Origin of the sequence: Anabaena sp. UHCC 0451 (assembly GCF_034931405.1) — a bacterium.
In the GTDB taxonomy this organism is placed as follows: Bacteria; Cyanobacteriota; Cyanobacteriia; order Cyanobacteriales; family Nostocaceae; genus RDYJ01.
The window spans coordinates 105,178-150,094 of record NZ_JAYGHA010000010.1 but is presented as its reverse complement, the minus strand read 5'-3'; the positions used below and the strand labels follow the sequence as shown (position 1 = coordinate 150,094).

Annotated in this window: 41 protein-coding genes and 2 pseudogenes; 19 read left to right on the top strand and 24 right to left on the bottom strand. The window is 37.2% G+C overall.

The window, feature by feature from the left end; all coding sequences use genetic code 11:
• Positions 1-74: 74 nt before the first annotated feature.
• The gene (locus VB694_RS09320) at positions 75-512 is read left to right on the top strand and encodes a peroxiredoxin (RefSeq protein WP_323360031.1); all 438 of its coding nucleotides are present in this window, start codon (positions 75-77) and stop codon (positions 510-512) included.
• A gap of 108 nt (positions 513-620) precedes the next feature.
• On the opposite strand, the gene VB694_RS09315 is transcribed toward VB694_RS09320, so the two are convergent.
• The 3 genes from VB694_RS09315 to VB694_RS09305 form a co-directional block, all read right to left on the bottom strand.
• Complete coding sequence (locus VB694_RS09315; protein ID WP_323360030.1) at positions 621-1,001, bottom strand: hypothetical protein; 381 nt, start codon at positions 999-1,001, stop codon at positions 621-623.
• A 43-nt stretch (positions 1,002-1,044) separates the two neighbouring features.
• Positions 1,045-1,920: an ABC transporter permease gene (locus tag VB694_RS09310; protein ID WP_323360029.1), complete on the bottom strand. Its 876-nt coding sequence runs from the start codon at positions 1,918-1,920 to the stop codon at positions 1,045-1,047.
• A 154-nt stretch (positions 1,921-2,074) separates the two neighbouring features.
• On the bottom strand, positions 2,075-2,731 hold the full coding sequence (locus tag VB694_RS09305) for a transposase (RefSeq protein ID WP_323360028.1): 657 nt from the start codon (positions 2,729-2,731) through the stop codon (positions 2,075-2,077).
• A gap of 17 nt (positions 2,732-2,748) precedes the next feature.
• Here VB694_RS09305 and VB694_RS09300 point away from each other — a divergent pair, with 17 nt between their 5' ends.
• On the top strand, positions 2,749-2,883 hold the full coding sequence (locus VB694_RS09300; protein ID WP_323360027.1) for a hypothetical protein: 135 nt from the start codon (positions 2,749-2,751) through the stop codon (positions 2,881-2,883).
• Positions 2,884-2,909: 26 nt separating this feature from the next.
• On the opposite strand, the gene VB694_RS09295 is transcribed toward VB694_RS09300, so the two are convergent.
• The 6 genes from VB694_RS09295 to VB694_RS09270 all read right to left on the bottom strand — a co-directional run bounded on the left by VB694_RS09295 (position 2,910) and on the right by VB694_RS09270 (position 8,784).
• Positions 2,910-3,158 carry a hypothetical protein gene (locus VB694_RS09295; RefSeq protein WP_323360026.1) on the bottom strand — a complete coding sequence of 83 codons (249 nt, stop codon included), beginning with the start codon at positions 3,156-3,158 and terminating at the stop codon, positions 2,910-2,912.
• Positions 3,159-3,451: 293 nt separating this feature from the next.
• Positions 3,452-4,882 carry a hypothetical protein gene (locus VB694_RS09290; protein WP_323360025.1) on the bottom strand — a complete coding sequence of 477 codons (1,431 nt, stop codon included), beginning with the start codon at positions 4,880-4,882 and terminating at the stop codon, positions 3,452-3,454.
• Between the two features lie 92 nt (positions 4,883-4,974).
• Positions 4,975-5,880 (bottom strand): serine protease, encoded by a 906-nt coding sequence (locus VB694_RS09285; protein WP_323360024.1) that lies wholly within the window; start codon positions 5,878-5,880, stop codon positions 4,975-4,977.
• 287 nt (positions 5,881-6,167) lie between these two features.
• Positions 6,168-7,103 (bottom strand): serine protease, encoded by a 936-nt coding sequence (locus tag VB694_RS09280; protein ID WP_323360023.1) that lies wholly within the window; start codon positions 7,101-7,103, stop codon positions 6,168-6,170.
• 24 nt (positions 7,104-7,127) lie between these two features.
• On the bottom strand, positions 7,128-7,718 hold the full coding sequence (locus VB694_RS09275; RefSeq protein ID WP_323360022.1) for a COP23 domain-containing protein: 591 nt from the start codon (positions 7,716-7,718) through the stop codon (positions 7,128-7,130).
• A 373-nt stretch (positions 7,719-8,091) separates the two neighbouring features.
• Positions 8,092-8,784, bottom strand: a complete 693-nt coding sequence (locus VB694_RS09270; RefSeq protein WP_323360021.1) for a rhomboid family intramembrane serine protease — start codon at positions 8,782-8,784, stop codon at positions 8,092-8,094.
• Between the two features lie 139 nt (positions 8,785-8,923).
• Here VB694_RS09270 and VB694_RS09265 point away from each other — a divergent pair, with 139 nt between their 5' ends.
• Positions 8,924-11,029: a tetratricopeptide repeat protein gene (locus VB694_RS09265; RefSeq protein WP_323360020.1), complete on the top strand. Its 2,106-nt coding sequence runs from the start codon at positions 8,924-8,926 to the stop codon at positions 11,027-11,029.
• A 26-nt stretch (positions 11,030-11,055) separates the two neighbouring features.
• Here VB694_RS09265 and VB694_RS09260 read toward each other — a convergent pair whose 3' ends face one another.
• Positions 11,056-12,843 (bottom strand): protein kinase domain-containing protein, encoded by a 1,788-nt coding sequence (locus tag VB694_RS09260; protein ID WP_323360019.1) that lies wholly within the window; start codon positions 12,841-12,843, stop codon positions 11,056-11,058.
• Positions 12,844-13,515: 672 nt separating this feature from the next.
• Positions 13,516-15,036 (bottom strand): GTP-binding protein, encoded by a 1,521-nt coding sequence (locus VB694_RS09255; protein ID WP_323360018.1) that lies wholly within the window; start codon positions 15,034-15,036, stop codon positions 13,516-13,518.
• A 652-nt stretch (positions 15,037-15,688) separates the two neighbouring features.
• Between VB694_RS09255 and VB694_RS09250 the strand changes: the two genes are divergently transcribed.
• Positions 15,689-16,186 carry a DUF937 domain-containing protein gene (locus VB694_RS09250; RefSeq protein ID WP_323360017.1) on the top strand — a complete coding sequence of 166 codons (498 nt, stop codon included), beginning with the start codon at positions 15,689-15,691 and terminating at the stop codon, positions 16,184-16,186.
• 132 nt (positions 16,187-16,318) lie between these two features.
• Here the strand turns inward: VB694_RS09250 and VB694_RS09245 are convergent, their stop codons facing one another.
• Complete coding sequence (locus VB694_RS09245) at positions 16,319-17,374, bottom strand: hypothetical protein (RefSeq protein ID WP_323360016.1); 1,056 nt, start codon at positions 17,372-17,374, stop codon at positions 16,319-16,321.
• A 399-nt stretch (positions 17,375-17,773) separates the two neighbouring features.
• Here VB694_RS09245 and VB694_RS09240 point away from each other — a divergent pair, with 399 nt between their 5' ends.
• Together VB694_RS09240 and VB694_RS09235 are read left to right on the top strand one after the other, a co-directional pair.
• On the top strand, positions 17,774-18,874 hold the full coding sequence (locus tag VB694_RS09240) for a saccharopine dehydrogenase family protein (RefSeq protein ID WP_323360015.1): 1,101 nt from the start codon (positions 17,774-17,776) through the stop codon (positions 18,872-18,874).
• A gap of 183 nt (positions 18,875-19,057) precedes the next feature.
• The gene (locus tag VB694_RS09235) at positions 19,058-20,422 is read left to right on the top strand and encodes a cytochrome P450 (RefSeq protein ID WP_323360014.1); all 1,365 of its coding nucleotides are present in this window, start codon (positions 19,058-19,060) and stop codon (positions 20,420-20,422) included.
• A 55-nt stretch (positions 20,423-20,477) separates the two neighbouring features.
• Here the strand turns inward: VB694_RS09235 and VB694_RS25300 are convergent.
• Positions 20,478-20,678 (bottom strand): annotated as a pseudogene (locus tag VB694_RS25300) (VapC toxin family PIN domain ribonuclease); the annotation flags it as partial.
• A 1-nt stretch (position 20,679) separates the two neighbouring features.
• Here VB694_RS25300 and VB694_RS09230 point away from each other — a divergent pair.
• Together VB694_RS09230 and VB694_RS09225 are read left to right on the top strand one after the other, a co-directional pair.
• Positions 20,680-20,961: pseudogene (locus VB694_RS09230) on the top strand (IS4 family transposase); the annotation flags it as partial.
• 97 nt (positions 20,962-21,058) lie between these two features.
• The gene (locus VB694_RS09225; protein ID WP_323360013.1) at positions 21,059-21,595 is read left to right on the top strand and encodes a retropepsin-like aspartic protease; all 537 of its coding nucleotides are present in this window, start codon (positions 21,059-21,061) and stop codon (positions 21,593-21,595) included.
• Between the two features lie 74 nt (positions 21,596-21,669).
• On the opposite strand, the gene VB694_RS09220 is transcribed toward VB694_RS09225, so the two are convergent.
• From VB694_RS09220 to VB694_RS09205, 4 genes are all read right to left on the bottom strand, one after another.
• The gene (locus VB694_RS09220; RefSeq protein ID WP_323360012.1) at positions 21,670-22,356 is read right to left on the bottom strand and encodes a PHP domain-containing protein; all 687 of its coding nucleotides are present in this window, start codon (positions 22,354-22,356) and stop codon (positions 21,670-21,672) included.
• A gap of 329 nt (positions 22,357-22,685) precedes the next feature.
• Positions 22,686-23,732 carry a phosphoribosylformylglycinamidine cyclo-ligase gene (purM, locus tag VB694_RS09215; protein ID WP_323360011.1) on the bottom strand — a complete coding sequence of 349 codons (1,047 nt, stop codon included), beginning with the start codon at positions 23,730-23,732 and terminating at the stop codon, positions 22,686-22,688.
• 185 nt (positions 23,733-23,917) lie between these two features.
• A complete protein-coding gene (locus VB694_RS09210) occupies positions 23,918-25,384 on the bottom strand; it encodes an adenylate/guanylate cyclase domain-containing protein (protein ID WP_323360010.1) in 1,467 nt (488 codons plus the stop codon).
• The gene (locus VB694_RS09205; protein ID WP_323360009.1) at positions 25,381-26,409 is read right to left on the bottom strand and encodes a molybdopterin-dependent oxidoreductase; all 1,029 of its coding nucleotides are present in this window, start codon (positions 26,407-26,409) and stop codon (positions 25,381-25,383) included. Before VB694_RS09205 ends, VB694_RS09210 begins: the two co-directional genes overlap by 4 nt.
• A 138-nt stretch (positions 26,410-26,547) precedes the next feature.
• Here VB694_RS09205 and pruA point away from each other — a divergent pair, with 138 nt between their 5' ends.
• Positions 26,548-29,529, top strand: a complete 2,982-nt coding sequence (pruA, locus tag VB694_RS09200) for an L-glutamate gamma-semialdehyde dehydrogenase (protein ID WP_323360008.1) — start codon at positions 26,548-26,550, stop codon at positions 29,527-29,529.
• Between the two features lie 58 nt (positions 29,530-29,587).
• Here pruA and VB694_RS09195 read toward each other — a convergent pair whose 3' ends face one another.
• Genes VB694_RS09195 through VB694_RS09185 form a run of 3 tightly spaced genes read right to left on the bottom strand, consistent with a single transcriptional unit; the run spans position 29,588 to position 31,360 of the window.
• Entirely contained in the window at positions 29,588-30,517 is a 930-nt protein-coding gene (locus tag VB694_RS09195; RefSeq protein ID WP_323360007.1) for a PIN domain-containing protein, read from the bottom strand.
• A complete protein-coding gene (locus VB694_RS09190; protein WP_323360006.1) occupies positions 30,517-30,789 on the bottom strand; it encodes a hypothetical protein in 273 nt (90 codons plus the stop codon). Before VB694_RS09190 ends, VB694_RS09195 begins: the two co-directional genes overlap by 1 nt.
• Positions 30,782-31,360, bottom strand: a complete 579-nt coding sequence (locus VB694_RS09185; protein WP_323360005.1) for a hypothetical protein — start codon at positions 31,358-31,360, stop codon at positions 30,782-30,784. The genes VB694_RS09190 and VB694_RS09185 overlap by 8 nt, the downstream gene beginning before the upstream one ends.
• 117 nt (positions 31,361-31,477) lie before the next feature.
• On the opposite strand from VB694_RS09185, the gene VB694_RS09180 reads away from it, so the two are divergent.
• The 3 genes from VB694_RS09180 to VB694_RS09170 all read left to right on the top strand — a co-directional run bounded on the left by VB694_RS09180 (position 31,478) and on the right by VB694_RS09170 (position 32,783).
• Entirely contained in the window at positions 31,478-31,978 is a 501-nt protein-coding gene (locus tag VB694_RS09180; RefSeq protein ID WP_323360004.1) for a hypothetical protein, read from the top strand.
• A gap of 138 nt (positions 31,979-32,116) precedes the next feature.
• The gene (locus VB694_RS09175) at positions 32,117-32,350 is read left to right on the top strand and encodes a hypothetical protein (RefSeq protein ID WP_323360003.1); all 234 of its coding nucleotides are present in this window, start codon (positions 32,117-32,119) and stop codon (positions 32,348-32,350) included.
• Positions 32,340-32,783 carry a type II toxin-antitoxin system VapC family toxin gene (locus tag VB694_RS09170; protein ID WP_323360002.1) on the top strand — a complete coding sequence of 148 codons (444 nt, stop codon included), beginning with the start codon at positions 32,340-32,342 and terminating at the stop codon, positions 32,781-32,783. The genes VB694_RS09175 and VB694_RS09170 overlap by 11 nt, the downstream gene beginning before the upstream one ends.
• A gap of 397 nt (positions 32,784-33,180) precedes the next feature.
• Here the strand turns inward: VB694_RS09170 and VB694_RS09165 are convergent, their stop codons facing one another.
• Positions 33,181-33,819 carry a histidine phosphatase family protein gene (locus VB694_RS09165; protein ID WP_323360001.1) on the bottom strand — a complete coding sequence of 213 codons (639 nt, stop codon included), beginning with the start codon at positions 33,817-33,819 and terminating at the stop codon, positions 33,181-33,183.
• A gap of 318 nt (positions 33,820-34,137) precedes the next feature.
• Here VB694_RS09165 and VB694_RS09160 point away from each other — a divergent pair, with 318 nt between their 5' ends.
• Both VB694_RS09160 and VB694_RS09155 read left to right on the top strand, forming a co-directional pair.
• Positions 34,138-34,347 carry a hypothetical protein gene (locus VB694_RS09160; RefSeq protein ID WP_323360000.1) on the top strand — a complete coding sequence of 70 codons (210 nt, stop codon included), beginning with the start codon at positions 34,138-34,140 and terminating at the stop codon, positions 34,345-34,347.
• On the top strand, positions 34,337-34,852 hold the full coding sequence (locus VB694_RS09155; RefSeq protein WP_323359999.1) for a hypothetical protein: 516 nt from the start codon (positions 34,337-34,339) through the stop codon (positions 34,850-34,852). The genes VB694_RS09160 and VB694_RS09155 overlap by 11 nt, the downstream gene beginning before the upstream one ends.
• Before the next feature lie 33 nt (positions 34,853-34,885).
• Here VB694_RS09155 and VB694_RS09150 read toward each other — a convergent pair whose 3' ends face one another.
• On the bottom strand, positions 34,886-35,323 hold the full coding sequence (locus tag VB694_RS09150; RefSeq protein WP_323359998.1) for a DUF29 domain-containing protein: 438 nt from the start codon (positions 35,321-35,323) through the stop codon (positions 34,886-34,888).
• A 604-nt stretch (positions 35,324-35,927) separates the two neighbouring features.
• On the opposite strand from VB694_RS09150, the gene VB694_RS09145 reads away from it, so the two are divergent.
• Positions 35,928-36,860: a cobalamin-binding protein gene (locus VB694_RS09145; protein WP_323359997.1), complete on the top strand. Its 933-nt coding sequence runs from the start codon at positions 35,928-35,930 to the stop codon at positions 36,858-36,860.
• Positions 36,861-37,049: 189 nt separating this feature from the next.
• On the opposite strand, the gene VB694_RS09140 is transcribed toward VB694_RS09145, so the two are convergent.
• Positions 37,050-39,326 (bottom strand): bifunctional (p)ppGpp synthetase/guanosine-3',5'-bis(diphosphate) 3'-pyrophosphohydrolase, encoded by a 2,277-nt coding sequence (locus VB694_RS09140; RefSeq protein WP_323359996.1) that lies wholly within the window; start codon positions 39,324-39,326, stop codon positions 37,050-37,052.
• Between the two features lie 477 nt (positions 39,327-39,803).
• The gene (locus VB694_RS09135) at positions 39,804-39,965 is read right to left on the bottom strand and encodes a hypothetical protein (protein WP_323360048.1); all 162 of its coding nucleotides are present in this window, start codon (positions 39,963-39,965) and stop codon (positions 39,804-39,806) included.
• Positions 39,966-40,346: 381 nt separating this feature from the next.
• On the opposite strand from VB694_RS09135, the gene patD reads away from it, so the two are divergent.
• The 4 genes from patD (at position 40,347) to VB694_RS09115 (ending at position 44,684) form a co-directional block, all read left to right on the top strand.
• Positions 40,347-40,700: a heterocyst frequency control protein PatD gene (gene patD / locus VB694_RS09130; RefSeq protein WP_323359995.1), complete on the top strand. Its 354-nt coding sequence runs from the start codon at positions 40,347-40,349 to the stop codon at positions 40,698-40,700.
• A gap of 94 nt (positions 40,701-40,794) precedes the next feature.
• A complete protein-coding gene (locus tag VB694_RS09125; protein WP_323359994.1) occupies positions 40,795-42,042 on the top strand; it encodes a hypothetical protein in 1,248 nt (415 codons plus the stop codon).
• 196 nt (positions 42,043-42,238) lie between these two features.
• Positions 42,239-43,885: an ABC transporter ATP-binding protein gene (locus VB694_RS09120; protein WP_323359993.1), complete on the top strand. Its 1,647-nt coding sequence runs from the start codon at positions 42,239-42,241 to the stop codon at positions 43,883-43,885.
• 76 nt (positions 43,886-43,961) lie between these two features.
• Complete coding sequence (locus VB694_RS09115) at positions 43,962-44,684, top strand: class I SAM-dependent methyltransferase (protein ID WP_323359992.1); 723 nt, start codon at positions 43,962-43,964, stop codon at positions 44,682-44,684.
• The last annotated feature ends 233 nt before the right edge of the window (positions 44,685-44,917 follow it).

Sequence of the window (44,917 nt, the reverse complement as noted above, 5' to 3'; positions counted from 1 at the left end):
TTTTCTTCCCTGTTTATTGTAAAGTATTGTAAAATCTTAAGAGCATCAACAGTTTTAAACAGGAAAAGTTAATTATGCCACTAGCAGTTGGTACGGATGCACCTGCATTTACCAGTAAGGATACAAACGGCAACACAGTTTCATTATCTGATTTTGCTGGTAAAACCGTAGTTCTTTATTTTTACCCCAAAGATGATACTCCTGGTTGTACCAAACAAGCTTGCAGTTTCCGGGATGCCCAACCTGAATATAAAGGTAAAAATGTTGTGGTTTTGGGAGTAAGTGCTGATAATGAAGCTGCCCATCAAGCATTTACAGCGAAATATAATCTAAATTTTCCCCTACTGGCTGATACCAATCAAACTCTGATTAAAGCTTACGATGTTGATGGCGGTGGTTATGCCAAGCGCGTTACCTATGTAATCGACCCCAACGGTAAAATCGTTCATGTTGATAGTGCTGTGAGTACAGCTACCCATGCTAGTGATGTTTTAAATGCACTTGGCCTGTAACTTGTTAAATCATAGAAGTCAGGAAACAGTAAACTGATAACTGATAATAACCTCAACCCCGAACCCGATCAGGATTAGGAGTTGAGGTTTTTAATGTTCATTATTTATTCATTTGTCTGAAGAAGGTAGTAGCATCAACGGTAGTGTATTTTCACCCGATGTAGTTGGTGAATTTGAGGTTGGCTGTTGCTGAGTTTGTAATAGTTTTTGTTGTCTGGCTTTAAACGCTGTTGCTGCGTCATCCAATTGTTGATTTTGTTGTTCAGGATTCCAGTTGAGAGTTCCGAAATTTGCCCGATGAATTACGTCCAGCATATTAAAATCGGGGCTATTACCAGAGAATGAATTGGTGTTTTTATCACTTTCTAAACTACTAAAGGGTTGATTAGGATCAGCTAAACTAGGTTGTGCTAATAGCAAGGAAGCAAAGCTAATTCCCGCCAAAGTAGCAGCTAAGATTTTGTGAACTGGTAAAAATGGACTGTTCATGAGATTTCCCCTCACATATTAATAACTTGATTATGCTGAAATCTTAAGCAAGAGTTTTGCGTAATTGGGGTTGAATGCTGAGTAAAGCTACCACAGCAAATCCCAATAACACCAATAATGCTCCTCCAAAGGTAACATCACCCCAAAAAGCGTGCATGACTATATCATTTAATCCCCAATTACTGTGTAGATACAAATAGCGAATCGGTTCAATTGCATAGCTGAGGGGATTGAGGGTAGCAATAACCTGCAACCAACCAGGCATAAAGGATAAAGGTGCTAAAGCTGTGCTGGCAAAAAGTAAAGGTAGGTTAGTAACAAAAATTACCGCAATTAATTCAATGTGTCCTGGTAAAGCAAAAGCCAAACCCAGGGAAATAGCGGTGACACCTAAAGCCAGAAGAAAGACGATGAGAGTAATGGCACTTAAACCAGCCGCATCAGGTAAACCCGCACCCAAAAATGCTGCTGCACCAACAATTACCGCTGCTTGTAGTAAACTTTGGCTGATGATAAAGATAGCAGAAGCAAAAACAATTGAGAAGCGAGAAGCTAAAGGTGCAACCAGCAACCGATTCAAAAAGCCAAATTCTCTGTCAAACATTACAGGTAAACCGGCATTTAATGCCCCTGCAAAGGCAGTAAATACTATTACACCTGCGGCTAGAAATTGACCGTAATTTGTCGTACTGCCAAATAAACCTTTGGGGGCATTTTGGAATAATGCACCAAACAATACCAACCACATCACAGGTTGAATAATTCCTGCTGCTAGGCTAGAAGGACGGCGTTGTAGCTGGATAAATAGACGACGGGTTAAAGCTAGGGTTTCTTGGACTATTTCACCAAAGAAGTTAGGTGTAGTTTCAGAAACTACGTTAGATGAGGTTAGTTGCTGCCAATTGATATCTGTCTTCATAGAGATTTTGTCATTTAGTTATACAGAGTGATAAAATTAACTAGTAAATAACTAGTAAAAATTATAAATATTTCTACAATTTTAATTAGCAAATAATATTTATAATTCTTCATATTACATTATAGCAATTCATTTGATTGGTGATAGGCGATCGCTAATTAAGATTGGTAGGATTTTCCTCATCTTCTGCCCAATTTATCGGATTGTTGACAATGTACTGACGAATATTATTTAATGCTTCCTCGCTACGAATAATATGTTCATGATAATTACGTTGCCAAATAACATTTCCCTTAGCTTTATTGATTCGATTAATTTGACGTGTAGAAACAGATTTATAATTTTGAATTATTGATGCCAAAGATTGTGGTGTCGTCCCATTAATTTTAACCCTTTTAATTGTAGGGGTTGTAGGGGCGAAGCATTGGCTCGATAAATTTTGTTTTTGTTGAAAATCTTGATTTGCCAATGCTTCGCCCTCCACTTCAGAAAACGATTGTGAAAAATCTTGATTTGCCAATGCTTCGCCCTCCATCTCAAAATTCTTAATGATAAGAATCCCATGTAAATGATTGGGCATGATTACAAATTCATCTAATTCTACATTTTGAAAATGTCGAGGAATAGATAACCAAGAACCCCTTGCTATTTCACCATTTGTATTTAATTTCATTTCACCATCTACAATTTCACCAAATAAACAATTACGTTGATGGGTGCAAATGGTGACAAAATATGCTCCTTGTTGAGAATAGTCGTATCCTTTTAATCGCATAGAACGGCGGTGGTGAATGTCGGGATTATAGGGCATGAATTAAATTCCTTTTTATGGCGTTAGAGCAATTAACCGATGTTATGGGGAAGGGTGAAGCATTCGCCAATATAGGTTATCTGTTTGTTCCCTATTTTTCTGGTGCGAATGCTTCACCCCTACAGGATAATGTGGTGCGATCGCTTGATTGAAATTAGGCCAAATGGCGATCGCTCAATCAATACCATTTTAATTGTGCCATTTGTAGGGGCAAAGCATTGGCTGGAAAATCCTTGTTGATTTCGATAATAGCAAATTGCCAATGCTTTGCCCTCTTGTGTTGAACTTGTGGGACAGGGTGAAGCATTCGCCAATACAGGTTATCTGTTTGTTGCCTATTTTTCTTGTACGAATGCTTCACCCCTACGGGATCATATAATGTGGTGCGATCGCTTGATGGAAAATCGGGTAAATAGCGATCGCTCAATCAATACCATTTTATTGTGCCATTTGTAGGGGCAAAGCATTGGCTGGAAAATCCTTGTTGATTTCGATAATAGCAAATTGCCAATGCTTTGCCCTCTTGTGTTGAACTCGTGGGACAGGGTGAAGCATTCGCCAATACAGGTTATCTTTTTGTTCCATATTTTGCTTGTACGAATGCTTCACCCCTACGGGATCATGTGATGCGATCGCTTGATTGAAAATCGGACAAATGGCGATCGCTATAAGTTTTAATTGACTGAAGAAAACTCCTGACCAAATATTTATTTGAAATAATTAGTAAGGGTAGCCACATATAGGAACCCACTGACCATATAAACAACCACCACACTCCCCTGGGGGTGGTAAATATTCCGCAGGGCATTTATCTCCAGTTCTGATTCCTGGAGGCGGACCAGAACTTGTTGAAGGTTTAGGTTGAGGTTTGCTCTGGTTTCTGTTATTTATTGTTCTAGTTTCAGTGCTAACATTACTAGCATTAGCAGGTGTTTGAAAAAGAAAACTCAGGGCAGTACCTAGAGCAAATACAGCAGCAGCTAAAAAATTTATACTTCGCATCCCTATTTCTCGTCCTTGTTGTGGAGACTGCTCGGCATTACTAATGTCTGACCCTATTCTTTCCAAGGCGGAATTTTCGTTCTTCTTTGGGTTCTGATTATTACCTTGGCGATTTCTTCCTTGTCCTCCAAAATTATTATTTGCTCCACTACTAGCAGAAACTCCTGATTGATTTGATGATCGAAAATTATCTGTGTCGAATAATTTTTGTGCATCATTTTGTACATCATATATATCAGTAGAATCAAGTCGAAAATTATTTTTCATAATATCCGTAAAAGAAGAACCTATACTTTTTTGAACCCATCTTACTAGAGAAGCCATTTTATATTCATTGTGCGGCAATATTTTCATGGGTGTTATTTTAGATAATCTTGGATTAAAAAACAAATCTTTTTTATAAGATTTTTGTTGAGATTTAATCCCTTTCTGCAACAATTTTCTTAAAATAAAATACATTTTTTTTGCTGTGGCTTTTTCTACAATTTCTCCTACTATTATCTTGTGGTTTGTAGTTTCTGCAATTTCAATACTGAAGTTTTGATAATCTGCGGCTAATCCATATTCTTTTAAAATGTGGTTCTGATTATCAATCATCAAGTTTTGAATATTGCATTTACCCTTACATAGAAAGGTTGTATATTCCTCACCTGAGTGTTTAATTTGTACAAAATCTACATAAAAGGGTTCAACTCTAGATGTAGAGGCATACGCAGTATACAGCCATGTACCAACAAAGGGGTAATTGCTTGAATTATTCTGAGTTGAGTAGTTAGAGTTAAAATCATCAAAATCAGGACGACGTAGAGGTTGATTAGGACCAGGATCTTGCGGAAAAGATGGTACTTGTAGATTTCTTACAGGTGGCGAATTTATTGGCTGATCATCATCAAATTCCCTTGAACGCTGCACCAACACATCCCCCAAACCATCAAACATCATCCTTTCCACAGCCGGGGGAGTTGCTGCAACTACTCGATCAGATGATCGCCCTAAATCTACTGTACACATAGCCGAATTAAAACTGAAAACCGTACACATAGCAGATGCGATCGCTCTATTCAACCATGTACCTGGAGACAAAAAAGCAGCAATTAAAACAACCACAAAACTAGCGATTCCCAAAGCCAAAATACGAATCCGACGCATAATTTACCTCAGAATAGTTAATATTTATTCACACGAATAAAGAATTAAGAAAGGCAATTACACCCAAACAAAAAATGTAATTGCCCTACAAATTAAAATGGAAAACGAGGAAGAATTCGAGGAATATTTTGTTCAATCAAATTCTTAATTATCCCAGCCGCAAATTCCTGTTCCCAGCTTTTCACTTCAGCCTTTGTTGGTTGAGTTGCTTCCACATTTGCAACTTCAGAATTATCTTCCTTGAAAGCAACCTTGACCCCAGTTTGAGAAATTAGTTCTTTGAAAGTATTAATAGGAATTGCTGCATTAAAACCAGTTTTTATTTCTGTTTGTCCACCAGCAGCAGACTCATTTTTCACCACACCGTCGCGATCGCCTTGACCGTGAATTCCTATCACACGACCACTCACATCAAACACTGGACCACCACTCATACCTCTTCGAGTCAAAGCACCATAACGCATGGTATAACCTTGAGGTTTGCTATCAGGACGACTTGTAATTTGTCCATTTGTAAACTCATATTCCCGTTCATTACTGTCTTCAATTGACATCGGATAACCAGAAATATAAACACCTGTACCAATTCCTGCTTCATCAGAATTGCTAATTGGTGCAACAGGATATTCCTCTGCACTTTCAAATTTAACAATTGCTAAATCTGGACTATTTTCAGTTTTCTGCAAACTCTGCACTGAGGTAACAGCATGAGTTTTCTTTTTGCTGGTATAAATATTGTATTCTTGGGCTTGACTGGCAACTACATGATTAGCAGTTAACACCGTATAAGTATTACCATTTTTGGCAATTATGACTCCAGAACCACCAGCATTTGTACCTGCGGAACTGTCAATTCTCACAGTTGTTGGTACAGCAATTTGAGCCACTTCTTTTGCAGTTTTGGCAGATGCCGGTTGACTAATTACGATTGCTGCGATTACTGCTGTACCTGTTAACAAACCAGGAAGAGAATTTAAACGAGAAAAACTAAAACTCATAAACAACTCCTTTTAAGTGAAAACTACATTTTATACAAACCGCCGTAGGGGAGAAGCATTCGGGCGATAACCTGTGGCTGAAACCATTAATTTTCTGTCCGAATGCTTCGCCCGATTCCGATAAAGCGATAACCTGTAGCTGAAACCATTAATTTTCTGTCCGAATGCTTCGCCCGATTCCGATAAAGCGATAACCTGTGGCTGAAACCATTGATTTTCTGTCCGAATGCTTCGCCCTTACTAAATCTATTGGGAAAACCATTGATTTTTTATCCGAATGCTTCGCCTTACTCCGATAAAGTAGACCTAACTTCCCCTACTGCTTTTTCCGGTAATATCACGGGAGAAACTGTACTTTCCTGTTTCCGCAGGAGAGGAATGGGAGGATTTAACTGCACATTATTTCCCCTCGTCTCTTGTAATAAAACTGGTTGCTGATATCGGGGAAAGTTCTGAAATTGCAAATAGCTACTAATGGGAATTCCCCAACTAGAATTAACTATTTTGGCTAGTAATTCCGGTGATGGTTCTGTACCATCTTCAAAGGCATAAACCCCAAAATCTGGATCACGGTTTTTCACTCTGCCATTAATGCCAATTAGCAAACCACTGGCATTAAAAATCGGACCACCACTCATACCTACCGCAATATTATTGGTGTAACCTAAGCGATAACCCTGAGCGAGAGATTTCGGTGGTAGCACTGACACCTCACCACTGGTAAATCTAAATCCCCTGATGCCTTGGTCAAAAGTTGTGGCTAAACTCTGTTCCTGATACATGGGAAAACCAGCCGCAAATACAGGTTCTCCTATTAATACAGGTTGATTACTGATACTTGCCACTTGATAGTCAGAATTGCTACGAAACTGAGTAATAGCTAAATCAGTATTACCCAGTTGTTTGAGTTGGCGCGATACGGGAGTATAACGCCGACCATCTGGTGTGATAATTGTATGCTGGTCACTGAAAGCGACAACGTGCCAGCTAGTCAGAACTGTATAAATTTGTCCTTGACGCTGGACAATTACACCAGAACCAGAAGCATTAGGGGTGAGGATTCGCACAGTGGTTTGTTGTGCCAATTTTTGCATATTCCCCGTCTCAGTTTGGGCTGTTACGTAGGTGGGGACTGTTTGGGCGATCGCATTGCACCTATCAAAAAAAGATAATGGAGCGATCGCTAAACTACTTATCAGTCCGAGTCCTAGCCAATTAGCCACTTTATGCCACCCACAGGGGGTCATTTAATTGAATTCTCCACTACGTCCTTCACTGGGTTGGGATGGTGTCGGCTGAACGTTGGTAGGTGTGGTAGGTTGTGTAATGCTTTCTGTGTCTTCTCCTAACCTTCCACTTACATCTATATAAGGTGCTGCACCACTTTCACTTAGCGATCTTATACCAGCTTGTCCCTCACGCCATGCCAGGAGATTAGTCAGTGTTTTTACTGCATCTTGACCGCGTTTGAGGGTAAATATCAAACCTTCACAACGTCCATTAACTTGACTAGCTGTGCAAACCACATTTTGTCCATTCATTCTCCCGACGGTAATGAGCTTAAGCTGTTTGTTTCGTCGATAGGTTTCTAATCTGCCACTGACTTCTTGACAGCGGGTTAGAGGATCGTAACCAGAATAGTTGAAATGATTTGAAGTCCACTTAATCCAAGGCTCACTAATGCCTTGAGAATTTTGGTATACTGTCACGGGTACACCAGTTGAGCGATCGCAATAAAAACCTTGTGCTTGTGCATAGCTGGGTTGATGCAAAGCAACAGTAGTACCTAATGCGATCGCTACACCTAACCCAACCTTGGTCAATGATTCCAATTTCATGGTGATGCTACACTCCGTAAATCTAAATTAATAAACTTTCTTACTTATTATTCCCAAAGTATTATCAAAAGTTGCAGAGATCAATCTTGTTTAGACAATTCTCAGCAAAAATTCATATTGCAGCTTAAATTCATAAAAACTAGGAGTTACAACTTGACAATAAACGTCAAATATGTATATTTGAAATACCATACAGGACTCATATTTGAATTTTGAAAAAATCTAAGTATTTGTAGGGTGCGTCAGATATAACAAATCTGTTTATTGATAGAATTTATGGTAGTCTGACGCACCCTACGTATCGTTTCATAAATCAAATATTATCCCTATATCTTTCGTAGGGGTTTAGCAATGCTATCAGGAGAATTAAGAATTACCTTTTCACCATTCGCATCAAAGCCGCACCTGTAACTAATGCGGCAAATTGTCCCCAATAACCAAGATTAGTTACACCACCAGGAATATTTAAACTACCAATTCCATAAAATAACTGTTGAATAAACCACCAAAATAAATAGAAAAATGCGGGTATTTCTATAGGAATAAAAATAATAATTAAAGGTAAAATCGAATCTATTTTAACTTTAGGAAACTTCATCATATAAGCACCTAAAATAGAAGCGATCGCTCCATTAGCGCCAATCACAGGTATGCTTAACTTAGGGTACATAAAAATTTGGATCATTCCCGAAAAAACCCCAGCAACTAAGTAAAGCAATAAATATCTTTGTTGTCCCAAATTTCTTTCTACAGTCTTACCAAAAACCCATAAGAATAGTAGATTACCCAAAATTTGACTAAAACTACTATGTACAAATAGCGAAAGTGGTAGGGCAAATAACCGCCAAAATACAACTATCCAAGCCGCTGAATTATAAAAAATTGCATTTGTTATTGCTGTATTAGTTTGTTCAGGAATTATTCCCCAATTATTGACAAAGTTACCTAATTGACCACTTGTATCTAATTTAAGTTCCCAACAAAATATAGCAATGTTAATGCCAATCAACCAATAAGTAATAATTGGTTTTTTCCAACTATAAAAATTATCACTAATAGGAATCATGATAAATGGTAATGGGTAATTGGTAATTGGTAATTGGTAATGGGTTTGTTAAAACAGAAAACTGTCACCAGTCACCAGTCGCCAACCTCCTGTGGCAAGATTGTAATGAAGTAATATTACACTCAACTTAGCAACCGAGATGATAGGAAACACACTTGTGGGAAGATACCAGATTATCAGTCACCTGGGAGGAGGGGGATTTGGGGAGACTTACGTCGCTTCTGATACTCATTTACCTGGTTCGCCTCAGTGTGTTGTCAAGAAACTCAAGCCTCAGTCTAGTAATGTTGCCACCTTGGAAATAGCTAGACGACTATTTGATACCGAAGCGCAGGTTTTATATAAGTTAGGGAATCATGATCGCATTCCCCAACTTTTAGCATACTTTGAAGAAGATGCCGAATTTTATCTTGTCCAAGAATTCATTCCCAGTCATGACCTTTCCCAAGAGTTATCACCAGGAAAAACCCTCAGTCAAGAAGAGGTAATTTCTCTGTTAGCAGAAATTCTGGAAATTTTAGATTTTGTGCATCAACAAAAAGTAATTCACCGTGATGTTAACCCGCGAAACATCCTCAGACGAGAACAAGATAGCAAGCTAATTTTAATTGATTTTGGGGCAGTTAAAGAAATCACTACCCAAATGATTACTCCCACAGGTCAAACTCAAGCAACTGTTGCTATTGGTACACCTGGTTATATTCCTGGAGAACAAGCGCAAGGAACACCAAAATTAAGCAGTGATGTCTATGCTTTGGGAATTATTGCTATTCAAGCAATTACTGGGTTATCACCTCATCAATTAGACAAAGATGTTGATACTAATGAAATTATTTGGCGTAATCATACCACAGTCACGCCAGAATTTGCTGAGTTTTTAGATAAAATGGTTTGTTATGATTTTCGTCAGCGTTATGCTTCAGCAGATGTAGCATTAAAAGCACTGCAAGAGTTAATTAAACCGCCCTCTGGAACGATTGTTTTTAGTCCTACTGCTCCTATTAATCATAGCAAACCTCAATTATTTAAAAAAGCTGTATTTATCAAATTAGCATTAGGAATATTTTTGTTAGGGGTGGGAGGAACAGCATCAATATTTACTTTTAACAAAATCAATACTAATAATGCAGCCGAATTATATAAACAAGGAAATACCCTTTTACAATTACATCGCTATGAAGATGCACTTGCAGTTTATCAAAAAGCAGTGAATATCAAACCGAATTATATTCAAGGATGGTATGGTCAAGGTAAAGCATTTTTTGAATTAAAAAAATATCAAGAAGCATTAACAGCTTATGATAAAGCCATTCAAATTCAGCCGGATTATTTAGAAGCTTGGATTGGTAGAGGTTTTGCTTTAGCTAGTTTACGGCGAGATTCAGAAGCAATTTCTGCTTTTGATAAAGCCTTACAAATAAAAGATGATTATCCATCTGTTTGGAATGCTAAAGGCGATGCGTTCAGAAATTTAAAACAATTCGATAATGCTATTAAGTCCTATGACCAAGCAATTGAATTACAACCAGAAAATCATGAATCTTGGTATAAGAAAGGTTTTTCCTTCCAAAATATCAAACAATATGATGATGCAATTGCAGCTTATACAAAAGCAGTAGAATTAAAACCAGACTACACCTCAGCTTTATATAATTTGGGGAATTCTCTAGTAAATTTAAACCGCTATGAAGATGCTTTAAAAGCTTATGATAAAGTAGTGCAGTATCAGTCTAATCATTATCAATCTTTGTTTTCTAGAGGTAATATCTTGGTGACATTACGACGATATCCAGAAGCGGTGGATGCTTTTAGACAAGTTATTAAATATAATTCTAATAATTATCAAGCTTGGTATAGTTTAGGATGGTCACTACATCAAAGTCAACGTTATGCAGAAGCAATAGATGCTTATAATAAAGCTGTTTCTTTTAAAGGGAATGACTATCAGGCATGGTATAATTTAGGCAATTCACAATATAATTTACAAAAATATGAGGACGCTTTTGCATCTTATAATAAGGCAGTTCGTTACAAAAAAAACCACTATGAAAGTTGGTATAGTAGAGGAAATGCTTTATTAAATTTGCAACGATATCAAGAAGCTATATCATCTTATGAGCAAGCTATTAAATATAAACCCGATTACCAACAAGCAATAGAAGCCCGCAAGCAGGCAGAAAATCAAATAAGACCGGAAAAATCTCGCCCTGTTATTGTCCCAATTATGCGAATGCCAAATTCTTGAATGGTATTACTTTTTGAAAGCACTGACTAAGTGTTAATATTGACCTCTTGTGGGTAATCTGGTGACAGAAAATATGCACTTTTAGTAGCTGAGTCTATCTGACTCAATCTAGTAGATAACTTGTTGACAAAAGAAACTTTTTTAAGTCCCACCATTTCTTGCAGCTTCTTGCGAATCTGCTGTTTTTCCTTGTACTCCTTTAATTTGATTTGAGCTTGAGGATAAACATCCGTACCTTTGGAAATTTTTTCTAGAAATTTCACTGCACCTGCAAAGTCATTTATTAAGGCTTTCTTGTAAGCCAAATGTAAAAAATAACCTGCTCTAACTTGCCGTTTTTGATTGTATTCAGCCAATTTTTGGGCAACTACAGTACCCGCAGAACTTTCTGGAGGAATTTGGCGTAGATATTCTAAAGCAGTTGAAAAATCTTTGTTGGCGGCGCTGGTGTAGGCTTGGTTTAATAAGCTGCTGGTTTTTTCATCTAGGTTAGTTTGGGTTTTTTCAATTAGTTGTTCTCTTTTAGAATGCCAATATGAAGTGTAGGGAATTTGCGGAATAGCACGCATAGCATCTGATAAATTTCCCTCATCTAAAGCTTTTTCAGCTACTAAATAATTTTCTGTATCAACGTGCCATTGATTTTGCCATTCTGTAATTGTATTTTGAGCCTCTGGATAGACATTGCTATAGGAGGGAATTGATTTAGCTAAAGTAATGGCTTTTTCTAAATTCCCGGCTTGATATTCGGTGATTGCTTGAGATAAAGTTTCTGTTTCCGAATGTTTTTCAGAACTACTAGCTAAAGAATATACTCCCAACCCAACTACCAAAGAATTAACTGCTATTCCCCATCGCATTCCTGCTAATAATGGGTCTAGTTTTGTTTTTTGATCTTCAGCAGTTTTTTTGGCATAAATAGGGAGCTTTTTGGTGACAATTGCTGCGGCTCGATGTTTCCAGGTGATGTGTTTGAATACCCACAGTGCTTCGCTGGCCGACTGAAATCGTTCTTGGTAATTATAGCGAATCATTTGGCTGATAAAAACAGCTAGATATTCGTCAATTTTGGTATCTTCACAATTCCAAGGAATGTCATTATTAGCAGGGTCTATTTTTAATTGCAGTGCTGTTAATCCTGTTAAACCTTGGAGTGCAATCATTCCCAAAGCATAAAGGTCACTATTGGGTTGTGTTTGACCCAGAAATTGTTCTGGTGGGATATAACCCAAGGAAGTAACGGGAATCTGAGAAATGGGCAATTCTGTATCAGAGCTAAAGTCAATTGGCTGAATTGAGCCAAAATCAATTAGCACTAATTTACCATCACTATAACGTCTGATGAGGTTTTCTGGTTTGATATCACAGTGGATAAAACCTTGAGAATGAACAAATTCGAGAATGCCTAAAGCATCTTCGAGAAATGTCATTGCTTCGGTTGTACTCCACTTGCATTTCCTCTGTTTATTTGTCTTGAATTCTACAGATAATGGCTGTCCAGCAATATATTCCTGCACTAAGTAAAACCGTTCATTTTCTTCAAAGCAGGTGATAAGTTGAGGAATTTGGTTATGTTTTCCTAAATGTTTCAGGGTTTCGGTTTCAGTCAGAAAACGCAGTCTCAAATAGTCAAAGTAGGAATTAGATTGATAGTCGTTGACTTTTAGCTGTTTGACAACATATCTGGGTCTTTCTGGGTAATCAACATCTTTGGTGTCTTCAGCAATATATGTCTGTCCAAATACACCCGCACCAAGGCTTTGAATAATTTGATAACGCTCTTGCAACAATTTATTGACGCTTTGCTCGCTCATAAGTTCCTTACTGAGAAAGTTATTACATAAGTTGTTACCTATCCTTTCTGAATTTCCTTGCCCTTTCCGGAATACTGAGAAATAATTCTTTGTAGCTTTAGATGAGGGTGACTTTAACAAACCCCTGCTTTTGAATCTCTAGCACCGTTTGATAACAGCGAATAATAACGAAATATTAGGCTTTTTAGGATTTTGTAATTTCATGGCAAAGTTGAGCGAGTGGTTAAAAAAAATACTTTAAGCCCACGCTGATTAATTCAATATTTAAAGTAGCTTCTTAGGTAGTATAACTACATGACTTGTTTTTTTTTGTACAAAATGTTATGGTGCTGAGAGGGCAGGGTAAGAGACCCAGAGATTTAGATTAGATAGGTATTGTGAAAAAATGAACCTGTTTGGATTTACTAGAGTGTTAGCGATGGCTTACCGTATCCCTGATGGAACAGTAGGCATAGATATGGACATTTACACACTGTTTTAATTAGATACATCAATATCTCCATCAATTTGGGAATTTTGATTGATGAATTATTATTGATTTCATCAATAAATTTAAAGGTTTGAAATTATGACGGCTTATACCTCTGGTTATATCTCTGGGATGTTTTTGGGAATTGAGGAGATGTCAAGATGAAACCCAGGGAAAAATATGATCTTGCTTTTGTCTTGTGCCTATTCCCTGTCTGTTAATGGTTTGACAACTTTAGCGATCGCTTCTTGGATAAATACTTTGATAAACTCGTCTCGGCGGTTGATCTGAAATTGCTGCTGCACTACTTCCGTCATTCCCCCATCACCCCAATCTTGATCATGGCGAAAATATTCAATAAAGCTTTTGCCGGCAATGCGCGTTAAATAAGCTGCTGTCACGCCTTGAATAGCCCGACCAATAATAAAAGTACCAACATTAAGCTGTAAAGCCGTCGAGAGTAATTCAATTGCACCCTTGACAATACCTAAGCCAGCAATGGTTTTTCCCAAGGATAGGGCTAATTCTCGCCCCCGTTCCATATTCAAATCACAACCATAAACCCTGCCAATTTCTACCACCATTTGGGCGTTAACTGCGGCTGTGGCCAGCAGGTCTACAACTGGTAAAGGGGTTACAGATACCACACCAGCCCCAATCCATTGATAACGGTCAACAATTTTATCAGCTTGACGACGACGTTGGGAATCAATTAATTTTCGGGCTTCTTCTCCTAAGCGGAGAGATTGTAAGAGAATATTATCTGCCACTAAATCCTCCCCTTCAGCCCGTAAAACAGAAGCCATGCGGCGCAAAAGAGGGACAATATCTGCTTCTGGCTGGAAAGTTTCGCCTGTTTCTAATTGTGCAGGTTGGGGATTTGCGGCGATCGCCACTACATCATTACTAGCAATAAAATCCCGCACCCGTTGACGCAATTTAGATAAAATAGCTTCCTGATTGTCATCTGTATATAAATCAGTTTTATTCAGGACTAAGAGCGATCGCTTGCCTATTTCCGCTAAACCCTTTAGCGGCTCATATTCAGAACGCCTTAAATCATTATCAACTACAAATAACAATAAATCTGCTTCCGTCGCCAAAGCCCTGGCTAATTGTTCCCGTTCTGTTCCTGCTACCCCCGCTTCTAAAATTCCTGGCGTATCAGTAATTAGAATTTTCCGTTCCAATCCCTTTAAGCGTAAACAATAGGTTTCCCCGACTTGAGTTGTACCCATCGGTGCATTAACTTCACCCACTATCCGCCCCATAATGGCATTAACTAGGGAAGTTTTACCAGCACTCCCCGTCCCAAATACCACTACTTGAATTTCCCCCCGTGCTAAATTCGTTTCAATTTCCCTAGTGCGACTCAATAAAGCTTGACGGGTAACTTCATCTTGAATTTGCGCTACCTGTTGACGCACAGCTTGAAGAGTGCTAGAAGCTGCATCAGATTTAGCCGCAGGAATTTCACTAGGAGTAACTCGTCTGCGATGACGGCGCGATTTTTCCTCACCAGATTTTAGAACCAATACATAATAGATAAAGGCCGCAACTAATCCCCCCAAAAGTAAAATCAGCAGCAACAGTAGCAGATTACCCAATAAAGGAGAATAGGATAACTGCCAATAAAGCCGAGTCAGGGAATCAATCAGCCATAGGGCTAACCCTAAAATGATAATCAGACCAGCAATGAGTGTGACTATGCGAGACAGAGGCATGAATAATAAAAATGAGAGGATATTCAAAGAATGCAGAATTTAGAATTACGTTTTGCAACGGGGATTTTACCCCGACGCAAAATCCGCTGCTTGTAGAAGCAGGGGACTTTAACCCCCAGAGGTAAATTAAATGGGCAGATGCTTCTGATTTTAATAGCGGTTATGAGTCACTTACACCAGAACCCATAAAAATCTCTCTCATAGTAGCCGACAGGTAGGTTAGAGATTAAAAGGATGTTTTAAAATTATTCGGCGAATACAACAGAACAGAAAGCCGCTAATCCGTAGCTTGCTTTTCAAAGAAAACGCTACTACACAAACTAAGTCCACATATTCCTTACAAACATTCAGGAATTACGCAACTGGTACATTAATAGGATGCGTCAGACTGCATAAATCCTGTAAATAAACAGATTGTTAATATCTGACGCACCCTACAACAGATTTTTGGTGTGACACTTGCGTAAGTCCTAACATCCTCTAAAGATAGGGGTAAAATTATTTGTAATTGTGGCTTAACTCAAGGTACAGAATTTCCCATTTATCTACCAATTAATCCAAGCTGATAGTGATTTTTTAGTTGATGTTTTGTATTAGTAATAAGTAAACTTATTCTATATAATAAAATTAAAATACATGGAGAATTAACTGAATGGGACTTTTTGATCAAATGCTTGGTGCTGTTGGTAATTCTAATGAACAAGGTGGTTTGGCTAAACTGGTAAATATTGCCAACACAGTCCAACAAATAAGTAATAGCACTGGCGCAGATACCTCAACTATGCAATCTATTTTATCGGTAGTGGGTAAACAAGTACATTCATCTTTGCAGGAAAAGCAAGCTAGTGAGGGAACTGAAGCAGTACAAGATTTGGTGAATCAATTTGCAGGAACTTCTCCAGATTCTCAAGCCGTTGACTCCCTATTTTCCTCTGTTATTCAACAACAAGTAGCAGAAAAAGCAGCCCAACGCACAGGTTTAGATGCGACACTAATTCAACAATTATTACCTACTTTAGTACCTTTAGTTCTTAATTTCTTGCAATCTGGCGGAAATCCATTGCTGAATAAATTCCTAGATGCTGACGGTGATGGAGATGTTGATATGGCTGATGCTATTAAATTAGCGAGTCGCTTTTTAGGCAGGTAAGAAATCAGTTATCAGTTTTAGCTTTCTGCTTTACAGGTTTGGTTAGCAACCGTTAAAGATTAAAGATTTATATTTGGATAGGGGTTTGTTTCTCAAACATCACCCCTTTATTCCCACCGCAAAAATCCAGAGTTAACTAAACTCCATCGTCTCCACAAACTCCAGAATATTCTGTTTAATGTCCTCAGCTTCTTCCAAAATAGAACCAGGAATGTCATCGTTAAAAAATGTACGCTGACTGCTAACTATATACAAAAATTCCCCATTTATAAAGGCTAATATTCCTCGATAAGCATCTAATCTGATGGCATTTCCGTTATTTTCTTGCTTAGAAATTGTTGAACCTTTAGGCATATCAACTAATACATAGTAATATCCTTTTAAGGAATCTTGAAGATATTCTGTATACTTGATTTCTGCACCTTGGACATTAGCAAAAATGGCTTGGGGTAGATATTTTTCAATTAAAATTGAATGAAGATATGTTTCCTGCCCTTGAGATTCTATTGTTTCTGAATATTCGGTTGGGAGCGGATAATAATCAATTCTGAGTAATGTACCGACATCATCTGAAAAGCCGACTATTCCTTCTTGACTTTGAATTTTCCCTCCTTGTTCTGTGGTAACTGGAAGGGGAACGATAAAATTACCCAAGGGTGATTGATATACCTGTTGACCAAATTCATCTAATATTATTGTTTCATATTCTGTTTCTGCATATTCTTCTTGTTGTTCTGTTTCTTCAATTGCAGCTATGACTTCTTTGATAATTTCTTCGGCTTCTATATCTTCTAATTCTAGTGCCTGTTGTAGTTGTTTGATGTAAGGCTGTTTTTGTGTGGGGATAGTCAGGGTTTCGTCGTCTAAAAGCATAATTACCCCAGCCGCAAAACCATCTAATACTATCTCATCGGCAAGACTAGCGTTAGCAGTATTAAATAATGCCCCTAGTCCTTCATCTTCGGCGATCGCTGCCAGTCGATCAACTATTTCTAACATTTCCTCCTGTGAGTATTCGTCAAAAACCTCAAATTCCCAGAGAATATCGGCTAAACTTTCTGCATCTAAGTCCTCCATGGAAGTATCCACTACTGCGGTAATTATGGCTATAGCGGCTACCGCTTCTTCTGGACTCAGTGATTCTTCTGAAGTTTTTTGGGACTTAAATACTGGATCATACTTGGTCATAATTGCTATCTCCGTCAATGCCTTTTTAGTAATAACCGCTATTTCAACGTAATAATTGTTAGTTTAGCAAGATCAGGAACTTTGTCTAGATGTTATTTAGTAATTTAGTAATCTATGTTACTAGCAAAGGGGACAATTTGAATTTGAGCGATATCGCAGGACAGCAGTGGATGAGGAAAAAATGATCATAAATGTTGGTTTAACCAGGCAAAATAGTAGTGTGGGACGAATTGCTATCTCCATCATCTCACCCTAGCATCACCAAATATAAGGAAAATCCTGCCATTAAAATTTAAATATACAAAAACTCGTCTAGTATCGAGTTTAATCATACTTACAACCGATGACAAAGGGGACAAAATCTGGTGAAATAAAGATAATGTTGTCCAAACCGTAGTCATGACATACCGTGTATTGATTTTAGGTGGACGGGGACGCATTGGTAGCGCAGTTGCTAATGATATTCTCAGCCACACACAAGCAAATATTACCATCACTGGACGTTCCCCAGGGACTAATTTAGCTGTAGATGAGAGAGTGCGGTTTTTGCAGCTGGATTTAACCGAAGTAGAAAAATTAAAAGATGCGATCGCTCAATTTGACTTAGTTATCCACTGTGCAGGTCCATTTCACCATCGAGATACACAAGTTTTAGAAATCTGCATTAATCAAGGTGTAAATTATCTTGATGTCAGTGATCACCGTTCTTACACCCAAAAGGCACTAAACTTACATGAAAAAGCTGTTAATGCTGGAGTAAATGCTATTATCAATACAGGGATTTTTCCCGGTATTTCTAATAGCTTAGTTCGTCAAGGAATTGAGCAATTTGATATACCAGAAAAAATACATTTAAGTTATTTAGTATCTGGTTCTGGTGGTGCTGGTGTTACAGTCATGCGAACAACTTTTTTAGGTTTACAATATACATTTGCAGCTTGGATAAATGGTAAATGGTGTTTAATTCAACCCTATTCTGATCGAGAAACTATTAATTTTCCCCATCCATATCAACGTAGTGGAGTTTACTGGTTTGATATGCCAGAAACTTTCACCCTTCCCGCTTATTTCCCAACAGTGAAAACTGTAATTACTAAATTTGGCTCAGTTCCCGATTTTTATAACCATCTAACCTGGATAACTGCCCATATTTTCCCAAAATGGTTAATGCAGAGAAATGAGACAATTGAATTTTTATCTCATATCAGTCATCGCATGACCGATTTTACAAATAAATTCACTGGAATTGGGGTAGCAGTCCGGGCAGAAGTGACAGGACAAAAAGATGGTAAAACAGTAGTTTATGTCTCCACTTTATTACATGAAAATACTGCTGTAGCTGCTGGGATTGGCACTGGTAGTATCGCTAAATTATTACTAGAAAGTAAACTTAAACATCCCGGAGTTTCACCTGTAGAAGCAGCATTAACTACAGAGTTATTTACACAAATTATTAGAGAAAGAAAAATTGAGATTAATTCTCATTGGGTAGAAACTTAAATTTGTTAACCTAGTAAAGGTAAGAATTCAGGCAAGGCGATAAGATCCCCGACTTCTTTTATTTATTGTGTCCACAAATTATAAATTGATGTCAGAAGTCGGGGATCTGGGTATGAACAAGTGCTATAAGTGCTATAGCTGAATACTTACTAGTAAAGAATACCAATAATCAGAGGAATAGTGATGAATTTACCTGGTGAATCCCAAAGTCCAAGATTAATGCAGCGTCTACAATGGGTTTTCAATCCTTTGCAACTCATGGAAATATCTGCAAAAACTCACGGAGAATTTTTTACACTCCGATTGACAGTGGAAAATCCCTTAGTTTTTATTAGTAACCCCCAAGCAATTCAGGAGATTTTTACCACTCCAGCAGACTATTTTGATGCAGGAAGGGGAAATAAACTGCTGAAACCTTTAGTGGGTGAAAATTCTTTACTTTTAATAGATGGTGAAACTCACCAACGTCAACGTAAATTATTAACACCTCCATTTCATGGAGAAAGAATGAAAGCATACTCTCAAATTATCACTAATATCACTAATCAAGTAATTAGTAATTTGCATATTGGTGAACCTTTTGCAGTCAGAGATGCAATGCAAGAAATTTCTTTAAAAGTGATTTTACAGGCTGTATTTGGTTTGTCAGAAGGAGAACGTTTGATAAAATTACAAGAACTCCTGCGTTCATTACTAGAATTATCTGGTTCACCCTTACGTTCCGCTGTCACCTTTTTTCCTGCATTGCAAGTAGATTTAGGTGCTTGGAGTCCTTGGGGAAAATTCTTGCGTCAAAGAGAGGAAATTCATCAACTTCTTTACACCGAAATTCAAGAACGCAAAAATAATTTTGACTCATCTCGCAGTGATATTCTTTCGTTAATGATGTCCGCACGAGATGAAAATGGGGAAGCGATGACAGATATAGAATTGCGTGATGAGTTAATGACGTTATTATTTGCAGGTCATGAAACTACAGCTTCAGCTTTAACATGGGCATTCTATTGGATTCATCATTTACCAAACGTCAGGGAAAAGTTACTAACTGAGTTAAATAGTATTGATGAAAATACAGATTTAAATGAAGTTTCTCGCTTACCTTATCTGACTGCTGTTTGCCAGGAAACATTAAGAATTTATCCCATTGCCATGATTACTTTACCACGAATGGTGAAGACACCGACCAAAATTATGGGGCATGAATTTCCACCAGGTGCATTACTAGCACCTTGTATTTATTTAACTCATCGTCGTCCAGATTTATATCCAGAACCAGAAAAATTTCAGCCAGAACGCTTTTTAGAACGGCAATATTCACAATATGAATATCTACCTTTTGGCGGTGGAAATCGTCGTTGCATTGGTATGGCTTTTGCCATGTTTGAAATGAAGTTAGTTTTAGCTAATGTATTATCAAAATTAGATTTAGCGTTGGTTAATAATATGACTGTGAAACCTTTACGTCGGGGTGTAACTTTAGCCCCTTCTGGAGGTAAATGGTTGGTGACAACTGCTAAACGGGAAAGAGTGAAAATATCCGCCATGTAGCTAGAAAATAGTTTCATTATGTTGGGTTGCATTTCTTAACCCAACCTACGACTTACTAATATATTGATTCAGGTTTCCAAGGATTAATAATAGAAATACCACATCCTTCAAAATCAGTAACATTGCGCGTTGCTATAGTTGCTTTATGAGTGTAACAAATAGCAGCAATTTGAGCATCAGGTTGAGAAATTGAAGTACCATTTTGTCATCGGACAGATGCAATATGAGCAAATGCTACAGCAGCATTTTGATTAAACATGATCATAAACTCATTTCCCAAGATTGTCAAAAATATCCTGGAAGGGCTAACCAAAAATGATTATCCTGTTTTGAACAGCCGTCTTTTTGTTGAGTGTTGGTTGGCTTATGCTCTGGATAATAGCTTAACGAATATGCGGGATTTATTTAAACGATTAAATAATACAGGATTTGATGTAGATATTTCCACATTTTCCAAAGCCAACACTCATCGAAGTCAAGAAGTATTCCAGAAAATTTATCATCAATTAAATCAATTAGTCCATGTTTTATCTCCCAATTTCCGAAAATATACGAGTTTCTGCTGTAGGTATAATCAATCTTTTCGATTATCCTAGCTATAGAGGGTTTTCGAGCAATTTCAGGGAAATACCAACCATGCACGCTATTAAAAATATCGGTATTGCAGCTATCTCAGGAATGATGTTTTTAACACTACCAACCGTAGCCAAAGCTAATGATCCCGGTGGTTGTTTTATGGTGACATCTTCAGGTAAAACTGTCAGTCTGGGACAACTCTGCGGAATGACACCACCACCATCAACTCCCAAAGTTTTTAAAGTACCTATTAAGCGTCGTATTGGTAAAACTCCAGTTATAGATGTGAATTTTAACGGCAGTCAAGCTTTTGAGATGGTTCTTGATACTGGTGCTAGTGGGATTTTGATTACTCAAGCAGCAGCAACAGCCCTGAAACTGCAACCTTCAGGAGTAATGAAAGCCAGTATTGCTGATGGTAGCATAGTAGAATTTAAAACTAGCAATGTCCTCACTATTTCTGTGGGTGGTGCTGTGCTAAATAATGCAAAAGTTGCGATCGCACCTAAAGCGAGGATTGGGTTGCTAGGCCATGATTTTTTTGAGAAATATGATATTAAAATCCTAGAAAAGCAAGTTGAATTTTATCCACGTTAACACATTGGAACTCTGTATAAAAATATTTACACCCTGGCCATTTAAACCAGGAGTATAAAAATTTAAATACAAAATTACAAACGTTGCAGTAAATTCAAACCGTGGGTATCTGTACCGCAGGTATTAAATAAACTATACTCTTCCGCTAACAGTTGCACTTCTTCTGATTCCACTGCACAGGGTTTCCAAGGGTTGGGATTTTTATAAGCATAGAAAGCCTCAACACCATCAATTCCATATTCCGCTGCTTTGGGAATTAAGTCAAAGTGCGATCGCTTGTAACGGACTGGGTGAGCAAGTACGGCCAGTCCCCCAGCGTCATGAATGGCTGCAATGACATTAGCTGCTTGATAGTCTCTACCTATAACTGCTTTTCTTTGCAGATAAGGTTTGATGCTGGAGTTTTCTATTTCAAAACCATAGGCCAAAATATGAACTTCTACATCCAACAAGTTGGCATTAATTTCTACACCACTCCATAGGTGAGGAATACTGCTATCAGGATTACTCCATCTCCAGTCTTCTAACCAAGCGTGTGCTGCTTGATAACCACTAATACTGTGATGATCAGTAATTGCCAGCCCTTTTAAACCAATAGCGATCGCCTGTTCCATGAGTATATTCGGCTGCAACTTCCCATCCGAGTATACGGTGTGCATATGAAAGTTGAAGGATCTAGGACAACTTTGGGCATCAATCTGTTGGAATACTTGTGTTAAAAGTTCTGTGGAAGCAGTAGTCCGGGCAAAATTTACAACCATAACCCCCTCTGAACAACAATATGCGATTCTGGATAAACCAACACGCCACACTTAAAAATGAGAAATTACTAGCAAATAACACTAGTGTTGGCCGCTACGCTTTCGGCTACAGTAATTATTTTTTTACATTTGTTAAAACTACGTTAGCAAATCTCAATGCTCATGGTCATGAGTATTTTTGATTACTTCTATAAAGAAAGTCTAAATTTTTGCCTAAATTTTTATAAATACTGATACTATTATAGCTTCAAACTTGGAAAAAAGTTTGGCTTGAGCCGAATTATTGCTATTGCCAAGCCAAAAACAATCCTTAACTTTGGATAGAATGTTTACTCTTGACTGGTTTTCTCAGTAAAAAGACCTAATAATTCACCAGAACCAGTCACAACTTCACCAATTTTATAAGCTGGAATATCCTGTGATTGAAAATGGGTAATTGCTTGTTCTGCTTGATGGGCTGGTAATATTAGCACAAATCCAATTCCCATATTAAAAGTATTATACATAGCCTCCACACCAACAGTTCCTGCTTCAGCCAACCATTGAAACACAGGAGGAATATTCCAACTACCAGGATTAATTTTAATCCCTTGACCTGTTCCCAAACATCGGGGTAAATTTTCTGGTAAACCCCCACCTGTAATGTGCGCCATACCGTGAATTTCTAAACCTGCTTTCAGCGCCGCTAAAACAGATTTAACATAAATGCGGGTAGGTGTGAGAAAAGCTGTACCAATACTTTCCCCATTTAATAATGCTGGGGTGTCATCCCAAGCAAAACCAGCATCACTAACAATTTTTCTCACCAAACTGAAACCATTACTGTGAACACCAGCACTAGCTAAACCGATGGCCACATCTCCCACTTGCACTTGAGAACCATCTAACATTCGGCTTTTTTCGACTATTCCCACACAAAAACCAGCTAAGTCATATTCACCCACTTGGTAAAAACCGGGCATTTCTGCGGTTTCTCCCCCTAGTAAAGCCGAACCTGCTAGTTTACATCCAGTAGCTATTCCTGCTACTACTTGAGTTAACTGCTCTTTATCTAGTTTACCTGTAGCTACATAATCTAGAAAAAACAGCGGTTCTGCACCTGATGTCAGCACATCGTTAACACACATCCCCACTAAATCAATACCTACGGTGTCATGGCGGTTAAGAATTTGCGCGATTTTTAGCTTTGTACCCACACCATCTGTACCAGATACCAAAACGGGTTCTTGATAACCTGTGGGTAGTTGAAAACAGCCCCCAAACCCCCCTAAACCTCCAATCACTTCTGGTCTAAAGGTACTATGAACCAAATTGCGAATTTGGTCTACAAAAGCTCTACCTGCTTCAACGTCAACACCTGCATCCCGATAATCCATGACTATTTACACCGTTATCATTCTGATTTTAACCCAGTCTCCTATGATTACATAAAACAGGGAATAGGGGACTGGGGACTGGGGACTGGGGACTGGGGACTGGGGACTGGGTAAGAATAAAAACTATTCATAAAATCTAAAGTTATTTTATTTTTATTTTTATTTTTATTTTTAATAAATATAAATTACCCATGACTAACTTGTAATTCATAAATAGCTATTGGTGCATCTTTGCCTTTAACTTTAACTGATTCATCTACAAGTTTCAAAGCAAATGATTCAGGATGAGATAAGCTTTTCACAACTGATTCTGTAACTAAAATACCACATTCATATTGTTTTGTTAGTCCTTCAATGCGGGAAGCAACATTGACTGCATCACCAATAACTGTAGAATCCATCCGGTTTGTAAAGCCAACCGTTCCCATAACTACTGTACCACGATGAATGCCAATACCAACAGAAATAATTGGTAGTCCTTTGCGAGAGCGATCATAATTAAATAGTTCTAAAACCTCTTGCATTAAAATTGCTGCTTTGAGGGCTGAGTCTGTAGCTTCATCATCAAAAAGCGCCATAATAGCATCACCTATATATTTATCAATAAAGCCACCAGATTCATCTATGGCTTTTCCCATACAAGCTAAATAGTCGTTTAAAAATAAAAAAATTTCCATCGGTGTCATCGCTTCTGACATAGAAGTATAACCGCGAATGTCGCAAAATAAAATAGTCATTTTTCGTGTGGAAGCTATACCCACATCAATATTTTCTATTCCTTCAGGAGCAATGACAGAAACGAATTTATCTGGTACAAATTTCTCAAATGATTCTAAGGTTTTTTGTAATCTACTAAATGATACCTGCAATGCTGTTGACATTTCATCTACTGAAATTGCTAATGCACCAATTTCATCTGCACGATTATAAATATTGGCGCTATGCTGCAAATCTCCATTGGCAATTTTAGCAACACTGATTTGTAACCGCCTGATGGGATCACTCAATTGATGTGCTAAAATATAAGCACAAATCCAACCAACGTTAAGTCCTACAAATCCCACTATTAAAGCTTGATTGACTGCATTAGTGACTGCATTATTTACTTTTTTTAAAGATATGCCTATTCGTAATTTTCCCAGTTTTTTGCCAGAAATTCTCCGAATATCGGCAGCTACTTCCATTACTTGTTCACCACGCTTTCCTCGCAATTTGTTAGCAAAATAAATATCACGCAGAATAAATGTCTCAATAATATGAGGGGATTTATCAGTTTTGAGGGCAGTTTCTGTAATATTTAAAGGTACGACATCAGGGATATAATTGTTTTGAAGTTCACTAGGGGAAGCGGCAACAATTTGATGATCTTGAGATGAATCTGATATTAAAACATATACTATTTCTTCGTTTTCTCGCATCAATAAGTTGAGATTAATACGAATTTGACTCCAATTTTCTTCGGAAAATTCATTAGAATAAGTATAACTTAAAACGTTAGATATTATTTTCGCGTCGTTGAGTTTTTCTTCTCGGTAGAGAGTGCTTTCACTTTTTGCCCAGACTGCAACTGTAGCACTTATTAAGGCGACAATTAAAAGAGTGGTAGAAGTCAATATTTGGGTGCGAATGGAACGGAAGACAAAAAATTTCATGGCTGTACACTGAATTCTTCTACAAATGTCACCCATTTAAATCGCTGTGTTTGTGCTTGACAGTCGTTGCTAAAAGCTAGTGTTAGTGGACCACCCATCCTGGTTAAAATTGGTTGTTTGTTTTTTCCCCATCTAGTAGCTATGAGAACATCACATTTCTGTATTATCTCAGTTGGTAAATTGAGTTCTTCTAAGTTTTTATGGTAAACCTGTGGTTTACCACGGACAAAGACAGTTTCTTTGGGATTTAACTTGATACCAGCTAGAGAAAGCACATCCCGCACCCTCACACCATGTAGTTCTACTGTGCCACTAGGCCAATTTACCCGATAACCAACATTTTGTGTTAGGGTAACTTGGGGTAATTTGTCTAAGTCAGCTAAGTTAAGTTCACGCTTACCTATGCGAAGTTTGGCTTTTTCTTGACCAAATATGAGATGTGTTACATAAAATGCCCACATTCCATCATCATAGTTTTTGCTGATTTCTGGATACTGGCTATAGGGAAAGATTAAATAAATCGGTCCGCCTTCGTTGCGTGGAATTGGTTGATCATCCTTGGCAAGTGCTAATATGATTGGGTATTTTAGTAAGTCTTCTATCTTGATAGTCACTTGATAAGCGTCATAACAAACAAAAGTGATTTCCGTAAAATCTGTTTTTTCACCCAATTTTTCTATCAGTGCTTTTATAGGGATGCCAGTAAATTTAAATACTTGATTAGGGTTAGCAATGTTATTAGCATCAACAGTATTAACATTGACTGTAGCTAAGTCCTGCAACTCGGACCAGTTCAAGGTTTCTGTTTTCCCTGTTGCTGTCTGACCTTGTATGATTAAATTCCATTCTCTCTGCTGGTTATTTTTGGCTTTTTCTGCCACAATTTCAGCATTGCGATCGCTTGCTTCTTTCCGCCATACTTCCAATTGTGCATTTGTCGGCTTTTTTGTACAACCTCCCAAGCAGACCATAGCTATCCCCAAAGATACTAAAGCCAAGTTTTTCCAGACATTCAATAGAAACACATTCAAAACTACTAGGAAAGTTTACAAAATGGCATTAACTAAGTTAGAAATAACACCGTAATCCATTTTTACACTATCATTCAACATTACGCCAAAAAAATGTCGTTTGGAAACTGACAACTAACTACTAACAAATTTATGGTATTACAAGTAGAAAACAGCATATACGAAGCGAAAACCCAAGAAATTGCTAAACAGGTTCTCGCTGCTACTCAAGAAAATCGCTCTTTTTTAGCTTCTTTGCGTGACCAGATGCGCTGGGATGATAAACTACTCGCTTGGGCTATGAGTAATCCTGGTCTAAGAGTACAGTTATTTCGGTTTATTGATACTTTACCCGCTTTACATAGTAAATCAGAAATTGCGTCCCATTTACAAGAATATTTAGGAGATGAGTCGGTAGAATTACCCGCAGCTTTAAAGGGTATGCTCAATTTTGCTAATCCTGATTCTATGCCGGGACAGGTGGCAGCAACAACTGTGGAAACTGCTGTGCAAACTTTAGCACATAAATATATTTCTGGGGAAAATATCCAACAAGTCATTAAAACTGTTGAAAAGCTCAGAAAAGAAAAGATGGCTTTCACTATTGACTTACTCGGTGAAGCGGTAATTACGGAAACAGAAGCCCAGTCTTATTTAGAAAGATACATGGAATTGATGCAGCAATTAGTGGAAGCATCAAAAAAATGGTCGCATATTCCCGCTATTGATGAAGCTGATGGGGAAATGATCCCTAAAGTGCAGGTTTCTGTGAAGTTAACTGCGTTTTATTCTCAGTTTGATCCTTTAAATGCGGATGGTAGTGAAGAACGGGTGAGCGATCGCATTAGAATTTTATTACGTCGTGCGAAAGAATTGGGTGCAGCAGTCCATTTTGATATGGAACAGTATGCCTATAAAGATATCACTTTCAAGATTCTCAAAAAGCTTTTACTGGAAGAAGAATTTCGTCAACGTACAGATATCGGGATCACCATCCAAGCATATCTGCGTGATAGTGAAGAAGATGCAAAAGATATCATTACTTGGTTAAAACAGCGCGGTTATCCTTTAACTATCCGTTTGGTTAAAGGTGCATATTGGGATCAGGAAACTATTAAAGCAGAACAAAAACACTGGAAACAACCAGTTTTTAATGATAAAGTGGCCACAGATGCCAATTTTGAAGCGATAACTCAGCTTTTGTTGGAAAATCACGAGTATGTTTATTCTGCCATAGGTAGTCATAATGTGCGATCGCAATCTCGTGCGATCGCAATAGCAGAAAGTCTCAAAGTTCCCAGTCGTCGCTTTGAAATGCAAGTGCTTTATGGGATGGGTGATAAAATTGCAAAAGCTTTGGTAGATAAGGGTTATCGGGTTCGGGTTTATTGTCCCTATGGTGACTTGTTACCGGGAATGGCTTATTTAATTCGTCGTTTATTGGAAAATACAGCGAATAGTTCGTTTTTACGGCAAAATTTGGAAAATAAGCCTGTGGATGAGTTGTTAGCTGCTCCTATTTTATTATCTCACGCAGAGGCGCAGAGGCGCAGAGAGGAAAAAGAGGGTTTTGTTGGTGTTGCGGATACGGATTTTGCTGAGGAAGAGAAAAGAATGGTTTCTCAAACAGCTTTCCAAAATGTGCGTCAACTGTTGGGTAAGACTTATTTACCTTTGATTAATGGGGAATATGTAAATACTACAACTTTTGTTGATTCTCTTAATCCTTCTAATTTTAGTCAGGTGGTTGGTAAGGTGGGCTTACTTAGCATTGAACAAGCTGAGGAAGCAATGAAAGCTGCTAAAGCTGCTTTTCCTGGTTGGAAGAAGACTCCGGTTAAGCAACGTGCTGATATTTTGCGGAAAGCTGCTGAGTTGATGGAAGAAAGACGTGCTGAACTTTCAGCTTGGATAGTTTTGGAGGTGGGAAAACCTGTTAAGGAAGCTGATGGGGAGGTTTCGGAAGCTATAGATTTTTGTCTCTATTACGCTGATGAGATGGAACGTCTTGATCAGGGTGTAATTTATGACGTTGCTGGTGAAAGTAATCGTTATATTTACCAGCCTAAAGGAATTGCTGTTGTGATTTCTCCCTGGAATTTTCCTTTGGCTATTGCTTGCGGTATGACTGTTGCTGCTTTGGTTTCGGGGAATTGTACTTTACTCAAACCTGCGGAAACTTCTTCTGTTATTACTTCTAAGTTAACGGAAATTTTGATAGAAGCAGGAATACCAAAAGGTGTTTTTCAATACGTTCCTGGTAAGGGTTCTCAAGTTGGTGCTTATTTGGTGAATCATCCTGATACTCATGTGATTGCTTTTACTGGTTCTCAGGAAGTAGGATGTAGAATTTACGCAGAAGCAGCAATTTTAAAACCCGGTCAAAAGCATCTGAAAAAGGTAATTGCGGAGATGGGTGGTAAAAACGCGATTATTGTTGATGAAAGTGCTGATTTAGACCAGGCTGTTGTGGGGGTTGTGCAGTCTGCTTTTGGTTATAGTGGTCAAAAGTGTTCTGCTTGTTCACGGGTAATTGTGCTTGAACCAATTTATGATGCTTTTGTGGAAAGGTTGGTTGAAGCAACAAAATCTTTGAATATTGGGGAAACAGAATTACCCAGTACCCAAGTAGGTCCGGTAATTGATGCTAATTCGCGCGATCGCATTTTAGAATATATTGAGATTGGTAAAAAAGAAGCTAATTTAGCTTTGGAATTATCTGCACCCAGTCAAGGTTATTTTATCGGTCCTGTGATTTTTTCTGAAGTTCCTGCAAATGGGGTAATAGCACAGCAGGAAATATTTGGTCCTGTTTTATCGGTAATTCGTGCTAAGGATTTTACGGAAGCTTTAGAATTTGCCAACTCCACAAATTACGCTTTAACTGGAGGTCTTTATTCTCGTACACCCTCCCACATTGCACAAGCACAAGCAGATTTTGAAGTTGGCAATTTATACATTAACCGGAATATAACCGGGGCAATTGTGGCACGTCAACCGTTTGGTGGGTTTAAACTTTCTGGTGTTGGTTCAAAAGCAGGTGGACCAGATTATTTATTGCAATTCCTAGAACCAAGGACAATTACAGAAAACATTCAACGTCAGGGTTTTGCACCAATTGAAGGTAATGAGTAATTAATTTGTAGGGGGTCATAAAGATCCCCGACTTCTTTAAGAGGTTGGGGATATAAAATTAAGATGATGTGAGTTTAATTATAAATTGATCAAAATATCTGCTGATCTCATTAACCAAAATATTATTCAAATCAGAAAAATCAATATCTTGATTAGCTAGTTGAGTAGTAAGTTTAATAGTTAATTCTTTCGTATGTTGTAAAGCAACAATTAAAGATTGACGTGATATAGCAAGAGAGTTACATTCTGTAAAACAATTATTGATATAATTATCATCTAAAGTTACATTTCCCGCTAAAATTGCATATATTATATAGCGTATAATAGTAGCAATATCTCGCTTGATCACAGAAATTTTACTTTCAGATTCTAGCTCATTTTGTATTTCAATTGATTGAGTAGAAATAGAATCTAGGATATATTTTAATGAATGATTAATTGGAGTAATGATTTCTGTACGTTTACTGTAAAATTGAAAATTAATTTTGTAAAATTCAAGAGAGTTGCAAAAACCATAACTCAAATGACTAGGAAAGTAAATGAACAAAAATGAGGTAGGTTTAACTACAGAAAAAAATTCTTTATAAGAATCCCCTAAATTTTGAAGAGAAGTTGGAAGAGAAGGTTTAATATATTCAACTTTTCTAGTAAGAATGTAGTCTAATTTAAAAACCTTTGCACAAGCTAATTGTATAGATTGTTCAAAATCTTTAAGGTGATATGAATGAGCTATTTCTAAAAATCTATCATCAATAATGCAAACTTCCATTACAGATCGAATTTCAGATATAGCCTCCCAAGCAATCTCAAATCCTCCTTTATCTCTACCAACATCAAATATTTTATTGAGGGTTGTAAGTGTTACATAACCCTCTATTTGTTTAGCCTCAATTAATTCCCAAATTTTTGATGAATCTTCTACAAATGGTTCTCGTTCGAGCAGAATATCTAGAAGAATATCATCATCTAATAAAACCTTTCTGATCATTAGTGTTGCTCTAAATCCCAACTTCCATGTTTAGCAACTTCGGTATTATTAGAATTATATTGTTTATCTTTTTGTTCCCCAGACTTGAATAGTCCGCGCACTCGTTTTAAGTGTGGTAAATTTTCTGATCTTTCTTCTGTTACCTCTATAACTTCGGGAAGTAAATGTGCAACACCAAATAACTTTCCTGCATAAGATGTTTTCAGAAAAGCCTGTCTTTGAGCATGAGTCATTATCTGTTTTGACCCTGCCATTATTTCCTCACTACTCATATAGCTTGGGTTCTCCCCATCTTGTTTCATGTCGCTGACAAAATTCTGCTGCTGCGGCTCGTGAAAATCTGAAGCCATATAAATCTTCTCCAGGTGTGCTACATGATAAACCAAGATACTCCATTTGTACCTTATCTCTATAGTATGGCACAGCTTTATCCAAAGCATCTAGTATAATTAGCGGTGCTTCTAGTTTTGGTTCACAAAACTCGAAAGCAACATTGATAGCATACCAAATCAACCATTTACCAATAGGTTCAATTAATCTCTTAGCCGCATCTCCTTGACTGGTAGGATGTGCTTCTAAATTATTTATTTCCAGAAATGTAGGGGGACTTGGATCAGGATAAGTATATGGATAAAGACTATATTTTACCAATCCCCAAATTTGATCATTATAAACAAGTTTCACTATATTTTGACAGTAAGAGGCTGTTTCATTGCAAATATTTAACCAGTTACAAGACCAATTTGTGGGCATATCATCAATAGTTGCTGGAGAAAGAAAAGCAACTTCCTCAGTGTTGGATTCAATTAAAACTTTTACCTGATAACTTCCAATAGTAGTCAATTTGCTTTATACCTTTCTGAGACTTAGTTTATAATCTCAAAATTATACCTTTATATTTTAGCCTTTCACTAAACAATCAAGATTTATAATAAATTAAGCAGTTAATGGATATTAATTATGAGTCCTAAAACATCTCTTGCTAATTCAATACCAAATTTAAATCAAATTACTCAACCAATTATCGGCGAAACTTGCCATCAAATCGGATTTAGTTATGGTGATGAATTAATATTAGACTTTGGTGAAATGACACCTTATAATCATCCTAAATTAGCAGATTTACGCCAAGGAAGCTGGCAACTTAGCACTAGAGCAACACCTTGGTATTTAATGATGAATAATATGTTTTTATTTATTCCAGCACCACAATTCACTACAGATCATGCTCAAGTCATGTTAAAAGATTTAGAAAACAAACAACTAACTAATTTTGTCATTGATCCTAATAATTTTCAACTAACCTTATCCTTTGCAGATAGTTACGAACTGGTTTTAAAACCAGATTTAGAAGATGATTCTGGTCTTGCATATTGGGAATTAATGATGCCAAATGAGCAGATTTTAATAGTCGGACCCGGACAGTTTTGGGAATGTAAATCAATTCATGAAAGTGATTAATTTTGATGCTATGAATATTGTCAAAGTGGTTTATTTTTTGTGTATGTAAATAACGTGATTACATTATTATAATAATAAATTGACTTTTTGTACCAAAAAAGCTACAATTATACTTAATACTGTTCAGAGTAAAAGATCATGCAAACAATAGAAACAGTTGTAAATGTTACCTCAGAACGACAAATTACAGTGCAATTACCTCCTGATATTCCCACAGGTGAATATGACATAGTTATAGTTATTAATGAAAGTGTTAAATCAGAAAAATTAGCAGGGGAAAAGAAAATAAAAACATTAAAATTCTCAGCTTATCCTGTGGGTTTAGTTGCTGATAATTTCACATTTCGTAGAGAAGATTTATATGATAGATAAAGCGATTTTTATAGATACAAATATTTTGATTTATGCTAATTTAGCTTTATCACCATTTCACACACAAGCAATACAAAGATTACAAGATTTTGCTAATCAAGATATAGAAATGTGGATTAGTCGGCAAACTTTGCGAGAATATTTATCAGGTATGACAAGACGTAGTGATTTAACTGGAACAATTCCTATTACTTCTTTAGTAGCTGATATAGAGTATTTTAGCAGTTATTTTCATGTTGCTGAAAATAATGCTTTGGTAACTGAAAGATTATTAAAATTAATGACAGAAATTAATATTGGCGGCAAGCAGGTACATGATGCTAATATAGTTGCCACTATGTTAGTTTATGGTATTCCTCGGTTGCTTACACACAATACAGGCGATTTTGCCAGATTTTCTGAATTAATTACTATCTTACCTTTAGAAAATTAAGAGGAACTTTGAATGATAGCGATGACTTTACATATCAGTAGGGGTAATTCATGAATTACACCATTTTGAAATAACGAACCGCAGAGGCGCAGAGGACACAGAGAAAATACACAGAAAAAATAAGGTTTAAGAGATATTTTTTTGTGAGTCTTTAGTATCTATATCCTCTAAATCCTTAAATCCTGGAAATCCTGATTCAGACAAAATCCCCATCATAAGATATAAGGAAATAATCCTATCTCTTCAATAATAATTCCTTCTTTTCAACTTACTCCTGATGAAATTTTCTAAAATACTATTCTATTTCTAAAATTACCACTCATATATGACCATAAATTGTGATTATGTTGGGTTTTCTCAACCCAACCTACAATATTTATTATCTATGAACCAGCTATTATGTTCCTGGACGAGAGCGAATATGATCTGGTATATGATAGCGATCGCCTAATATTTCTAACAAGGGACCATTAACATCAAATTTAACCTTACTTACCGAAGCGACCAAAATATTTACTCGATAACGGTAACATCCCAAATCAATTCCTAATAAACTGCAAAGCATAATCCGAATCGTGGCTTTATGAGAAACTACTAAAACATTACCGTCGGGATATTTGTCTATAATTTCACTAATCACAGGCATAGAACGGTTAGCAATTTGTACCGCAGTTTCTCCACCAATGGGTGCATTCCAAGCAGGTTCTGACAACCATTTTATATAGTTTTCTGAGTAATTATCCTGAACAAAGGATTTACTCTTAGTTTCCCATTCACCGTAACTACCTTCTCTTAATCCTTCCCTTACTTGCATCTCCATACCAGTAGCATCACAAAATGGTTTGGCAGTTCCAAGGGTACGTTTCATCGGACTAACATAAACCGCTTCCCACTTCAGTTTTTTATAAACATCGGCAAAACTCTCTGCCATCTGCATTCCTTCTTTTGTCAATTCTGCATTAGTTTCACCGCAGAAATTACCACTTTGACTAAAAGTAGTTTCACCATGTCGCAGTAAATATAAATTGAGTGCCATAGTTTGTCTTGCGATGGGGATAAAAGAGTTTGTGCAAAAATAAAATACCATCAATCTCGCAATCAAGTATGTGACACCAGGACAAAGGAAGCGGCCAAAAAAGTCAATTCCCTCACAAATTCAAAACTAGCGGTATTTAACCAAAATGAACCACGTCCGCGTAGCGTTCCGTAGGGATAGACGCGAAAAGAACAGAGTTACAAAGATATTTTTTCTTAGTGTTCAACATCCTGAAAATCCTTAAATCCTGAAAATCCTGATTCAGACAAGTTGTGATATTTTTATGTTAAAATGTAAAATCAGGGGTTCTCTATATTTATGGGTAAAAAAGATGATATTAAACAAGTTGATGCAATTGCGAGAGAATTTCGTATGTCACCGGAATTAAGAGATGATTTTGGTACATTTCTGGAGGAAGAAAAAAGAAAGGGTTATGGAGGAACTGGAAATAATAGAGGTGATTTTACGTATCAGGAACTTAGACAAAAAGCTAAAGAATTTTTAGAGGATATTAATTATGACTCCTAAAACATCTCTTGCTAATTCAATACTAAATCTCAATCAAATTATTCAACCAATTATTGGCGAAACTTGCCATCAAATTACATTTAGTTATGGGGATGAATTACGGTTACATTTTGGGAAAATGACTGCATATGATCATCCTAAATTATCACATTTACGCAAAGGAAGCTGGCAACTTAACACTAGGGCTACACCTTGGTATTTAATGCTAGAAAATAATCTTTTCTGTCATTCATCTATGTTCGTAAATAATCAAAATGCTGTGGAATTTGCTAAAATACAGTTACAGTGTTTGGAAAATAAAAAACTAACTAATTTTGCGCTTGGTGGTAATCATGATTTTAAACTTACTTTATCATTTGAGGGTGGTTACGAACTAATTTTAGAACCAGATTTAGAAGATGATTCTGGTCTGGCATATTGGGAATTATTAATGCCAAATGAGCAAATTTTAATAGTCGGACCCGGACAGTTTTGGGAATGTAAATCAATTCATGAACCTTATTAATCTGAATATCCTGATTCTGATAACCACCAATAATTATAATTTCCAAAAGTCGCAATCTAAAATGGAATCTATATCGTTAGGATATGGCCAGACATCAGGAAATGTAACTTGTGAGTAATTTTTACGAACCCCTTTAAGTGCAAGTCTCCAAGCACTACTAAAAGCTTCTTCCCAAATAGTTTTGAGACTGGGAGAATCTTCCAGTTCTAGTTCTATTTGTCGTCTTTGTTCATCAATAGTAATTTCCCAACTACGATAATCATTAGGTGAGTTGAGAAACAATCTTTTTAGTAAATGTTCTAGTAAAATCAAAAGTCGGCTTTTGAGTTCTTTCTTTTCAGATCGTCCCAAACTTTCAATTTCCTCTATTAAATTTTCTAAATCAAGTTGATCAAAATCATGAGTTTTTAGTTTATCAACAGTATCTAATGTCCAAAGCAAAAAGTCACGCTGATAGAGTGAAGATGTCATAATATTCCTAATATATATTTATATTTTAGCTTAATTTGATATCAATTTTAATATAAAATAATATATTCCCGACTTCTTCAAAAAGCCGGAGAACTAAACCTAATTATCTCTTAGGACACTCAGGTAAACTTTTATCAGTATAATTACAATCAAAGTAAATTAATGCTTCTCTGCTAGACTCAAAGTTTCTAGTTATCACAGGTCTGTCTTTCTGCGGATCTTCATCTTTATCCCAAATCTTCACTTCTTAAGTAGTCAGCTAGTGCAGTATTGGGAGCAGATATGAGGGCAATTACGGATAAGATAGGCAATATGGCCAATTTTAATATTTTAACTGTCTTCATGGACACACCTGTTATGTATTACATTTTCATAATAATGTCATTTCTTACCAGTGTCTAGATATAAACTAGTAAAATTTACACATACTTTATAAAACTGTGCGCTTTGTCATTTAGACGCAAAATAAAAATGCTAACATCCTCAAGATAGATACCCTGCCAGTTAAAATATGCAAAAATAAGAATAGAAGACAGATGTTAAAAAAAATGACCCCATTTTCTATTCTTAACTACTGAACTCCTATCCCCAGGAGGTATAACTTATGATAGATAAAGATATAAGAATTGTTTCTTTACTTCCTAGTGCTACCGAAATAGTTGCTACACTGGGTTTACAAGATGCCATTGTTGGGCGATCGCACGAATGTGACTATCCCCCAGAAATAGCCAATGTTCCAGTTTGTACCCAAGCACGGTTAAATGGTAATGCTTCTAGCAATACCATTCATGATGAAGTTAGCAAAATTTTGCAATCTGCTTTGAGTATCTACAAAATCAAAGTTGATGTTTTAGAGAAATTGCAACCTACCCATATTCTCACTCAAGATCAATGTGATGTCTGTGCAGTGAGTTTACCAGAAGTAGAGAAAGCTGTCATTCAACTTACCCACACTTCGCCCCAGATTATCTCTTTACAGCCTAACACACTGCGGGATGTGTGGGGTGATATTGAACGAGTTGGCCAAACCTTTGGGGTAGACTCAGTAAAAATCATTGAGAATTTAGAAGCACGAGTTAAAATTTGTAACCGTAAAATTCAAGGCTTGTCTGTCACAGAAATGCCCACAGTGGCTTGTATCGAGTGGACTGATCCTTTGATCACAGCTGCCAATTGGATACCTGAATTAATTAATTTAGCAGGGGGACAGACCTTGTTTAGTGTTAGTGGGAAACCTTCTGCTCACATCAACTGGGAAACCTTGGTTGCTACTAACCCCGATGTCATAATTTTTATGCCCTGCGGCTTTAATTTACAACGGACTCAGCAAGAAACGAAACTATTAACTCAGCGTTCAGAGTGGGAAAAACTACACGCTGTCAAAGCTGGGAGAGTTTTCATCACTGATGGTAACGCCTATTTTAACCGACCCGGACCGCGTTTAGTTGACTCTGTGGAAATTTTAGCAGAAATCTTGCACCCGGAAATATTTGAATATGGTTATCAAGGTACTGGGTGGCAAACTTTACACAACTAAACAAAAATAGACTTTCAACTCTGTCAGCGGCTAGAGGTGCATTAAAAGAATGAAGAATGTAGAATGTAGAATTACGTTTTGCAACGGGGATTTTACCCCGACGCAAAAACCGCTGCTTGTAGAAGCAGGGGGACTTTCACCCCCCAAGGTAAGTTAAAGTGTTTAGTTTTTTAACGCACCCCAAAACCATTACGCCTGTAATTCTTCAAGTTGACCAACTCGGCGAATGTTAAGAATGTCACTCATTTTTTTAATCTGCACAAATAAGTGTTCTAATTGAGAGCGATCGCGAATATCAATACCCAAGTCAATGAGCGCAGGTTGTCCAAAAGCCGTTTTTACATTAGCATGACGGACATTTATAGCTTGGTCACTCAACCGCGATAAAATATCTTTTAAGATTCCCACTCTATCAAGTGTTTCAATTTGAATCTCGATGGGGTAAGTATGAGGACGACCATGATGTTCTATTCCCGTATTCCATCGGACGGGTACTAGACGTTCACACTCCACGTTATCCACATTATGACATCCTTGGCGATGAATTGATATACCCCTTCCCCGCGTCACCACACCAATAATAGCCTCACCAGGAATCGGCGTACAACACCCAGCTACATGATAAACCAACCCTTCCACACCAAGAATAGGTGAATCACTAGCACGAGAAGTAGTTGATGATATTTCCCGTGCGGTTTTTGATGTTGACTCCTTGGGTATAAATGGGATTACATCAGCCACAGGTTGCTGTGCTTTCACCACTTCACGCCAGCGATTTAACACCAAGTTTAAGGTAATTTCCCCATAACCTAAACCTGCCAGTAAATCTTCCACACTGTGATAATTGCACTTTTCCGCCACAGTCTGCATTGCATTTGATTTCAGCAAGTTATCAAAACCGGTTTTACCAAGTTCCTTCTCTAATAAATCTCGTCCCCTGGTTACATTTTCTTCCCGGCGCGATCGCTTGTACCATTGTTTAATCCGATATTTCGCCGCCGAAGTCCGGGCAAAATTCAACCAATCCAAACTAGGATGGCTATTTTTTTGCGTAATAATATCCACAATATCACCATTGTGTAACCGCGTTGATAATGGAACTATCCGCCCATTTACCCGCGCCCCCGCACAATGATTTCCTACCTCTGTATGAATTCGATAAGCAAAATCTATACTCGTAGATCCGGGACTTAACGGTACGACATCCCCCTTAGGGGTGAAGACATAAACATCATCTTCAAATAGATTGTCTTTAACACTATCTAAATATTCCTGCGCGTCTTTTAAATCACTCTGCCAATCCAATAATTGCCGTAACCAAGTAAACTTCTCATCTGAGCCTGTAGGTTGACTAAAAGTAGAACCGCCGGTTTCTTTATACTTCCAATGTGCAGCAATCCCGTACTCAGCAATATGATGCATTTCCATTGTCCGAATTTGCACTTCCAAAGGGCGACCAGTCAAACCAATTACCCCAGTATGCAAGGACTGGTAACGGTTGGGTTTGGGCAAACCGATGTAATCTTTAAATCTGCCGGGAATGGGACGAAAAGCATCATGAACCACCGCCAAAGCCCGATAACATTCCTCATTAGTCTGCACAATTATTCGCAGTGCAGCCAAATCATAAATTTCATGAAATTCCTTTTGCTGACGCTGCATTTTTTGATAAATGCTATAAAGATGTTTGGGGCGGCCGCTCACATCCAAACACTGAATACCTGCCTGTCGCATTCGTTCCCGCAACACTTCCGTAGCTTTAGCCAACTTTTCTTCCCGCGCTGTCCGTTTTTCCGAAACGTGCTGCTGCATTTCCCGGTAAGCATCAGGTTCCAAATATTTAAACGCCAAATCCTCCAATTCCCATTTAATCCGCCAAATACCCAAGCGATTAGCCAAAGGTGCAAAAATATCTCGTGTTTCCTGGGCGCTACGGCGACGGCTGGCTTCTGACATATACTGCAAGGTTCGCATATTATGCAAACGATCCGCCAATTTCACCACAATTACCCGAATATCCTGCGCCATTGCCAAAAACATTCGCCGGAAATTTTCCGCTTGGCTTTCGGTTTTACTGGTGAAATTAATTTTAGACAGCTTGGTGACACCTTCCACCAATTGCCTGACTTCTGCTCCAAAATGCTCTTCTATTTCTTCACTTGTAACTTCTGTATCTTCAACTACATCATGAAGAAATCCAGCTGCTATCATAGCAGGACTACCTCCCAAATCTCGCAGCAAGCCAGCTACAGCTACTGGATGGGCAATGTAAGCCTCTCCAGATTTGCGATACTGTCCTTGATGCAGTTGGTAGGCAAATTTAAAGGCATTACAAATCAAAGTCACATCATTATGCGTTCGGTCATCTTCCGCCGTGTTGCCCTTGACTGATGTTTCTCGTAAACATTTCTTGAGCCATTCCGGAAGACTGACATCAACTGAGGAATCAAGAAGTAAGCTGCTCATACAAGAGAGATGATAAGTTTTTGGTGGATAAGTGAGATATAGACGAAAATGACAGCATCATCAAAATTAGAAGATGCTGCCCTACAGATGAGTAGGAAAAATAATTTGAATATGAGTTTTTAATTACCTGTGATCATCATCCATTGCTGGGATAGAGGCACATAAGGGCTGAAAAACCATTACTGGTAAACAAAGCCACAAAACATCCTCTGAGGCTTGCGCCTTGATTGATGTGTCACAATTATATATTATCGCTGATAATGGCATAACTTAAACATAACCATATATTTTACATACTGATACAAAAAATCTTTTAAACCTCTTCCCTTGGGTATCTTTGCGTCCTTTGCGGTTTGTTGATCATCATTAAACATAAAACCTTCAGGATTATAGATCACCAACTTCTTTGAGAAGTCTGTGATCTGGGTATTAAGTTTTTTAAAGATAAAAACGATGATACTGTTAGGTTAGCTCAGTTCAACCTGGAAAAAAGTGTACACTATTACCTGTTGTCAATAACTCTACCTTTGTCCCTACAGGTATGGCATTACTAGCCATGAGTCGAGCATGAGTCTCTTTTCCAGAAGGGGTTTTTAAACAGTATTGATATTCTCTTCCTAAAAAGCGTCTGGTAGTAATTGTTCTAAATTTCCCTGCTGCATAACTATAATTGTCTTGGGTTCACACCATAATTATTTTTTTGTGTTGACAAACTATACTAATTAAGTTCCAATGAAAAATATTATAATGTTTTCAAACAAAATTTCCTTATGGATGTTGTCCGCTACAACCCTGACATCCCAAGCTTTTTATGCACAAGTAGCAAATGCTTGTGAGTAAACTCAAGATTCTTGAGAACAAACCGTTCTATCAAGTCGCAAATAATTTACAGCAGTTTGCGTAGTTAGGAGGTACAACATCTAAATTCAAACCTATAGACAAAGCCAGTTTTACTCCTGACTCCTGACTCCTGAATTCTGCTGTATATTAGATATTTTAACTATCTTCACTAAAATTTAGATGTCTCTAAATCTTGAAAAATATCAGGAATTCGCCACATTACTAGAGCAATTATGCTCTAATGTCACTAATATTCAACTAAATGCACCTACCCTGCGACAGCGTTTAACTGAGTTGCAGCAATGGTTTGTACAGCACATTGTATCTTTGACTGATTTAGACTCGCGGCAGCAGTCATATCAAACGGAGATGAGTAAGCAACTGCGTTTATTAGAAATAGATGTGATGTTTCTTCAAGGTGCAAGACAGTCAGCAACAGCACAGGCGAGAATAAAAATGATTGAAGAACGTTTTAAAACTTTAATTAGATATTGTCAGGCTATTTTGCAACCAGATGAGAATGGAGAAAAATAAATGAAAAATAAATACTGCTGCTTTTTTTAGCATATTTTATGGTAGGTTGGTTGCAACTACAGGGCAACTTAACCTACGTAAGCAGAGAATTTATATGTTTACTAGAATACGAAATCTCTTAATTCGATTTTTTAATAACTCCAAAACAATCAACAACGAACCACTAAATAAAGTGAGTTTGATTGTGATTATTTTAGTGGATATTTTTATTTTAATCAACGTTTTTACAGGTTTAGAGGATATTAGTAGATGGCATCTTAGCCCCTATCAAGCTTATCCATGTTATTCAGAATGGGATAATTATAATCAAAAAACCAATCAACAAACTGCTAAAGATAAAGATTATGAAATCATCAGAAATTCAATAGCATACAATAATAATCAACCCAAGTTTAGAGAAACATATCAACAGAAAGAAGTCGGACATTTGGGTAAAGTTTCGGAAATATGTCTGAGCTATGGCGAATCTAAAGATACCCTAAATAATGGACAAAATCAGAAAAATATCACAGCTATCAATCAGACACAAGATAAAATTAATAAGCTAGAACAAGCAAATACAAATATTCGTAATCAATATGATTCCACACTCTTAGAAAAAATTGCCGGACAATCTCCGGGAAATTCCATCAATCAAATTAGGGCTGAAAAAGCTAAACAAGAGTTAGATAAAAATAACCAGCAAATTTCCCAACTAAAACAGGAAATTACTAATCTCAAAAATCAGCTTCTCAATAAACCAGAAAGTATTAATTTTCTAGCTTTTCTTCAAGATAAAAGTAAATTTGCCACACTTGAAAAAGGCTATAAAAGTGCATCATTCTGGTATCCTAGTATTCAGTTTACTTTTCAATCAATTTTTCTCCTACCTCTAATTCTAATTGCTTTATTCGTCCATAGAGTAAGTCAAAGTAGAGGATATGGACTCATAGCGTTAATTAGCTGGCATTTGCTGGTAATATTTTTGATTCCGCTGATTCTCAAGATATTACAATTTCTGCAAATTGGTGTAATATTTCAATTCTTATTTGATATTGTTAGCACCCTATTTGGTGGGTTGCTGTTCTTAATTAGTTATGTTTATATCTTGTTAATTCCTCTGCTGGGTTTTGGAATTATCAAGTTTTTTCAAACCGTTGTTTTTAATACCAAAGTTCAAGCTGCAAAAAGGGTTCAAAAATCACAATGTATCAACTGCGCGAAAAACATTAAATCCCATGATGCCCATTGCCCACATTGCGGTTATTATCAATATGTAGAATGCCACAATTGCCATAATTTAACTTACAAAAAGTTGCCTTATTGTTATCATTGTGGAACTGAGCAAAATTCTACAGACTAAAAAATTACATCAAAGATTTTTGTAAGCGTTTAATATCAAGCCGATTTTCAAGTTTCAATTTTTAAACCCCTACAAAATATTTTAACTACAATCAAAAGCATAATTATGAACATCTAACACCTACTTTTGCTAATCTGCTAGACTATCCTAAATTTACGTTTTATATAAACAGGCAGCGCACAGCCGATAATTAACTATGAGTGAAACCTTATTTAGTATTGAAAATCTCCGTGTAGCTTATCCCCAACGTAGCGGTGAAGAGGAAAACTGGGCAGTTGATGATGTATCTTTTACACTGCAACCAGGTGAAAAAATGGGTTTGGTTGGTGAGTCTGGTTGTGGTAAATCTACGATTGGACGGGCAATCATGCGTTTGTTACCTGCCTCTAGTCGCGTTGAAGGCAAAGTGAATTTTCTGGGAGAGTCGGTATTAGATTTAACACCTCTGCAAATGCGAAAGTTTCGCGGTGAAGCTGTAGCTTTGGTTTTTCAAGACCCAATGACGCGATTAGACCCATTGATGACGATTGGTAATCATTGTTTAGAAACCCTAGCAGCGCATTCACCAGAATTATCAAAACAACAAGCGAAGGAAAAAGCTTTAGCGACTTTAGAAAAGGTAAAAATTCCTGCAAGTCGTTGGAGTCAGTACCCCCATGAGTTTAGCGGAGGGATGCGTCAACGGGTAGCTATTGCGCTGGCTTTACTCCTCCATCCTAAATTAATTGTCGCTGATGAACCTACAACCAGTTTAGATGTTACCGTTTCTGCCCAAATTTTACAAGAATTAACGCGATTGTGTGCAGAGGAAAATATGGGATTATTATTGATTTCCCATGATTTAGCAATGGTAGCGGAATATTGCGATCGCATTGGCGTAATGTATCAAGGTAAAATGGTGGAAATGGGGAAAACGGAAACTGTATTTGCTCATCCCCAGCATGAATATACCCAATCTTTATTAAAAGCAGCTTTACATATTCAACAGGAAGAGGGAACAGGGAACAGGGAACAGGGAACAGTAAGTAAAGAGAATCCAATTTTAAAAGTTACAGAACTCAAGCAACATTATAGCATAGAACCGAATTTTATTGAACGTTTATTTAAAGGTAAAAATCAAACAATTAAAGCCGTAGATGGCATTAATTTAGAATTATATCCAGGGGAAATATTAGGATTAGTGGGAGAGTCTGGTTGTGGCAAAAGTACACTTTCTAGAACCATTTTACAATTAATTCGTCCTACATCTGGGAAAGTTGAATTTTTAGGACAAGAATTAACTAATTTATCCCGTCAAGAAATCCGTTCTTCCCGCAGACAAATACAAATGGTATTTCAAGATCCTCACGCTTGTTTAAATCCAGCTATGACTGTGGGACAAAGTATAGCTGATCCTTTATTAATTCACAATTTAGCTAATGCTGAAAAAGCAAAAGAACAGGTTTTGTGGATGTTAGAAAAAGTAGGTTTAACACCAGCAGAACTTTATTATCAGCGTTATCCCTCAGATTTATCAGGGGGACAACAACAACGGGTAGCCATAGCACGAGCTTTCATTACTCGTCCTAAATTAGTAATATGTGATGAACCTGTGAGTATGTTAGATGCAAGTGTACAAACACAAGTTTTAGATTTAATGTTGCAATTAAAAGAGGAATTTGAATTAACATATTTATTCATTACCCATGATTTATGGTTAGCGAGATTTTTGTGCGATCGCATCGCCGTCATGAATGGTGGTAAAATCGTCGAACTAGGAAATACAAAAGAAATATTTGCTAACCCCCAGCACCCCTACACACAAACCCTTCTAGCTGCTGCACCTTTATTAGCAAGAGTATAAAGTCATTACCAATTACCAATTACCAATTACCAATTACCCATTACCCATTACCCATTACCCATTACCAAACTAAGTAATGTCTAAAAACCAGCCATCAAATCCTTACAAAAACAATATTTATCCCGCCGACAAATGGCAAGAAAGAATAGCACAAATAGCATATCGCTTCAATAAAGAATATCAAAAAGAAGCCTTTGAAGTTCCAAACGAAGTCCAAGAAATGTCAATATATCAAGAATGGAAAAATGGCATCTTAGCTTATAAAATTGCTTCTCCATTCTGGGAAATTGCCCAACCTCAAAAAAATCAACACTGTTTAGACATTGGTTGCGGTGTCAGTTTTTTAATCTATCCTTGGCGAGATTGGCAAGCATTTTTTTATGGGCAAGAAATTAGTAATATAGCTAGAGATACCCTAAATTCACGTGGTTCACAATTAAACTCAAAACTCTTTAAAGGTGTGGAATTAGGAACAGCACATCATTTAAACTACCCTTCAGAACAATTTGATTTAGTCATAGCTACAGGATTTAGTTGTTATTTTCCTCTAGAATATTGGAATCTTGTATTACTAGAAGTCAAACGGGTATTAAAACCCGGAGCGCATTTTGTATTTGATATTCTTAATTCAGAACAACCTTTAGCAGAAGATTGGGCAGTTTTAGAAACCTATTTAGGTGCAGAAGTATTTTTAGAATCTGTATCTGAATGGGAAAAAATAATTAAAGCTGCAGGTGCTAAAATAGTCAAAAAGCAATCAGGAGAATTATTTGATTTATACAAAGTTCGGTTTTTATGAAATATTCAATTGTGCCATCTGTCCTTTAATAAACTGCGGATGGTACAACCTAGTTGGAATGACATTTATAGTGCAAGCTAGTGATGGCTGAATTGATATATTTATGGTTAGTAGTGATAAAATACTGCTAGTGACAAAACAATGAATTAGTAATTTAATTTTCATGAATGTAAATCAATACTAATTAATCATCTAAGTTGCTATAGGACTCATATTTAAATTTTGAAAAAATC

What these genes read in the sequence shown, in the direction of transcription:
- VB694_RS09155 (WP_323359999.1), top strand. Translation starts at nt 34,337, where the DNA reads ATGACTCCTAAAACATCTCTTGCTAATTCAATACTAAATCTCAATCAA.
- VB694_RS09250 (WP_323360017.1), top strand. Translation starts at nt 15,689, where the DNA reads ATGGGACTTTTTGATCAAATGCTTGGTGCTGTTGGTAATTCTAATGAA.
- VB694_RS09175 (WP_323360003.1), top strand. Translation starts at nt 32,117, where the DNA reads ATGCAAACAATAGAAACAGTTGTAAATGTTACCTCAGAACGACAAATT.
- VB694_RS09235 (WP_323360014.1), top strand. Translation starts at nt 19,058, where the DNA reads ATGAATTTACCTGGTGAATCCCAAAGTCCAAGATTAATGCAGCGTCTA.
- purM (WP_323360011.1), bottom strand. Translation starts at nt 23,732, where the DNA reads ATGGATTATCGGGATGCAGGTGTTGACGTTGAAGCAGGTAGAGCTTTT.
- VB694_RS09300 (WP_323360027.1), top strand. Translation starts at nt 2,749, where the DNA reads ATGGCGTTAGAGCAATTAACCGATGTTATGGGGAAGGGTGAAGCATTC.
- VB694_RS09315 (WP_323360030.1), bottom strand. Translation starts at nt 1,001, where the DNA reads ATGAACAGTCCATTTTTACCAGTTCACAAAATCTTAGCTGCTACTTTG.
- pruA (WP_323360008.1), top strand. Translation starts at nt 26,548, where the DNA reads ATGGTATTACAAGTAGAAAACAGCATATACGAAGCGAAAACCCAAGAA.
- VB694_RS09170 (WP_323360002.1), top strand. Translation starts at nt 32,340, where the DNA reads ATGATAGATAAAGCGATTTTTATAGATACAAATATTTTGATTTATGCT.
- VB694_RS09140 (WP_323359996.1), bottom strand. Translation starts at nt 39,326, where the DNA reads ATGAGCAGCTTACTTCTTGATTCCTCAGTTGATGTCAGTCTTCCGGAA.
- VB694_RS09240 (WP_323360015.1), top strand. Translation starts at nt 17,774, where the DNA reads ATGACATACCGTGTATTGATTTTAGGTGGACGGGGACGCATTGGTAGC.
- VB694_RS09270 (WP_323360021.1), bottom strand. Translation starts at nt 8,784, where the DNA reads ATGATTCCTATTAGTGATAATTTTTATAGTTGGAAAAAACCAATTATT.
- VB694_RS09180 (WP_323360004.1), top strand. Translation starts at nt 31,478, where the DNA reads ATGAGTCCTAAAACATCTCTTGCTAATTCAATACCAAATTTAAATCAA.
- VB694_RS09210 (WP_323360010.1), bottom strand. Translation starts at nt 25,384, where the DNA reads ATGAAATTTTTTGTCTTCCGTTCCATTCGCACCCAAATATTGACTTCT.
- VB694_RS09310 (WP_323360029.1), bottom strand. Translation starts at nt 1,920, where the DNA reads ATGAAGACAGATATCAATTGGCAGCAACTAACCTCATCTAACGTAGTT.
- VB694_RS09160 (WP_323360000.1), top strand. Translation starts at nt 34,138, where the DNA reads ATGGGTAAAAAAGATGATATTAAACAAGTTGATGCAATTGCGAGAGAA.
- VB694_RS09225 (WP_323360013.1), top strand. Translation starts at nt 21,059, where the DNA reads ATGCACGCTATTAAAAATATCGGTATTGCAGCTATCTCAGGAATGATG.
- VB694_RS09260 (WP_323360019.1), bottom strand. Translation starts at nt 12,843, where the DNA reads ATGAGCGAGCAAAGCGTCAATAAATTGTTGCAAGAGCGTTATCAAATT.
- VB694_RS09125 (WP_323359994.1), top strand. Translation starts at nt 40,795, where the DNA reads ATGTTTACTAGAATACGAAATCTCTTAATTCGATTTTTTAATAACTCC.
- VB694_RS09265 (WP_323360020.1), top strand. Translation starts at nt 8,924, where the DNA reads ATGATAGGAAACACACTTGTGGGAAGATACCAGATTATCAGTCACCTG.
- VB694_RS09120 (WP_323359993.1), top strand. Translation starts at nt 42,239, where the DNA reads ATGAGTGAAACCTTATTTAGTATTGAAAATCTCCGTGTAGCTTATCCC.
- patD (WP_323359995.1), top strand. Translation starts at nt 40,347, where the DNA reads ATGTCTCTAAATCTTGAAAAATATCAGGAATTCGCCACATTACTAGAG.
- VB694_RS09115 (WP_323359992.1), top strand. Translation starts at nt 43,962, where the DNA reads ATGTCTAAAAACCAGCCATCAAATCCTTACAAAAACAATATTTATCCC.
- VB694_RS09255 (WP_323360018.1), bottom strand. Translation starts at nt 15,036, where the DNA reads ATGCCTCTGTCTCGCATAGTCACACTCATTGCTGGTCTGATTATCATT.
- VB694_RS09165 (WP_323360001.1), bottom strand. Translation starts at nt 33,819, where the DNA reads ATGGCACTCAATTTATATTTACTGCGACATGGTGAAACTACTTTTAGT.
- VB694_RS09145 (WP_323359997.1), top strand. Translation starts at nt 35,928, where the DNA reads ATGATAGATAAAGATATAAGAATTGTTTCTTTACTTCCTAGTGCTACC.
- VB694_RS09190 (WP_323360006.1), bottom strand. Translation starts at nt 30,789, where the DNA reads ATGAGTAGTGAGGAAATAATGGCAGGGTCAAAACAGATAATGACTCAT.
- VB694_RS09290 (WP_323360025.1), bottom strand. Translation starts at nt 4,882, where the DNA reads ATGCGTCGGATTCGTATTTTGGCTTTGGGAATCGCTAGTTTTGTGGTT.
- VB694_RS09220 (WP_323360012.1), bottom strand. Translation starts at nt 22,356, where the DNA reads ATGGTTGTAAATTTTGCCCGGACTACTGCTTCCACAGAACTTTTAACA.
- VB694_RS09245 (WP_323360016.1), bottom strand. Translation starts at nt 17,374, where the DNA reads ATGACCAAGTATGATCCAGTATTTAAGTCCCAAAAAACTTCAGAAGAA.
- VB694_RS09285 (WP_323360024.1), bottom strand. Translation starts at nt 5,880, where the DNA reads ATGAGTTTTAGTTTTTCTCGTTTAAATTCTCTTCCTGGTTTGTTAACA.
- VB694_RS09150 (WP_323359998.1), bottom strand. Translation starts at nt 35,323, where the DNA reads ATGACATCTTCACTCTATCAGCGTGACTTTTTGCTTTGGACATTAGAT.
- VB694_RS09305 (WP_323360028.1), bottom strand. Translation starts at nt 2,731, where the DNA reads ATGCCCTATAATCCCGACATTCACCACCGCCGTTCTATGCGATTAAAA.
- VB694_RS09320 (WP_323360031.1), top strand. Translation starts at nt 75, where the DNA reads ATGCCACTAGCAGTTGGTACGGATGCACCTGCATTTACCAGTAAGGAT.
- VB694_RS09195 (WP_323360007.1), bottom strand. Translation starts at nt 30,517, where the DNA reads ATGATCAGAAAGGTTTTATTAGATGATGATATTCTTCTAGATATTCTG.
- VB694_RS09275 (WP_323360022.1), bottom strand. Translation starts at nt 7,718, where the DNA reads ATGAAATTGGAATCATTGACCAAGGTTGGGTTAGGTGTAGCGATCGCA.